This window comes from Citricoccus zhacaiensis, from assembly GCF_014645315.1.
GTDB lineage: Bacteria > Actinomycetota > Actinomycetes > Actinomycetales > Micrococcaceae > Citricoccus > Citricoccus zhacaiensis.
On the sequence record NZ_BMLQ01000004.1, the window covers coordinates 341,823 to 385,389 of the forward strand.

Annotated in this window: 46 protein-coding genes (1 of these 46 running past the window's edge); 15 read left to right on the forward strand and 31 right to left on the reverse strand. The window is 67.9% G+C overall.

Features of this window, described 5'->3' with window-relative positions:
• A protein-coding gene (locus IEX49_RS08890; protein WP_308421927.1) for a uracil-DNA glycosylase crosses the window boundary here: on the reverse strand, positions 1-332 show its 5' end (the start). The gene continues 499 nt to the left of window position 1, outside the view; only the first 332 of its 831 coding nucleotides appear in the window; it begins with the start codon at positions 330-332; its stop codon lies off the left edge, out of view.
• A gap of 80 nt (positions 333-412) precedes the next feature.
• Positions 413-718, reverse strand: a complete 306-nt coding sequence (locus IEX49_RS08895; protein WP_188805792.1) for a DUF3072 domain-containing protein — start codon at positions 716-718, stop codon at positions 413-415.
• 134 nt (positions 719-852) lie between these two features.
• Between IEX49_RS08895 and IEX49_RS08900 the strand changes: the two genes are divergently transcribed.
• Positions 853-2,187: an AI-2E family transporter gene (locus tag IEX49_RS08900; RefSeq protein WP_188805793.1), complete on the forward strand. Its 1,335-nt coding sequence runs from the start codon at positions 853-855 to the stop codon at positions 2,185-2,187.
• A 33-nt stretch (positions 2,188-2,220) separates the two neighbouring features.
• On the opposite strand, the gene tsaB is transcribed toward IEX49_RS08900, so the two are convergent.
• A complete protein-coding gene (tsaB, locus tag IEX49_RS08905; RefSeq protein ID WP_188805794.1) occupies positions 2,221-2,916 on the reverse strand; it encodes a tRNA (adenosine(37)-N6)-threonylcarbamoyltransferase complex dimerization subunit type 1 TsaB in 696 nt (231 codons plus the stop codon).
• Positions 2,917-3,065: 149 nt separating this feature from the next.
• On the opposite strand from tsaB, the gene IEX49_RS08910 reads away from it, so the two are divergent.
• The 4 genes from IEX49_RS08910 to IEX49_RS08925 all read left to right on the forward strand — a co-directional run bounded on the left by IEX49_RS08910 (position 3,066) and on the right by IEX49_RS08925 (position 6,704).
• Entirely contained in the window at positions 3,066-3,548 is a 483-nt protein-coding gene (locus tag IEX49_RS08910) for a hypothetical protein (protein WP_188805795.1), read from the forward strand.
• A 21-nt stretch (positions 3,549-3,569) separates the two neighbouring features.
• Complete coding sequence (locus tag IEX49_RS08915; RefSeq protein ID WP_188805796.1) at positions 3,570-5,015, forward strand: hypothetical protein; 1,446 nt, start codon at positions 3,570-3,572, stop codon at positions 5,013-5,015.
• Positions 5,012-6,256: a hypothetical protein gene (locus IEX49_RS08920; protein WP_188805797.1), complete on the forward strand. Its 1,245-nt coding sequence runs from the start codon at positions 5,012-5,014 to the stop codon at positions 6,254-6,256. Before IEX49_RS08915 ends, IEX49_RS08920 begins: the two co-directional genes overlap by 4 nt.
• A 133-nt stretch (positions 6,257-6,389) precedes the next feature.
• On the forward strand, positions 6,390-6,704 hold the full coding sequence (locus tag IEX49_RS08925; protein WP_188805798.1) for a YrhK family protein: 315 nt from the start codon (positions 6,390-6,392) through the stop codon (positions 6,702-6,704).
• A gap of 39 nt (positions 6,705-6,743) precedes the next feature.
• On the opposite strand, the gene IEX49_RS08930 is transcribed toward IEX49_RS08925, so the two are convergent.
• The 3 genes from IEX49_RS08930 to IEX49_RS08940 all read right to left on the reverse strand — a co-directional run bounded on the left by IEX49_RS08930 (position 6,744) and on the right by IEX49_RS08940 (position 8,564).
• Entirely contained in the window at positions 6,744-7,436 is a 693-nt protein-coding gene (locus tag IEX49_RS08930; RefSeq protein WP_188805799.1) for an esterase/lipase family protein, read from the reverse strand.
• On the reverse strand, positions 7,433-8,176 hold the full coding sequence (locus IEX49_RS08935; protein ID WP_188805800.1) for an alpha/beta fold hydrolase: 744 nt from the start codon (positions 8,174-8,176) through the stop codon (positions 7,433-7,435). The genes IEX49_RS08930 and IEX49_RS08935 overlap by 4 nt, the downstream gene beginning before the upstream one ends.
• A gap of 70 nt (positions 8,177-8,246) precedes the next feature.
• Positions 8,247-8,564, reverse strand: a complete 318-nt coding sequence (locus IEX49_RS08940; protein ID WP_188805801.1) for a hypothetical protein — start codon at positions 8,562-8,564, stop codon at positions 8,247-8,249.
• Positions 8,565-8,867: 303 nt separating this feature from the next.
• On the opposite strand from IEX49_RS08940, the gene IEX49_RS08945 reads away from it, so the two are divergent.
• On the forward strand, positions 8,868-9,608 hold the full coding sequence (locus tag IEX49_RS08945; protein ID WP_188805802.1) for a dienelactone hydrolase family protein: 741 nt from the start codon (positions 8,868-8,870) through the stop codon (positions 9,606-9,608).
• Between the two features lie 72 nt (positions 9,609-9,680).
• Here the strand turns inward: IEX49_RS08945 and galE are convergent, their stop codons facing one another.
• Positions 9,681-10,658 carry a UDP-glucose 4-epimerase GalE gene (gene galE, locus IEX49_RS08950; protein ID WP_188805803.1) on the reverse strand — a complete coding sequence of 326 codons (978 nt, stop codon included), beginning with the start codon at positions 10,656-10,658 and terminating at the stop codon, positions 9,681-9,683.
• Positions 10,659-10,735: 77 nt separating this feature from the next.
• On the opposite strand from galE, the gene IEX49_RS08955 reads away from it, so the two are divergent.
• Positions 10,736-12,247: a beta-propeller fold lactonase family protein gene (locus IEX49_RS08955; protein ID WP_229672454.1), complete on the forward strand. Its 1,512-nt coding sequence runs from the start codon at positions 10,736-10,738 to the stop codon at positions 12,245-12,247.
• A gap of 60 nt (positions 12,248-12,307) precedes the next feature.
• Here IEX49_RS08955 and IEX49_RS08960 read toward each other — a convergent pair whose 3' ends face one another.
• Both IEX49_RS08960 and IEX49_RS08965 read right to left on the reverse strand, forming a co-directional pair.
• Positions 12,308-13,225, reverse strand: coding sequence for a hypothetical protein (locus tag IEX49_RS08960; RefSeq protein WP_188805804.1), 918 nt, complete (start codon positions 13,223-13,225; stop codon positions 12,308-12,310).
• Entirely contained in the window at positions 13,225-13,716 is a 492-nt protein-coding gene (locus IEX49_RS08965; protein WP_188805805.1) for a hypothetical protein, read from the reverse strand. Before IEX49_RS08965 ends, IEX49_RS08960 begins: the two co-directional genes overlap by 1 nt.
• A gap of 292 nt (positions 13,717-14,008) precedes the next feature.
• Between IEX49_RS08965 and IEX49_RS08970 the strand changes: the two genes are divergently transcribed.
• Complete coding sequence (locus tag IEX49_RS08970) at positions 14,009-14,770, forward strand: YqjF family protein (protein ID WP_188805806.1); 762 nt, start codon at positions 14,009-14,011, stop codon at positions 14,768-14,770.
• 35 nt (positions 14,771-14,805) lie between these two features.
• On the opposite strand, the gene IEX49_RS08975 is transcribed toward IEX49_RS08970, so the two are convergent.
• Positions 14,806-15,618, reverse strand: a complete 813-nt coding sequence (locus tag IEX49_RS08975; RefSeq protein WP_188805807.1) for a nitroreductase family protein — start codon at positions 15,616-15,618, stop codon at positions 14,806-14,808.
• A 3-nt stretch (positions 15,619-15,621) separates the two neighbouring features.
• Entirely contained in the window at positions 15,622-15,951 is a 330-nt protein-coding gene (locus tag IEX49_RS08980; RefSeq protein ID WP_188805808.1) for a hypothetical protein, read from the reverse strand.
• Positions 15,952-16,228: 277 nt separating this feature from the next.
• Between IEX49_RS08980 and IEX49_RS08985 the strand changes: the two genes are divergently transcribed.
• The gene (locus tag IEX49_RS08985; RefSeq protein ID WP_188805809.1) at positions 16,229-18,646 is read left to right on the forward strand and encodes a calcineurin-like phosphoesterase C-terminal domain-containing protein; all 2,418 of its coding nucleotides are present in this window, start codon (positions 16,229-16,231) and stop codon (positions 18,644-18,646) included.
• 123 nt (positions 18,647-18,769) lie between these two features.
• Here the strand turns inward: IEX49_RS08985 and IEX49_RS17140 are convergent, their stop codons facing one another.
• The 6 genes from IEX49_RS17140 to IEX49_RS09015 form a co-directional block, all read right to left on the reverse strand.
• Positions 18,770-18,913, reverse strand: coding sequence for a phosphatase PAP2 family protein (locus IEX49_RS17140; protein WP_188805869.1), 144 nt, complete (start codon positions 18,911-18,913; stop codon positions 18,770-18,772).
• Positions 18,914-19,059: 146 nt separating this feature from the next.
• Positions 19,060-19,674: a DUF6036 family nucleotidyltransferase gene (locus tag IEX49_RS16815; RefSeq protein ID WP_229672455.1), complete on the reverse strand. Its 615-nt coding sequence runs from the start codon at positions 19,672-19,674 to the stop codon at positions 19,060-19,062.
• Positions 19,641-20,219, reverse strand: a complete 579-nt coding sequence (locus IEX49_RS09000; protein ID WP_188805810.1) for a helix-turn-helix domain-containing protein — start codon at positions 20,217-20,219, stop codon at positions 19,641-19,643. Before IEX49_RS09000 ends, IEX49_RS16815 begins: the two co-directional genes overlap by 34 nt.
• Before the next feature lie 100 nt (positions 20,220-20,319).
• Positions 20,320-20,937 (reverse strand): tRNA (adenosine(37)-N6)-threonylcarbamoyltransferase complex ATPase subunit type 1 TsaE, encoded by a 618-nt coding sequence (tsaE, locus tag IEX49_RS09005; RefSeq protein ID WP_373286703.1) that lies wholly within the window; start codon positions 20,935-20,937, stop codon positions 20,320-20,322.
• Positions 20,934-22,208, reverse strand: coding sequence for an alanine racemase (gene alr / locus IEX49_RS09010; protein WP_188805811.1), 1,275 nt, complete (start codon positions 22,206-22,208; stop codon positions 20,934-20,936). Before alr ends, tsaE begins: the two co-directional genes overlap by 4 nt.
• A 78-nt stretch (positions 22,209-22,286) precedes the next feature.
• On the reverse strand, positions 22,287-22,427 hold the full coding sequence (locus tag IEX49_RS09015) for a hypothetical protein (protein WP_188805812.1): 141 nt from the start codon (positions 22,425-22,427) through the stop codon (positions 22,287-22,289).
• Positions 22,428-22,717: 290 nt separating this feature from the next.
• Here IEX49_RS09015 and rfbA point away from each other — a divergent pair, with 290 nt between their 5' ends.
• The 3 genes from rfbA (at position 22,718) to IEX49_RS09030 (ending at position 25,098) form a co-directional block, all read left to right on the forward strand.
• Positions 22,718-23,620 carry a glucose-1-phosphate thymidylyltransferase RfbA gene (rfbA, locus tag IEX49_RS09020; RefSeq protein WP_188805813.1) on the forward strand — a complete coding sequence of 301 codons (903 nt, stop codon included), beginning with the start codon at positions 22,718-22,720 and terminating at the stop codon, positions 23,618-23,620.
• 56 nt (positions 23,621-23,676) lie between these two features.
• The gene (locus IEX49_RS09025; RefSeq protein ID WP_229672457.1) at positions 23,677-24,291 is read left to right on the forward strand and encodes a methyltransferase; all 615 of its coding nucleotides are present in this window, start codon (positions 23,677-23,679) and stop codon (positions 24,289-24,291) included.
• A 75-nt stretch (positions 24,292-24,366) separates the two neighbouring features.
• A complete protein-coding gene (locus IEX49_RS09030) occupies positions 24,367-25,098 on the forward strand; it encodes a GAF and ANTAR domain-containing protein (protein ID WP_188805815.1) in 732 nt (243 codons plus the stop codon).
• Here the strand turns inward: IEX49_RS09030 and IEX49_RS09035 are convergent.
• Complete coding sequence (locus IEX49_RS09035) at positions 25,095-26,627, reverse strand: class I SAM-dependent RNA methyltransferase (protein WP_229672459.1); 1,533 nt, start codon at positions 26,625-26,627, stop codon at positions 25,095-25,097. The two genes, IEX49_RS09030 and IEX49_RS09035, sit on opposite strands and share 4 nt — an antisense overlap.
• 199 nt (positions 26,628-26,826) lie before the next feature.
• Positions 26,827-27,066: a DUF2382 domain-containing protein gene (locus tag IEX49_RS09040; RefSeq protein ID WP_188805816.1), complete on the reverse strand. Its 240-nt coding sequence runs from the start codon at positions 27,064-27,066 to the stop codon at positions 26,827-26,829.
• Between the two features lie 138 nt (positions 27,067-27,204).
• Here IEX49_RS09040 and IEX49_RS09045 point away from each other — a divergent pair, with 138 nt between their 5' ends.
• Positions 27,205-27,357, forward strand: coding sequence for a hypothetical protein (locus IEX49_RS09045; RefSeq protein WP_188805817.1), 153 nt, complete (start codon positions 27,205-27,207; stop codon positions 27,355-27,357).
• A gap of 19 nt (positions 27,358-27,376) precedes the next feature.
• On the opposite strand, the gene IEX49_RS09050 is transcribed toward IEX49_RS09045, so the two are convergent.
• The 8 genes from IEX49_RS09050 to IEX49_RS09085 all read right to left on the reverse strand — a co-directional run bounded on the left by IEX49_RS09050 (position 27,377) and on the right by IEX49_RS09085 (position 32,991).
• A complete protein-coding gene (locus IEX49_RS09050) occupies positions 27,377-28,342 on the reverse strand; it encodes an NAD(P)/FAD-dependent oxidoreductase (protein WP_188805818.1) in 966 nt (321 codons plus the stop codon).
• A gap of 31 nt (positions 28,343-28,373) precedes the next feature.
• Positions 28,374-28,616, reverse strand: coding sequence for a CDGSH iron-sulfur domain-containing protein (locus IEX49_RS09055; protein WP_229672461.1), 243 nt, complete (start codon positions 28,614-28,616; stop codon positions 28,374-28,376).
• On the reverse strand, positions 28,613-29,554 hold the full coding sequence (locus tag IEX49_RS09060) for an iron-containing redox enzyme family protein (protein ID WP_188805819.1): 942 nt from the start codon (positions 29,552-29,554) through the stop codon (positions 28,613-28,615). The genes IEX49_RS09055 and IEX49_RS09060 overlap by 4 nt, the downstream gene beginning before the upstream one ends.
• A 202-nt stretch (positions 29,555-29,756) precedes the next feature.
• The gene (locus tag IEX49_RS09065) at positions 29,757-30,122 is read right to left on the reverse strand and encodes a VOC family protein (RefSeq protein ID WP_229672462.1); all 366 of its coding nucleotides are present in this window, start codon (positions 30,120-30,122) and stop codon (positions 29,757-29,759) included.
• A gap of 214 nt (positions 30,123-30,336) precedes the next feature.
• The gene (locus IEX49_RS09070) at positions 30,337-30,975 is read right to left on the reverse strand and encodes a DUF3618 domain-containing protein (RefSeq protein ID WP_188805821.1); all 639 of its coding nucleotides are present in this window, start codon (positions 30,973-30,975) and stop codon (positions 30,337-30,339) included.
• Complete coding sequence (locus IEX49_RS09075) at positions 30,972-31,475, reverse strand: phage holin family protein (protein ID WP_373286704.1); 504 nt, start codon at positions 31,473-31,475, stop codon at positions 30,972-30,974. Before IEX49_RS09075 ends, IEX49_RS09070 begins: the two co-directional genes overlap by 4 nt.
• The gene (locus IEX49_RS09080; RefSeq protein ID WP_188805822.1) at positions 31,472-32,236 is read right to left on the reverse strand and encodes a hypothetical protein; all 765 of its coding nucleotides are present in this window, start codon (positions 32,234-32,236) and stop codon (positions 31,472-31,474) included. The genes IEX49_RS09075 and IEX49_RS09080 overlap by 4 nt, the downstream gene beginning before the upstream one ends.
• A gap of 131 nt (positions 32,237-32,367) precedes the next feature.
• The gene (locus IEX49_RS09085; protein ID WP_188805823.1) at positions 32,368-32,991 is read right to left on the reverse strand and encodes a hypothetical protein; all 624 of its coding nucleotides are present in this window, start codon (positions 32,989-32,991) and stop codon (positions 32,368-32,370) included.
• Between the two features lie 219 nt (positions 32,992-33,210).
• Here IEX49_RS09085 and IEX49_RS09090 point away from each other — a divergent pair, with 219 nt between their 5' ends.
• Positions 33,211-33,351 (forward strand): hypothetical protein, encoded by a 141-nt coding sequence (locus tag IEX49_RS09090; protein ID WP_188805824.1) that lies wholly within the window; start codon positions 33,211-33,213, stop codon positions 33,349-33,351.
• A 73-nt stretch (positions 33,352-33,424) separates the two neighbouring features.
• Here the strand turns inward: IEX49_RS09090 and IEX49_RS09095 are convergent, their stop codons facing one another.
• Together IEX49_RS09095 and IEX49_RS09100 are read right to left on the reverse strand one after the other, a co-directional pair.
• Positions 33,425-39,328: a GH92 family glycosyl hydrolase gene (locus tag IEX49_RS09095; RefSeq protein ID WP_188805825.1), complete on the reverse strand. Its 5,904-nt coding sequence runs from the start codon at positions 39,326-39,328 to the stop codon at positions 33,425-33,427.
• A 159-nt stretch (positions 39,329-39,487) separates the two neighbouring features.
• A complete protein-coding gene (locus tag IEX49_RS09100) occupies positions 39,488-40,312 on the reverse strand; it encodes a hypothetical protein (protein ID WP_188805826.1) in 825 nt (274 codons plus the stop codon).
• Positions 40,313-40,535: 223 nt separating this feature from the next.
• On the opposite strand from IEX49_RS09100, the gene IEX49_RS09105 reads away from it, so the two are divergent.
• Positions 40,536-41,357 (forward strand): alpha/beta fold hydrolase, encoded by an 822-nt coding sequence (locus IEX49_RS09105; protein WP_188805827.1) that lies wholly within the window; start codon positions 40,536-40,538, stop codon positions 41,355-41,357.
• 78 nt (positions 41,358-41,435) lie between these two features.
• On the opposite strand, the gene IEX49_RS09110 is transcribed toward IEX49_RS09105, so the two are convergent.
• The gene (locus IEX49_RS09110; RefSeq protein WP_188805828.1) at positions 41,436-41,585 is read right to left on the reverse strand and encodes a hypothetical protein; all 150 of its coding nucleotides are present in this window, start codon (positions 41,583-41,585) and stop codon (positions 41,436-41,438) included.
• A gap of 164 nt (positions 41,586-41,749) precedes the next feature.
• Entirely contained in the window at positions 41,750-43,210 is a 1,461-nt protein-coding gene (locus IEX49_RS09115; protein ID WP_188805829.1) for an NAD(P)H-hydrate dehydratase, read from the reverse strand.
• Positions 43,211-43,567: the final 357 nt, after the last annotated feature.

Here is a 43,567-nt window from a genome sequence, read left to right on the forward strand (position 1 = left end):
CCGGTGCGGTTCCCGCCGTGCGCGGCCGGGGCCAGCCCGACGACGAGCACGCGCGGTTGCTCGTCCCCCAAGGAGGGCACAGGACGGCCCCAATAGGGCTCACCGAGGAACGCCTTCCGCTTGCCCACCGCCACCGACTCCCGCCAGTCCACCAGTCGCGGGCAGGCGCGGCACATGGAGACCCGGGCGTCGACGTCGGCCAGAGACTGCGCCGTGCCCGCCAGCCTCCGGACCTGTGCGGGCGAGGTGGCGGCCGGCGTCGTCAGCCCCGCGGGGTCCTCCGGCCAACCGGTGCCGGGCGGCACGGGCGAGGCGAACGGCTGGCCCGTCACCGGGTGCGGCAGCAGGCGGGGCAGGCCGCCGCCCAGGGGAAGGCCTTCACCGGGAGGGGTGCCGCCGGCCGGAATCCCGGTCAGGACTGCTGTTCCCGGAGCCGGTCGATGTGCTCGGAGGCCTCGGCCTTGGTCAGGTTCGCGGGCAGTTCCTCGCCGGCCTGCTTGGCGAGGGTGTCCAGGTATGAACGCTGCGCTTCGGTCATCGGGTCGTCACCGCTGACCCAGTCTGCGGGGTCCTTCTCCAGTGCAGGGTCCTCGGCATCGCCGGAGGCACCAATGGTCTCCCCGTCGGCTGCCCCGGCTGCCGACTCTGCGGCCGTCCCCTGTCCGAGGACCTCTGCCTCTTCCTCCGGATCGGGAAACTGGGCTGGTGTGGTCGTCATCAGTGGCTCCTTCGGGACGGGGTGTCGTCGGTTTGGTGCACATGCTAACGGTAGGTCAACGCCGCAGTCGCTGCCCTGCGGACTTACAGTGGGCAGTGCACCACACACCGAACCGCTGAACCAGGAGCGTCCGCATGAGCACACAGGAGCAATCTGCGCCACGTCGGCCCGAGGGCGCGGGCGCGGGCCCGTGGTCAGATCCGATGGGGCGGATCGGGGCGCGTGCGGGCCAGACGTTGCTGATCGCCGCCGTGGCCGTCGGCATCATCTGGGTGCTGCTGCGCGTGAGCGTCGTGGTCCTGGCCGCGCTGGTGGCCCTGATCCTGGCTTCGGCCGTCGCCCCCCTGGTGCGGTGGCTGGTCGGCAAGGGCTGGTCCCATCTGCTGTCCACCCTGACGGCATTCCTGGGCATCGTGGTGGTGGTCGGAGGGGTGGTTACCGGGGTTGTTCTGGCGGTCATCAATGAGTGGGATTCCCTGGTCTCCTCGGCCACTGAAGGGTGGCAGAGACTACAAGACTGGGTCACGTCCGGCCCCCTGCCGGTGGACGCCACCGTCATCGACGACGCCATGCAGCAGGTCACCGACTTCGCCACCAGTGGCAACTTCGCCAGCGGCCTGGCCAGCAGCACCCTGACCGGGATCTCTGCGGCCACCTCGTTCCTCACCGGCCTGGTCCTGATGATCGTCGTGCTGTTCTTCCTGCTCAAGGACGGCTGGAAGTTCACCAACTTCTCCCTCCGTTGGTTCCAGGGCGGCACCCGGGCCAAGCTGGCGGAGTCCATCGACCGCTCATCCGAGGTGCTCGGCGGCTACGTGCGCGGCACCGCCACCGTGGCCCTCGTGGACGCCGTGGTGATCGGCATCGCGCTGGCGGTCCTCGGTGTGCCGCTGGCGCTGCCGTTGGCCGTGATCATCTTCATCGGCGCGTTCATCCCCATCGTCGGGGCCACTGCCACCGGCATCATGGCCGCGCTGGTCGCCCTGGTCACCAACGGACTGACCACGGCACTGATCGTGACGGCCGTGGTCATCCTGGTCAACCAGATCGAGGGCAACTTCCTCCAACCGGTGGTCATGGGCCGGACGCTGAGCCTGCACGCCATGATCGTGTTGCTGGCCCTGACCATCGGCACGATCGTCGGCGGGATCTTCGGCGCCATCCTGGCCGTTCCCTACACTGCCGTGGCGTGGACCCTGATCCAGGTCTGGACGGACCGGTATCAGGCCGGCGAGGATCCCGTCCTTGGCCCGGACCCCCTGGACGCCAAGGACCGCGCTGCCGCCAAGGCCACCACGGCCCAGCGGCTGCGCTATTGGCGCATCAGCCGCCAACGCCCGTCGAGTCAGGACCTCGGCGCTGCGCAGAAGGTGGAGTCGGAATCGCAGGACGCGTCCGGTGTGGCCGAGACGTCCGGCCCCACGGACACCGCCGGTTCCACGGAGGCACCCCGCTCCACGGAGTCCTGAACCGACGGCGGCCGGGCGGCTTCTGCCGACGGCCTACCGTTCCCCGGTGCCGGCCTTCTTCCGGGGGCCCGGCACCTTCGCATCGGATTCGCGCAGGTACAGGGGCTGCACCGGCAGGATCCCGCGGCCACGGCGCAGGGCGAGCTCGCCGACCAGGCCGAGCGAGCCGGCGTCGGGCACGGCGGTGGAGAACTCCGCGACCGCGGCGAGGGCCTCCGGGTACAGCCCGGCCCCGGCACCGTAGGCCGGCAACGGGGTGACCTCATCGGGGGCCGTGACGAATGGCCCGTGGAGGCGCTGGAACTGGCCGCCCACGGACGCATAGTGGGCCCAGTAGACCTCACGGCGGCGGGCGTCGGTGGCCACCACGAACTCCTCGACCCCCGCTCGGAACGCGTCCTCGGCCGCGGGCAGCGCGATCGCGTCCAGGCTCATCACCCCGTGCACCGGCAGCCCCCACGCGAACGCGAGCGAGCGCGCCGTCACCAGCCCGGCGCGCAACCCGGTGAACGGACCGGGCCCGACGCCGGCCACCACCGCCCGCAGATCGGCCGGCTCCACCTTCGCCTCCTCGAGAACCCGGCGGACCGCCGGCGTGAGGACCTCGGCATGCGTGTTGGTCTCGGTGGAGGCATAGCGGGCGAGGACCTCTCCGCCCTGCACCACGGCCACACTGGCGGTGGCGGACGCGTCGAGGGCGAGGAGGGGGCGGGAGGACTGGTCGGGCATGGGATCCAGTCTACGGAGGGGCCAGGATGGGGAGTTCTCCCCATCCTGGCCCCTTGCTTCACGATGGTGACTGCCTAGTGTGGGAACAAGCCGTTCCGCAAAGCCCGGAACAGGTTCCATGTCACCGGAGCGCACAGGGGAACAACCGGATGTCTGATTACTGGATCGATGTGTACGGCTGTGACCGTGTCCTCGCCGAGCTGCGGGACCAGATCCTCGATGTCCTCAATGACTACGACGCGGCCCAGGAAGCACTGAAGGACACCCGTGTGCACCTCTGTACGTCCTATGAGCGGGCCGACATGACGGTGGACGCCGAACAACTGGACACGGAGATCGTGAGCTTCGCCGACGTCCGGATGAAGGATCACGTGGACGGCGTGATCTCTCACGTCCAGCGCAGCTTCGCCTCCATGATGGACGTCATGTACTACTACACCTCGGGCGATGCCGAGATGGTTGCCGCCGCGAACCAGGGCGGTCCCGGGGAGTTCGACATCCCCGAGCTCCGGCACCGGGGCGAAGCTCCGGAACAATCCGTGATCCCGGAGACCGGCTACGACGCCCGCATCTCGGGCCAAGGAACCGAGCAGCCGTTCCAGACCTCCTACGACCACCGCCCGGCTGAGTGACCGGCGACTGAAGGGACAATCATGGTTGCCTATGGCGAGGTCCATTTCGCCGAGACCGGAACCGACGGCCGGCATGCGGGACGGTGGTCGGGGCTCGCCCCCTGGGTGGTCGATGTGGTCCGCCCCGATTCCGCCGTCCAGAGCGCCGGTAATGCCCAGATCGAGTTGAACAGCATCTTCAACAAGCTGATGGAGATCGCTCGCACGTGGAACGGCTTCAAGGAGTACTACCACGGCACCGATGCGGCCACCGTGCACGCCAACATGGACAACATGGTGGGCAGGATCTCGGCGATCACCGAAGCCGGCGATCTGTTCCTGGCCGCCGCCGAGGGGTACGTGGGCTCGATGAACAGCGGGTTGCATGAGATCAAGGAGGCCGAGGACGAATGGGCCGCTGGTTTCGTTGAGCGCCTGCGGGCCTACAAGTCGGACCGGGACACCCTCCACGAGGAAGATGAGTTCAAGCCCAAGTACGACGGACGCACCAAGGAGCAGGTGGGCAGCGACCTGACCACCGAGGAGACCGACCATCAGCCCCCGGCGGAACAGATGCCGCTCACCATCAATCAGGCGAGGTTCGACTTCAGGGAAGCACTCAAGGCGATCAACCTGGAGGACCTCTCCGACCTCCGGTTCGAAACGCGCGATGAATCCGTCGTGGCGGTGGAGACGCCGGAAGACCTCAAATTCCAGATCATGAACTCTGCGATGTTCAGCCAACTCGGCCTCACGGAAGAGCAGGCGCAGGAACTGGCCGAGCAGATCATGGAGGACGGCACGTGGGACGACCACGCTGATTTCGTGGACGATCAAGGCCGGGCCTGGGTCATGACGCCCGAGGGCAACATGGTCCGCGTCGGCAGTCAGCTGGACCCGGAGATGGGCCAGACCGTACTCGAGACCGTGGCCGAGGACTCCAATCTGGCGCCGCGGTTGGATCGCGTCAAGCTGCCGGGCATGAGTGAATCGGTGGGCACCGCCCTCGAGACGGCCGGCATTCCCCTCGGTGAAGGTGCCGGGACGGTGGGCGACCACCTGGCCAAGGAAGGGATCAAGCACAACTTCCATGTCCCCGGGGTCATGGGGGCCATCGGCCTCAACGCCGCGGTGGGCCTGGCCAGCGCTGGGATCAGCTCCCAGCAGTACAAGCAGGACCAGGCCGGCCAGTACTTCATGCTCAGCGGGTCGGACCTGCAGGAACGCACCGAACGCGTGCGTCACCGTGAGTTCGCAATTTACGGCATGTCGACCCTGGCTTCGAAGGGACTGTCCGTGGTGACGGCGGCGCCCACGGGAGGTGCTTCTCTCATCGTCGGCGTGGTGATCGACGAGGTGACCGGAGAGATCATCGGCTGGGTGGTGGAGACCATCGATGACCGTGCCACCACGGCCTCGGTTCACGAGATCAACGAATCGACGGACGCCGACCTGGTCGCGAACAGCGAGCCGGAACGCGACCTGTGAGCGAACCCGGCCTCCAGTCTGACGCTCTGACTGCCCGTCAGATTCCCTTCACCACCGGACATCGGCCTGCTTACGACCTTCGTACCCTGGCAGCGTCCCTGCCACCGAAGAAGCGCACGGGCGGCCCGCTGATCCACCCGGGAGACGGATGGATCGAATTGCCCTTCCGCGGACTTGACCAGTCCCTGTTCCTCGAGGACGCACCGCTCGCGTCTGGGGTGATGACCCAGATGACGCTGGTACTGCTGGACGATGCACCGGATGCCGGCCAGGATCCGCGGCTGTCCCTGTCCCTGCACCCGCGAAGTGTCACCCTGGCGGTGGAGCCGTATGCCACCCAGGAGTGGTTCGGTGTACATGCTGCGTGGGCCGAGACGGAGATCGGACAGTCCATCATCCGGCACCGGTGGATGCTGGCAGCGGGCCGAGGAGTATGGGTGGATGTCCGCGCCGAGTTCAGCGGCTACCGAAGCCCGGCACTGTCCCGGCTGGTGGAGTCCGCCGCGGCCAGCGTGGCGCCCGTTCCCCCGATTCCACCGACCGAGCTAACGGGGGTGTTCCGGGACACCGTGGCCCTGCTGGACCGCTGGCGTTCGGAATCGGACCGCCCCGTCCAGCCCGTTGGCGTGCCGGACAGCCCGGTGGCCAGCGCCGGTCCACGGCTGAATCGCCAGGAGTGGTCCGTGGTGACATGGTCGGACGGCCACGTCGCTCCCCAGGGCCTGGGAGGCAGGATGTCAGTCACGCAGGAACGACCGCACGAGTGGGTCCTCGAGCCGACGGGCCCCGGAGCCCCAACCGGTTCCACCCTGTCCTATCCTGCAGACCAAGGCCCTGAACTGGCCCTGCACCTGGCCGGCTTCCGTGCCATGCCACCCGGGCCGGTGGTCTCCGGGATCCCGCTGGCGGACCTGTCTCGGCGATTCGCCTCGGACCGCACGCCGCTCCCGCCGGGTGCCCGCATCACGGCCCAGGATCCCCAGACCGCTGTCCCCGCTGACCTACTCCAGCAGTGGTGGGCGGCCCCCTGGACCGGATGGGGACTGCGACCGGCCCAAGGGGCTGGTTCAGGGGATCTGGCAACGTCCTGGAGTTTCGGTGCCCTGACCGTCGCGGGATTCGGCCACTTCCGGTGGACCGCGGACCACGACTCCGACGACCGCTTGCTGGTCCGCCCCCTGGACGGGCTCGAGGCCTACCGGGTGCTCACGAGTCTCTTCGGGCCAGCCACGGACCGCTGACGGTGGCCTTCCCGGGTATGCCGTGGCCCATCCGGCGTGGAGGGGCCACTACATACGGTATAGCGTTCGTCCCCAAGATCGACACCCGGGAGGCAACCGTCGATCACGCCTGAGTCCCACCCGAAAGGCCGTCATGCGATTATTCGATCCCCGCGACCGCGAGACCACCGGCCAGACGGCCCGCGTCTACGCCATCTTCGAAGTTCTGCACACCGCCGTGGACTTCCTGGCCGCCGGTTTGTTCATCGTCGGCAGTGTCCTGTTCTTCAGCGAGGCGACCAAGACCGCGGGTACATGGTGCTTCTTGCTCGGATCCATCTGCTTCGCCCTGAAACCGACCATCCGCCTCACCCGCGAACTGCGTCTGGCCTCCCTGCGTCGAGTCGACCGGCTGGCCGAGAAGGCGCCGGAGGCTCCGAGGGACCTCTTCTCCGAACGCCGGCGCTGACGGCGCTCCGCCTCCGCGCCCCTGCACTCACCCCAGCCATCACCCCGCCAATCGCTGGATCCCGGCCAGGATCGCGGCGTGCACGCCGCGGTCTCCGAGCGGCAGGAAGTGTCCGCGCGTGCCCAGTTCCACGTTGTCCGCCCCCTCGAGGCAGCTGCCTCCGGGGATGTGCGGGTCGAAGCGGCCGTAGATGGAGACGATGTCCCGGTCCACGTGGCGGCTGGCACTCAGCTCGGCCAACTCCGGCGAGTTCGGCAGGAACACCCGCAAGGCCGGCAAGGGCAGGAGCCTGGCCAGCGGGGAACCGGCGAACGGCGTGTTGACCGCCACCAGCCCGCGGATCGCCCCGTCCTCGTTGTGGTGCGCGAGCAGCAGCTTGCCGACCAGTCCGCCCTTGCTGTGGGCCACCAGCACGCAGCGGCTCACCTGTTCCCGGCGGAGGTACCGGCCCACCAGCTCGGCCATCTCCTCGATGGTTCCGCCGTTGTACCGCAGGTCCGTCACGGCATGCACGTCATAGCCGTTCTGCCGCAGGGCATCGGCCACCGGCAGCATGAACGTCCAGCTCTCATAGATACCCGGGATGAGCACCACCGCCGGCTTCTCCGTCCCGGATTGTCGATAGGCCTGCGGGTTGTACCGGTGCACCACCCCGGCGGCCTGCCTGCGAAGCGCATAGGCGTAGTCACGGATCCAGGCTGCGAGGTTCACGCCGATCTCGGAGACGTTCACCGGTCCACCGACTGCAGGAAGGGGGCGCAGGCGGCGGCGAGCTCGTCCGGCCGGTTGTACTGCACGGCGTGAGGAGCGCCGGGGATCTCGACCAGGCCGGCGTCGCGAGCCAGGCGCACCAGGTCCACGGCCCAGCCGTGGGGTGCGATGGGATCCCGCGTTCCCCGGACCACGAGCCCCGGCACGTCGCAGCGGATGATCGCCTCCTCGATCCGGTCAGCGAGCATATGGCGCGCAGTGCGCAGATACCGCAGCGGACCCATCCGCAGGTAGTTGCGGAAGACCACGGCGTTGTTCGCCGCCGGCTCGCCGACGGTGTCCCGCAGCAGCCGCCAGGCCAGGGCCGGCCGGCTGTGCGCCGCCGGATCCACCGTGGGGCCGATCAGCACGTACCCGGCGCACAGCCCCGGGTTCCGCGCGATCGTATCCACCACGATCTGACAGCCCATGGAGTGACCCACGACGACGGCCGCGTCCAGTCCCAGCGTCCGGATCACCTGGGCGAGAACCTCGCCCAATTCGGGAACGGTCAGCGCCCGCGGCGGAGTGGGCGTGGTGCCGTAACCGGGCAGGTCCAGGGCGTAGACGTCGTAGTCAGTGGCCAGCGCGTGAGCGAAGGGCAGGAAGTACTCCCCCGACATTCCGATGCCGTGCACCAGCACCACGGGCGGGCTCCCCGTCTCCGCCTTCTTCACGTTGTCGCTGTGCGCCACCTGTGGCGGCGCGAACGTACCGCGCACGTCCACCGTGTGCCCGCCGGCCTGCAGCCGCCGCAACTCCAGCCGGTGGCCGTGCCGGGACGTTCGATCCCTACCGGCCGGAATCTCGCTGGGCCTTCGAATCGGTGTCCGGAGGGGTGTCGGAATCGGTGTCCGTATCGACAGCCGAGGCCGGTTGGTTCGGCCCGGTGGACTCGGCACCGGTGTTGCCGGCCTTGACCCGGTTCTCGGCATCCGTCAGATCCTCGGCATCCGGGCCAGCACCGGCGCTGGGCTGCGGCTCGTAGTCGGCCTCGCTGTCGTCGTCGGGATCGAGATCGACCTCGCCACTGCCGTCGGATCCCAGGTCGGCGTTCTCGTCGTCCGGGTTCACCTCGGGCTGTCCCTGTTCGTCGCGTGGAGTGCTCATGCGCTCGTCCTTCCTCGATATCTCGATGGCCCCTCGCCCGCGCCTCGAGTGTGCCTCAGGTGCTCCACCAGCACGCCTCGACGGCTGCGTGCTCGTGGTCCTCCATGCCAAGACCATGCCAGATCTGGCCGTCAGCGTGCTAGCAACTGGAGCCAGTGCACCGGTTCCGCAGGCCCGCGGCCATCCCGTCTTCACGCCTGCTCCGGCCGCACCTACGCTGGCCGGGACAGCGATTGACCACAACGGACGCCCGAGCCTGTCACGGCCTACACGGACAGGCGGCGCCCGGGAGAGGTGCACATCATGGTCCAGTCCACCCCGGACACTCCGGGGCAACCCGAACAGCCTCCGCTCTCAACGGAGGCACACATCCCGGCAGCGCACGTGACCCTCGAGGGCCATTTCGTCCTGCCGCAGGTCAATGCCCCCGTGGTGGTCTTCGCCCATGGCAGCGGCAGCGGCCGGAACAGCGAGCGCAACCAATACGTGGCGTCCGTCCTGCAGGCTGCCGGCCTCGGCACCCTCTTGCTGGACCTGCTCACCCCGGAGGAGGAGACCGACCGGGCCAACGTCTTCGACATCCCCAAACTCGCCCAACGGATCACCGCAGCCGAGGCATGGGTGCACCGGCAACCGCAAAGCCTGTCCTCACCGGTGGGATTCTTCGGCGCCAGCACCGGGGCCGGTGCCGCACTGTGGGCCGCTGCTGAGCCCGGTGCCCGGGTCGGCGCCGTCGTCTCTCGAGGCGGCCGGCCGGACCTGGCCCAACGACGGTTGGGCTCGGTGCAGGCGCCGACCCTGTTAGTCGTCGGCGGCGAAGACCATGAAGTCCTCGAGTTGAACCGCCAAGCCCAGTCCGAGCTGCGGTGCGCGAACGCCTTGGAGATCGTGGACGGTGCCACGCATCTCTTCGAGGAGCCCGGCACCCTGGAGCAGGTCGCCCGCCTGGCATCGGAATGGTTCGTCCGGCACCTTCCCTCGGCGCCGACCATCGATCCACAGAATGCCGCACCGTCGGCCACGGACCCGCCAGCCGTGCCGTGATCTCCACAGAAGTCCGCTAATAGGGCAGCGGCTGCCTCATCCCATCGAGCGGCCCGGCCGTGTCTGGCGTGCCTACCGCGTCTGCTGCGCCTCCCACGCCTGCCGCGCACCCCAGGCCGAAGCCACCATGTCCTCCACGGAATGCCGCATGGTCCAGCCCAGGTCCCGCGCGGCCAGTGTCCCGTCGGCCACGATCCGCGCCGGGTCGCCCGGCCGTCGGTCCTGTACCTCGGGCTCGAAGTCGATCCCGGTCACCGACGCCATCGCGTCCATGATCTCCCGGACGGACGTCCCCGCCCCGGACCCCAGGTTGTAGACGGGCTCCACGGACTCCCCCGCCTCCAGCCGCCGCGCCGCCGCCACATGCGCCTCGGCCAGGTCGGCCACGTGGATGTAGTCGCGCACGCAGGTGCCGTCCGGCGTCGGGTAGTCCGCGCCGTTGATCCGCGGGGTCCTCCCGGCCACCAGCGCGTCGAACACGAGCGGGAACAGGTTGTGCGGGCTGGTGTCGCTGATCCGGTCCGTGCCCGAGCCGACCACGTTGAAGTAGCGCAGCGAGGTGTGCCGCAACCCGGCCGCCCGGGCCTGGTCGGCCAGCAGCCATTCCCCGATCAGCTTGGTCTCCCCGTAGGGCGATTCCGGCACCGTCGCACTGGCCTCGGTCACCAGCTCACTGTCCGGCGTGCCGAACGTCGCGGCGGAGGAGGAGAACACCATGTTCGCCACGCCGTCGCCCTCCATCGCCTCCAGCAGGGCCACCATCCCAGTGACGTTGTCCCGGTACGCGCGTAGCGGCTTCCGCACTGACTCCCCGGCGTACTTGTACCCGGCAATATGCACGACGCCGGCCACCCCGTGCTCGGCGAACGCGCCTTCCAGCGCGGCCCGGTCATTCAGGTCGGCCTGGATGAACGGGACGCCCTGCGGCACGAATCCGCGGTGTCCGTTGGAGAGGTTGTCCACCACCACGGTGTCGATGCCGACCTCGCGGAACGCCTCCACCACGTGCGCGCCGATATAGCCGGCCCCGCCGGTCACCATCCAAGTCATACCGCCAGTTTACGGAACCCACCTCCCCACCCCGACCGTGTTGCAACTCGTTCGCAATTGCATTTAGAGTGCTCGTCATGAACACATCACTCCCGCCCTACCGCACCTCTGCCCACTCCGCAGGGGCACACCCCGCCACCGTCACCTCTGGCGCACCACGCACTCCTCATACCCGCCGCGCCCTCTCGGTCGCCGCCTTCGCTGCTGCCGCCCTGGCACTCTCGGCTTGCGCACCGGGCGCCGGATCCGGCGGCGGATCGCCCTCCGAGTCCGCCGGCGGCTCGGGCACCGCTGCCTCCACGGACGGCGCAGATGTCGCCGAACCGGTCAACGCCGCACAGCGGGACTCCCGCGCCGAGGTTCCCACGCTGACCCCCCGTGTGGTCCTCAGCCACGACGGCGGACTGGTGACGCTGGACGGCGAGACCGGTGAGGTGGTCCACGAGGAGGAGCTGGCCGGCTTCCTGCGCCTGAACAACGCCGGCGACGGCCAGCACGTCATGGTGTCCAATGGAGACCAGTTCGAGGTCTACAACTCGGGCATCGATGCCCAAGGCCACGGCGACCACTTCCATTACTACGAGTCGGATCCGGGGCTCAGCGGCATCGAGTTCGCCGCCCCCTACGCCGGTCACGTGGTGGTCCATCACGGCCTGACCACGCTGTTCGGGGACGGCGACGGATCCATCCAGACCTTCACCTCGGAACACCTCAAGGACGGCCAGCCGCGAACGGAGACGACCGCCACGGACGATCCCCACCACGGGGTCGCCATGCAGCTCATCGACGGCACCCTGCTGACCACCCAGGGGACCGAGGAGGGGCGGAACACCGTGCAGGTGAAGAGCACCGGGGACAACGGCGAGGTCGTCGCCGAGACCACCGACTGCACCGGTGTGCACGGTGAGGCGGCGGCCGCGCCGAACGAGAACGGCGACGTGGTGGTGTTGGGGTGCGAGGACGGCCCGGTCATCTACCGCGACGGTGAGTTCCACAAGGTCGCGGCCGAGATCGAGTACCAGCGCACCGGCAATCTGGCCGGGTCCGAGGACTCCTCGGTGATGCTCGGTGACCTGAAGACTGACGCCGAGGCCGAGTTCGAGCGGCCCACGCAGGTCGCGCTCATCGACACCCTGACCGATTCACTGCAGACCGTGGATCTGGGCTCCTCCTACTGGTTCCGCTCCCTGGCCCGCGGCCCGGAGGGCGAGGCCCTGGTGCTGACCTATGACGGCGAGCTCAACGTCATCGATGAGGAGACCGGTGAGATCACCGCCGAGATCCCGGCCATCGAGCCGTGGGAGGAGAAGGAGGAGTGGCAGCAGCCCGGCCCCATCCTCAAGGTCGCGGACTCCATGGCCTACGTGACGGACGCCGAGAACCAGCAGCTCGTCGTGATCGACTTGGAGGCTGGCGAAGTCGTCAACGAGTTCGACCTGGATATCACCCCGGTGGAGATGGCCGTGGTCACCGGTCACCCGGAGGCCCCGGAGCATGAAGCGGGCGCCAGCGACGCCGGCCACTCCGGCGACGAAGAGGCAGCCACCGAGGAAGAAGGTCACGAGGACCACGCCGGCCACGACCACTAATCACTAACCACGCGCTGTGGGGGCAGAGATTATGGACTTATCTCTGCCCCCACAGCGCTGTCACCGGGTGGCGGGCATCTCCGGCGTCGGCAGCTGGTGGGTCCCGGTCTGGGCCACGCCCAGTACCTCTCCCCCGGCGCGGGCGGCACCGCCGCCGTGGGACAGCACCCACAGGGTCTCCCAGACGGTCCGCGCCGTGACGGGTGCGATGCGCAGGAGGAGGCGGCCGGCATCGCGCGAGGCGTCCGCATCCGCACCGAACACGTAGTTGCCGTTGCTCTGGGTGCTGATGAAGGCGAGGTTCACGCCGAGGGCGGAGGACGTGGACTCCCACACGAACCACGGCTCGGCCCACAGCTCCGCGAGTGCGGCGGGCGAGCCGTCCGGCGCGGGGTACAGCGGGTCGGCCACGCGGGCGGTGAACTCGTCCTCGTCCACCAGCAGCTCGCCGGCCAGCAGCGCGGGCCCGGTGCGCACACCGGCCCACGTGCAGACCTGGGAGGCCAGGGCGTCCCGCTCGGCGAGCGCCACGGCATACCGGGAACGGCTCTGGCTCACGACGCCGGCCATCACGTCCGCGCCCGGCGCACCGGACACGGTGGAGACTTGGGCACCGGCGAGCCAGGACTGCATCAGGGTGCGCTCGGCGCCGCACTGGCCGCGCAGGGCCAGGACGTCCTCGGCGTTGGCGACGGGGCCCATGAAGTCCTCCCCGGCAGTGTCCAGCATGCCGTCCAGGGTGAGGAACCCCTCGCGGACCAGGCGGCCGATGGCGCTGCGGTTGCGCAGGGTCGCGAAGCGGCCGAGTGAGCCGAGGTGGTGGATGGACTGCAGGACCTCGAGGTCGTTACTGCGCAGCAGGCCCGGGTCCTCCGGGCTGGTGGACTGGCGGCGGCCCTCCCCGTTGACGTGGCGCTGCAGGGCCTCGACGTCCGCGATCGGCTGCCCGGACCGGTCCTGCCGGTCAGTGGCGGACATCAGGCCACGGCCCGGAGCGGGGCGCTTTCTGCCGGGACCTCGTCCGGCGTGAACCGGGCGCTGGCGATGGCCGCGTCGAAGACGGCCGTGAAGTACTCGTAGTCGCTGATCAGGCAGCTGGCGCTGATCTCCAGGGTGGCTCGGCCCTCGGCGAGGGCTTCCTGGACCAGCCAGCGGCGGGTGAAGATGTTGTTGCGGCCGGTCCAGCGGGTCAGGTCCATGCGGCGTGCGGGGTAGCCGCCGACGGTGCAGGTGACGTCCTCGACCACGTAGAGGCGGTCCAGGCCGCAGAGCCCGGCCGGCTCACCGGCGTAGGTGGTGGCCACGATGTTCGGGGCCAGCTCGGGTTCGAGCCCGGACCCGCCGGGCTGCAGTCCGTCCGTCAGCAGGTGCTCCGCAGACTGTGTCACGGGGGCGGTCGCCACCAGGTGAAAGCCGTCCACCGGGTACCGGACCCAGTCCTCCGGCAGGTCCATGGTCAGCGTCCGCATGCGTTCTCCTCCCGTTCACCTCCGATGCCGCGAGCGCCGGGTGCGGCCGCACCGGAAGGTGAATTCCTCGTGAACCACCGTACGGGTCCACTCCTGTGACCGCGATGGGGAGAACTCCCCATCGCGCCCCGGGCGAGGCTCCCCATCGCGTCCCGGGCGAGGGCGGTGACCCGATCCCTTCAGTCGTCCACCGCGGTTCCCTAGACTGGCGCGACCTGGCCTGAGGAGAACGTCCGAGGGGTTTGTCTGAAGGGCTTGCCTGAAGGGCTTGGCTGAAGGGACTGCAACCGACATGAGTGGACGAATTCCCGACCATGCCGTCCGTCTCCCCGTGAACTTCCAGGACTGGGAGTGTCTCACCTTCCTGCACTGGCCCTTCGAGGCTGACGCCGTCCAACGCCTGGTTCCCGAGGGGCTCACCGTGCAGGAGTGGGATGGGCGCACGTGGGTGGGCATCACCCCGTTCCGCATGGCGCGGGTCCGCGTCCCGGGTCTGCCGCCGCTCCCGGGATGGGGCGCCTTCCCGGAACTGAACGTGCGGGCCTACGTGCGCACCGGGGACGGCCGGGACGGCATCTGGTTTCTCGGGATGGTCGTACCCCGGCTCACCTTCATCGCCGCCCTGCGTACCCTCGGGCTGCCCTATGAGCGTTCCCACTCATCGGTGTCCGTGGACGGCTCGCGGTGGACCTACCGGTTCGGCACACCGCACGGGATTCGCTCCCGTCCGGACGCCTGGTTCCAGGCGGTCGTGGACGTCGGTCGGCCGCTAGACACCACCGAGCGGACGCCGCTGGTGGACAGCCTCACCGGACGGTGGACGGCCTACCACCGCCGAGCGCGCGTGCTCTGGCGGACGCCCGTCGTGCACGAGCCCTGGCCGCTACACACAGCCACGGTGACAGCCACGACCAGAAGAAGCGCCGCCGCCGCTTCCACCGGGAGCCTCACCGCGCCCCTGCACTGGGTCGGACTACCGTCACCGGCCGAGGACCCGATCGTGCACGCCGCACCCGCCGTGCACACCCGGCTCGGAGTTCCCCGACCGGCCTGAGCGCGACACACGGCTTCGAGCGTGCCCGTGACCGTTCAGGCCGAACCGGGCCGGACGTCGTCGTCCCAGCCCTGCTGCGGGGTTGCGCAGGTCTCCCGGAAGACGAACTGGGAGGGCCGGCGTCGTTCCCGGCTGGACCAGTCGATGGCGGGCCGGTGGGTCCGCTCGGGCAGGTAGCCCAGCCGGTAGACCGCCATCAGCTCCAGCTCGTCCGGCACGTGCAGCATCCGCACGATGCGGTCCCAGTGGTGCGGTGCCTCCATGGGGAAGGAGACGAACTGGATGCCCATGCCGAGTTCCACCGTGGTCAACCACAGGTTCTCCATCGCGGCACCCATGCTGAAGACCGAATAGAAGCCGGACAGCTCCCCGGGCCGGTACTCACCGCGTTCGAGCATGACGCCGATCAGCAGTGGTGAGCCGGCCACCAGCCTGCGGTTCTCCTCCCCGAGCTTCTGCGGCACCCGGAGTCGGTTCATCAGTTGCTGTCCCGAAGGAGTGAACGCGCGTGAGGTGAAGGGACGCAGCAGGGCGGGCAGCTTGTCGAAGAGCATGCCGCTGCGGGCCGCGTCCATCTCCTTCTGGCTGAACCGGAAGTACTTCTTGTATCGGTCGAAGAACGTGCCCGCACCCATCACCTCGGTCATGCTCTGACCGCTGATAGCCGCCACCGTCTCGATCGTGGTGCGGTCCTCGATGAGCACGAACCGCCACGGCTGGCTGTTGAACTGTGAGGGCGCGGCCGCCGCGGCACGGATCAGCAGCTGCTGGTGCTCGGGGCTGACGGGGTCCGGCCGGAACGGCCCGTTTGTGGTGCGCCGGTTGAACACGGCATCGAGGAATTCCATGGGTTACCTCCAGGCCAGTAGGAGCGCGGCCGCATAGCAGGGGGCCGCCGCCAGGGCGTCGTGGGTGTGCCGGTTCAGGGGCCTCGCCCCGTGCCGCTGCAACAGGACCAGTGGAACGGCGGCCGGGACCAGGGCGACGGCGGCCGGCGACCGCTGGGCTGCGCACGTTAGAGCCGCCACGGCCGTCATCGTGACGGTCACGGTGTAGAAACCGTGATGGACCCAGCGGACGGTCGACGTATCGATCCACCGGACGGCCACCGCGGCACCGAGCGCGCAGTTCGCCGCATAGGCGCCGGCTGCGGCCGTAACCAACCTGCGGAGCAGCGTCATGGCCCTCCTCGTCAGCCGGTGATCATCACGCCCATCGTGCCACACGCCGGCGCGCTCGACTCCGATCTCGGCTCCGTCCGCAGGCCAGTCCTCAACTCCCTCCCCACTGAGCCCTCTGCTCATGCGGGAACTTGCACCTTCAACCACGGGTCGGACAACGGTCATGGTGGCGTTGCGCGTGTACACCTTGCCGTGGGCTGCCGTTCACGCAGCGAGCACAGGGTAGGTGAGTCAACGGTTACCCCCGGCCGGAACCACATCCATCGGAAGGTACTTCGTGAACGCGATCACTCGCTCCCCACGCCATCGATCAGCCCGCCTGGCCGCAGGCGTTCTCGCCCTGGCCACCACCGGCGCCCTGCTCAGCCCGGCGGTCACCGCCGTCGCAGCCACGCCCATCACTGCCCAGACGTCCGCGACGGCACAGACTGCGGAGACCGCCACTGATGCCGGCGCGGCCTGGGACGAGACGGCCTTCCGCGGCGCCGTCGAGGTCGTCGACGGCGAGGACGAGACCCCCGAGGTCCTCGAGGGCGTGGTCTTCGATGACCTGAACCAGAACTCCCAGCAGGACGAGGGCGAACCGGGCATCGCGGACGTGAGCGTGTCCAACGGCCGGGACATCGTCACCACGGACGAGGACGGCGCCTACGAGCTGCCGGCCTTCGACAACATGACCGCGTTCGTCACCCAGCCGGCCGGCTACCAGGTCCCGGTGGATGACGAGAACGTGGCCCAGTTCCACTACCACCACCTGCCCGAGGGTTCCCCGGAGCTGAAGTACGGCGGGCTGGAGCCCACCGGTGCGCTGCCGTCGGCCGTGAACTTCCCACTGGCGCAGGACGAGGACGCCGCGGCCTCCACCCAGGAGTGCTTGGTGGGCGGGGACGTGCAGACCTACACCGAGGAGGAGATCGAGTACGCCCGCGCCGGCGCGTTCGCCGACCTCGCGGCTCGCTCCGGTTATGAGAACTGCGGCGCCCTGTTCGTGGGGGACGTGGCCGGTGACGACCTGTCCCTCTACCCGGGCATCCGCACCCTGACCGAGATGATCAACGGCCCGGCCCGCTTCCTGCCCGGCAACCATGACATCGACTTCGATGCCACGGAGCAGGAGCACGCCTTCGACTCCTACCGCGCGGGCCTCGGCCCCGAGTACTACTCGTATGACGTGGGTGACGCCCACTTCGTCGCACTGAACAACGTGGAGTACCCCTTCTCCGGTGACACCCTGTACAACGGGGCCATTGACGAGGAGCAGATGGAGTGGCTGCGCCAGGACATCGCCAACACCCCCGAGGACAAGCTCGTGGTGATCGCTGCCCACATCCCGCTGCTGGGCTTCGCGGACCAGAACGGCACCCAGCACCAGACGGACCGGGTCAAGGAGATCCACGAGTTGCTCGAGGGCCGCGAGGCCATCTCTCTGGCCGGCCACGTGCACGCGATCGAGAACATGCGCGAGGGCGACAGCCTGGCCTCCTGGAAGGAGCTGTTCGACGTGGACGAGCTGCCCTTCCCTCACATCACCGTGGGCGCCATCTCCGGTGACTGGTACTCCGGCGAGATGCTCGAGGGCGGCTACCCCACCGCCCTGCAGCGTGATGGCGCCTACCCGGGCGTGCTCACCATGGACATCGAGGGCAACCAGGTCACCGAGCGCTTCACCCGCACCGGCGACGACGGCACCGATCAGATGGCCCTGGGCCTGAACACCCCGGCCTACCGCGGCTGGTTCGAGGAGAACATCGACTCCGAAGATCCCGCTCCGGAGTTCGAGAACCCGCTCACCGTGGGCCAGGACGAGCTGGCGGACACCTGGCTGACCACCAACTTCTTCATGGGCGCCACCGGCTCCACCGTGGAGGTCTCCGTGGACGGCGGCGAGGCCGTGGCCGCAGAGCGCACCCAGCCGATGGAGGGCGAGGAGCAGTACGTTGGCGCCGAGTACTCGGACCCGACGGCCGTTCAGGAGCAGCTGGTGCACGGCGGGTCGGTGGCGGACCGCACTTCCCACCTGTGGCGCCTGCCCCTGTCCGAGGACCTGGAGGCCGGTGAGCACACCGCCGAGGTGACCGCCACGGACGTCCACGGCAACGTCTCCACCGAGTCCCTGACCTTCGAGGTCACCGAGGGCTCCACGGAGCCGGAAGAGCCGGTCACCTTCACGGACAACCCCGAGGGCTCGGCGTTCTACGCCCCGGTGCAGTGGATGGCCGCCAACAACATCTCCACCGGCTACACCGACGGCACCTTCCGCAAGTACCGGGACGTCACCCGCGCCGAAACCACCGCCTTCCTCCACCGCTACGTCAAGCCGGACTTCGAGGCCCCGGAGGACAGCCCGTTCGAGGACGTCACGGACGCCAACTCGTTCTACGATCCGATCACCTGGGCCGCCGCCGAGGAGATCACCCTGGGCTACGCCGACGGCTCCTTCCAGCCTTACCAGTCGGTGACCCGCGGCGAGTTCGCCACCTTCCTCTACCGCCTCGACGCACCCGAGCACACGGTCCCGGAGGACAGCCCCTTCGATGACCTGAACACCGGCAACATCCACTACGAGGCCATCACCTGGCTGGCCTCCCAGGGCATCACCATCGGTGACACCCACGGCCACTTCAACGAAGCCGATCCCGTCACCCGCGGCGAGATCTCCGCCTTCCTCGAACGCTACGACAACACCCAGAACTAACCGCTGACGCAGTGAGCCGCTGATGCGCTAACCGCTGACGCAGCACACCCGCTGACGCGGTCCAGCTCCGCCCCCGAACCGACCGGCTTGGGGGCGGAGCTGTTTGCCACCGGGAACCGGCCCTCACGCCAGGACGAGAAAGAGCACCCCGACGAGTCCGCCGAGGATGGAACCGAGCACCACATCGCTGACCTGGTGGCGGTCGAGGTAGACCCGTGACCAGGTAACGCCCGCCCAGCCCAGGACCGCCAGGACCGGAGCACGGATCCCAGGGTCAGGGCGTAGAAAAGGTGCCGCTGACGGCGGTGGCGGATGAACTTGTCACTGGCCAGGCCGCGGAGGGTGAGGTACAGAGAGATCCCTTGCGAGACGAGCCGATCGAACAGGAGGCACCGTGCCGCCAGCTCTCATTCTCACAGGGTGTCAGCTGATCCTGGCGCCGGGCGGCGCAGGAGTAGAGCCCTGGCGGCGGCCATCGCTTCTTCTGCAACGATCTCGTAGTTATCGACCGGCGCGCCGAGAGCCACGGAATGTTCGCCGTACTTGTCGAACGCGAGCCTTACAAGCTCTACGGCCTGCTCAATTCCCAATGCGAGAACTATGTGTCCGAGATCCTCGATATCTTTGGTGCGCTCGGCGGCCATCTTCATCGCGGCCAGAGTGGGCAGGTCGGCGAGCCTCACCGCTGAGGATGTCCCCTCGGGTCCCGCGATCCATTGGGCTTCGTCGGGCAGGAAGGCCGCCGCGTTACGGTTCAGCCACTTCGGGGGCAGATCGTACTCCTGCGCCATATCAGCAACCACCTCGTCGACAATGTCGCCAGGGGCGTATTGCGCGTCAATATCCCCAGTCGCGCGGTCCAGCACGCCATGGAGCAGGAGGGCGGCTCCGCCGACGATCCGGATGTCCAACGTGACGCCCCGGGTCGCGAGTCGCGATTCCACCTCACGCAGCAGTTCGACGACGTCATCCCGCCGAAACTCTCGCCTGAAGATCAAACCGTTGCCAGATCCCGCTCGCGGATCCAAACATTCATGGCTGCGATCTCGCTGGGCGTCTCACGCCGGATGAGGTCTTTCATCCGGTCGCTGACAGGATGCAGCTTTTCGGCCAGAAAGACCGGCTCGGACGACTTCTGTGCCCGCTTGGCCCATCCAGGGACGGGGGTCTGGGTCTTGGCGGCTACCCAGCGGGTGACTGCTCCGACCGCCGCGCGGTAGGCATCGTCGTCCACGGGCGGCGCGAGGGGCATCAGCACCCGACCCGCTGACAGAGACGCGCTGGCATACTCTCCCAACAGACGGATGGCGAAATGATAGTCGCCATCGCGGATTGTTCGTGCGAAGTCACCGGCGAACTCGCGGGTCGCCGTGTCATCTGCCGTGATGTCCAGACCGAGGACCCGCATAGCCTTCAGCGCCAGGCCAAAGGACGCGCCGTCCTTTCCCCCTTCCAAGTCCACGATGAACTTGCGGGAGGTGCCGATGGCGTCGGCAAGCGCCTGCTGAGTGTAGCCCTGAGCCTTCCGCCGCTCGCGCAGCGTGCGGCCGATCACCTCCGCATTCATGTCCATAACCTCATTATGGCACCAAACGGTTACATTTCCACTCGTGTTCGAGGCTCATCCACTGACAACTTCTGCCCGCAAATGGCAAGGCCAGGTCGCTGGGAGCTCAGCCCAGAGGCTCCGCTCCGGCCCAGCGGGGCCCATATCCGAGCACGACGGCGGTGCGCGGCTCATCCGCGCCGGTGCCGTCCTCGTCGGAGAAGTCGGTGACGATGGTTCCGGCCTCAGGATCGGCCCGCGTGCCGGCGTCGCCCGGCTCACCGCTGCCGGTGGCGCGGATCAGTTCGATGTCCAGCCAGGAGGCGTCCGGGTCGTCGGGCCAGCCCGCCAACGACTCAGCCAGTCCCCGCCCCCACTCGACCACGGTGACCGAGCCGTCCACGGTGGCGTCCAGGTCCAGGTCAGACAGCTCCCCGGCGGAGCCCAGCCGGTAGGCGTCCACGTGCACCAGGTCCGGTCCCTCCACCATCGACGGATGGATGCGGGAGATCACGAAGGTCGGCGAGATGATGCCCTCCCGCACCCCGAGTCCGGCACCGAGGCCCTGTGTGAAGGTCGTCTTGCCCGCGCCGAGCTCACCGGTCAGGATCAGCACGTCCCCGGCCCGCAGCACGGACGCCAACCGCCGTGCCCAGTCTTGTGTTGCCTCGGCGCCGTTCAGCTCCACCTCGATCCGCAGCACCGGATCGGGCAGTCGCGATGCTGCTCCGGTCAGATCCTTCACCGGCTCTCCCCCGTCGGAGCACCCACGTTCTCGCCGGGCTGGCTGTCCACGTGAATCCGGGGCACCCGGGCCCCGATCCGGGTCACGAGCTCGTAGTTGATGGTGCCGGCGGCGGCGGCCCACTCGTCGGCCGAGATCCCGGAGGCAGGTCCGAACACCTCCACGGTGGCTCCCACGGGGGCCACCGTGGCGTCGTCCGTCTTCAGGTCCACCACGAACTGATCCATGGCGATCCGCCCGGCCACCTCATACCGCTGACCACCGATCGCCACGGGCGCCGCGATCGTCGGGCGCGGGATGCCGTCCGCGTAGCCGAGCGGGATGAGCGCCAGGCGCGTGGCCGCCGCGGTGCGGTAGCGGTAGCCGTAGGAGATCCCCTGGCCGGCGGGGACGGCTTTGTTCTGCGCCACCGTGGTGGTGACGGTCATGGCAGGGATCAGGTCGAAGTCCGCCGCAGGGCGGTCGGAGAACGGGGTGAGCCCGTAGATCCCGAGGCCGGCGCGGACGAGGTCCAGGTGGGAGTCCGGGCGGTGCAGGATGCCGGGGGTGTTGGCGATGTGCCGGACATCGGGGTCCACCCCGGCCGCGCGCGCGGTCTCGACAGCCTGGTGGAACAGTTCGAGTTGCTCGTCGGTCTCGGCCTCGCGGTCCTCCTCATCGGCCACGGCCAGATGGGAGAAGATGCCGACCACGCGGATCAGGCCCGATTCCTGGAGTTCAGCGGCGCGTGCCACCACGGCCGGCCAGTCCTCGATGGTGGCGCCGTTGCGGCCCAGACCCGTATCGATCTTCAGGTGCACGCGGGCCGGACGCTCCAGGCGCTGGGCTGCCTCGGCGATGGGCTCGAGCTCCCAGCCGGAGACGCCGAGGTCGATGTTCTCCTCCACGGCACGGCCGAAGGGGGTGCCGGTGGTGTGCAACCAGGCGAGCATGGGCGCGAAGACACCCGCTTCCCGTAGCTCGAGAGCCTCGGTGACGTGGGCCAGTCCAAGCCAGGTCGCCCCCGCGTCCAGGGCAGCGCGGGCCACGGGCAGGGCTCCGTGGCCGTAGGCATCCGCCTTGACCACGGCCATCAGGGCGGCCGGCTGCACCCAGGAACGCAGGGTGGCCACGTTGTGCCGGATGGCGGCCAAGTCCACGACGGCGGCGCGCTCGGCCGGTCCGTTGCGCTTCAGTGGTCCCGTGGTGCTGGAGGTGCCGGTGGGTCCGGATCCGGGACGGGGGTGGTCCCGGAAGGGATGGCGGTGCTCGGGCAGGAAGTCAGTTGACATAGTGCGTGCCATTCTTCCACCCATCACAGGCACCGACCGGCTCATCCGCGCGACACGGTCCCTGCAGACCCCAGACCGTTATCCCATATTGAGGAGCATGGCGAAGAAGACCATCATGGCCACCAGGGTCAACACCGCGGGGATCACCGTGCTCGTGCTGATGCGGCGGCGGTGCCGGACGTACTCGGTGCGGTAGCGGGTGGCGGGTTGGGTGGTCATGGGTGCCCCTATGAGTCGGTGCTTGAGGCGCCCTGGAAGAGGGCACCCTGAGACGGATCGGAAAAAAGGGTGTGGAAGAACCAGCGGGCGGAGGATCACTCGCTGGACGAATGAACTGTTGAAGCTTCATTTATGCTCGAAGTTTATTCTTCATCCGCAAGACCGTCAATACCAGTCAACGCCAACAAGCGGGTCTAGAGCCACACACCACGGTGCCCCGGTGAAACCACGTAGAAGACGAGTACTGGCCCGCCTTATCCCGCCCATAGCCTCCCCCTAGGTTCGAGCCCATGAAGGGCATCATCCTGGCCGGGGGCACCGGCTCCCGGCTACACCCGATCACCCTGGGTGTGAGCAAACAACTCGTCCCGGTCTACGACAAGCCGATGATCTACTACCCGCTGTCCACCCTCATCCTGGCCGGCATCCAGGACATCCTGATCATCACCACCGGCCACGACGCCGGCTCCTTCCACCGCCTGCTCGGCGACGGATCGCGCTTCGGCGTCAACCTCACCTACACCGTCCAGCCCTCCCCCGACGGCCTCGCCCAGGCCTTCCTGCTCGGCGAACACCACATCGGCACCGACACCGTGGCCCTGGTCCTCGGAGACAACCTCTTCTACGGCTCCGGCATGGGCGAACAACTCGAACGCTTCCAGAACCTGACCGGCGGCGCGGTCTTCGGCTACTGGGTCAAGAACCCCTCCGCCTACGGCGTCGTGGAGTTCGACGAGAACGGCCGCGCCATCTCCCTCGAGGAGAAACCCGCCGCACCCAAGTCCAACTACGCCGTGCCCGGGCTCTACTTCTATGACAACGACGTCATCGAGATCGCCCGGGACTTGAAACCCTCACCCCGCGGCGAACTCGAGATCACCGACGTCAACCGCCACTACCTGGACCAAGGCCGCCTCCAGGTCTCGATCCTGCCCCGCGGCACCGCCTGGCTGGACACCGGCACCTTCGACGACCTCAACGACGCCTCCGACTTCATCCGCACCGTGGAGAAACGCCAAGGCCTCAAGGTTTCCGCCCCCGAAGAAGTCGCCTGGCGCCGCGGCTTCCTCACCGACGAGGATCTCCGCCGCGTGGCCGAACCCCTCCTCAAATCCGGCTACGGCCAGTACCTGCTGCAGCTGCTCGAACACCAGCGCAACGTCCCGGAACTGAGCCTGCGCGCGGCGTCCTGAACGTCCTGAGACGCGGCCGCCTCTGCTGCCGGCGCAGGTCCGGCACAATGAAAGTCATGCGACACCTGACCTTCCGCGGCCTGGCCATCTCCTTCGACGACCGCGTGCTGGAGCCACGGCCCTGGACGGAGGCACAGTCCACATGGGCGGCCGAGCTGCTGGCTGAGACGGCACCGGGCCCGGTGCTGGAACTCTGCGCCGGCGTCGGGCATATCGGCTTGGGCGCCGTGCGGGACTCGGACCGACGGCTGGTCATGGTGGATGTGAACCCGGCGGCCGAGGAGTTCGCCCTGCAGAATGCGGCGGCGAACGGCTTGGCAGAGCGCCTTGACTTCCGCCTGGCCCGGCTGGACGAGGCCCTGGCGGAGGGTGAGCGCTTCGCCATGGTGGTGGCAGACCCGCCGTGGGTGCGCTCGGCGGAGACCTCGCGATTCCCCGAGGATCCGGTGCTCGCCATCGACGGCGGCGACGACGGCCTCGACCTCGCGCGGACCTGCGTGGGCCTCATGGACCGGCACCTGGCCGACGGCGGCTCCGGCCTGCTCCAGCTTGGCAACATCATGCAGGCGGAGACGATCGCGGCCGAGGCCGCCCAGCGCCCGGAGGGCTCGGTCAGAGTGGTGGAGACCCGCACCTTCGACCGCGGCGTACTGGTGCGGCTCACCCGCTGAATCACCGCAGATCTGCCGCTGACCTGCCGCTGGCCCACCGCCGGTCCGCGACCCGTGGCGGGATAGAATGTATGTATGACTGAGACGGAGCAGGGCACCACCATCGAGTGGCTCTATGACTTGTTGCTCGACAGCCCTGGTTTACAGTCGTTCCTGGATGACTTCACCACGGCCTTGCATGATGGCCTCTCCACGAACCCCGGCGTCCTGTGGTGCTCGGTGACGGTCTTGCGCCAGAAGCGTGCGGCCACCATGGCTTCGAGCGCTGACTGGATCAACGTTCTGGACGTCAAACAGTACGAGTTGGGCGACGGGCCGTGCTTGACGGCGGCGGCCGAGCTGGTGCCGCAATATGTACCAGACTGCGCTACCGATGAGCGGTGGCCCGCCTTGACGTCGCTGGCGGCGGAAGCCGGAGTCAGTTCCATCCTGGCCTTCCCCTTCGACCTGGCCGGCGAGGCCTCCGGGTGCTTCAACATCTACTTCTCCGATCACCAGAGCTATGACACGATCTCGCGCCACGAGATGGAAAGCATCCTCGGCATCGCCTCCAAGGGATTGCGCTTGGCGGTGCGGTTGGCAGGTCATGAAGAGGCACAGGCGGACCTGGACGCGACCCTGCGGTCCCGAACCTCCATCGACCTGGCGGTGGGCATCATCATGGGCCAGAACCGGTGCTCGCAGGATGAAGCCTTCAAGATCCTGACCAAGGTCTCCAGCCATCGCAACATCAAGGTCCGCGACCTGGCCGCCAGTCTGGTTGGACAGGTAGGCCAGGCGCCGACCGAGACGCACTTCGAGCGTTAGGCGCTACCAGCGCCCGGCCTCGTGAACAGGCCGACGGACGTCATGCGGTGCGTATCCGGTGCCAGATCGTAGACCTGCACGGCATCCAGACTCCACCCATGCTCAGTGAGCCAGCGGGTGTCCTGGGCGAATGCCGCCGTCTCGCTGGAGACGTAGATGATCTTGCCGGGACCGAGCTCGTGAACACGGCTGAGCACCGCACGCCCGGCACCTGACCGTGGCGGATACATCACCACGGTGTCCACGCGGCGGCCGTAGAGTCCCCCTTGAGAGAATCCCGTGTCCGCAGCATCCACCCAGCGGCTCAGCACCTCATCGGCTTTCCCCTCGAGCACGATCGCCTGGGGGACGTCCTGCAGGTTGAACCGAGCGTCGCCGCTCGCGCTGGAATCGGCTTCGACGGCGAGGACTGTACCGTGCTGGCCGGCAGCGTCGGCGAGAAACGCCGAGAACAGGCCCGCCCCCGAATAGAGGTCCGCGATCACCTGGCCATCCTGGACATCAGCGGCCTGCATGATGGCCTCAACGAGCGTGGCCGGGGCGTCTCGGTGGACCGGCCAGTACCCTTCACCGGTGACGCGGAAGGCCTTGGTGCCGAACTGCTCCGAGCTGACGTCCTCCCGCACCCAGGAACGGCCGCGCAACTGCAGGTTCTCCCCCGTTCCGCTCGATGACGTCTGGCTCGTGGTCTGGTGGATCGTCTGGGTACTCCGGCGCACGGCGACCATGGCGGAGACCCGCTTCGGAAGACTGGACAGCTGGCGCCGCCAGGCATTCGCATAGCCCTTCAACGTCTCCGGTGAGTCGGAGATCTCCGGTACCGGGGTGATGATGATGAGGGCTTCAAGGCCGTGGCCCGGCGTGGTGACGTTCACGCTGGCTGCGCCGGAGAAGTCGATCTCCCACAGTCGCAGCTCGTTGAGCTCCTGGACCGCCAGAGGGATGTTGCTCACCGGGATGGCCTCCTGGCCGCTGTGGACGGGTATGGACAACCGGCCGCCCGGGGACACCGCGAAGGTGGTGCGGGTGCGCCAATGCAGCCCGGCGGGCTCGTCAGCATGCATCCCCTGGACGAGGACCTCCACGTCCTCGAGCGTCTGCCGGCCCAGCCGGACCATGGTGTCCCGGAAGACCTGGGCTTTGAGCCGGCGCTGGTAGTCGAGGACGATATGGCCGTACTCCGCGCCGCCCACGGGCTGGCGGCCAGCCGGATAGGACCGGAGCGAATCGGCCAGCTTCCACTGGTTCAATCGGCGGAATTCCGAAGCGCGGATCACCTTGACGGTGTCCGCCCGCCAGAACTGGTCCGCGGGATCGGCGGCAGTGAGTTCAGCTACGACGGTCTCGCCGGGGATCGCATGGCGGACGAACACCGGCCGGCCCTCATGACGGGCAACGCAGTGCCCTCCATGGGCCATGGGGCCGACCTTGAGAATCAGCTGGTCGAGATCTGGAGCCGAGCGCGGGCGGGGATGTGGAGCGCTGGTGACACCGGCCGGGACCGGTCCGGTCAATGAGTGGGCTGCCATGGGGGCACGCAGTGATTGCTCCACGATTCTCCTGAGAGTCGTTACGGAAGGGCCCACTGCTAGACCCAACTGTCACGCTAATGGATAACTCCTCCCCGGCCTAGCGCCAGGACGGATCGTGCTCGGCAGCCCGAGCTCTCGGCCCATGAGTCGATTCCTCGAGAGCTCGGGCGCCGTGGCACGTCAGGGAGCGGGTGGATCAGTCGCGTCGATCGCGGCGGCTGGTGTCCGCGTCGTCCCCCTCCACCTCGATGTCCTCGTGCTGCACGGTTCCGGCGACCCGCTCGGTGTCCTGGACCTGGGTCTTGTCCACGGTGACCTTCTCCGCCGTGGCCGTCTTGTTCACCACCGGGACCTCTTCGTGGGCGGTGACCTCCACGTCCTGGTCACCGGTCTCCCGCCGCGCTTCCGCGGAATCCGGGTCTACCGGCTCGCGCATCCCTGTCGGGCGGAATCCCTTGAGGTTGCACGCTCTCCGGGGGTGGACTCAACGGCCCGCTATCCAACAGCATGGGTGGCCCAAGTCGGATCGACCACTCGGGCCGGTCGCGGTGGCAAGTGAGTGAAGGGAACCATCATGTCCGGTATCGGTGACGCAGCAGATCAGGCCAAGCAGTACGCCCAAGACAATCCCGAGAAGGTCGATCAGGCCAAGGACAAGGCCAAGGGTGTCGTCGGCAACGAGCAGAAGGACGAGCAGGACCAAACCGAAGGGAAACAGCCACCGTAGGGGGGCGGTGGCGTCATCCTTAGCCAGCAGTGAACCAGCGCGTCGGTGGGGCCGGGGTGGGTGCCGCGCTGCTGGTGGAGTGTCCGCGCAGCGAGGTGGCGCAGGCGACGCCGGCGGCGGTCCCCTTGCCGATGGCGATCGGAACCAGCTGCAGCCCCGCGGTGATGTCGCCTGCAGCGTAGACGCCGTCGACGCTGCTGAGCTGGAAATCGTTGACGGCGATGCGCCCCTCGTGGTCGAGCTGGCACCCCAGCTGTTCGGCCAGGCCGTTGGCGGCATGGTGGGCGTAGGAGAAGAAGACCCTGTCACCTTCCACCAGCTCTCCCCCGGCCAACCGCACCCCCAGCAGTGCACCGGGAGCCCCCACCAGCGCTTCGGCCGCTCCGTCCACCACCTCGATCCCCTGGCCGTCCAGAACGGCCCGCTGATCGTCATCAAACCGGCCGCTGGTATCGGTGATGATCCGCACCCCGGCCGCCCAGTCGAGCAACTCCGCAGCGAAAGCGGGCAGCTGCTCTCCGGTACCCAATATGATCACCACCTGGTCCCGGGCGGTGTACCCGTCGCAGGCTGGACAGTGGTGCACGTCAGTGCCGTAGTGGTCGTGGAAGCCGGCGATCTCAGGGACCTGGTCACGCACTCCGGTGGCCAGGACCACCCGATGCGCGAAGACCTCCGTGCCGTCGACGACGGCGCGGAACAGGCCGTCGTCGATCTGGCGCAGCGTGGACACCGTGCCCTGCCACAGTGACACGTGAGAGTACTGTTCCAGCCCGGCGCGAGCCTCGCCCAGCAGCTCCTGCGGGGTGGTGGGGTCCCGGCCCAACAGTCCGTGGGCACGGACAGCGGACAGGTTGCGCTGGTGACCCGCGTCCACCACGAGCGTGGAGCGTCGGTACCGGCCCAGCCACGTCGCTGCGGACAGCCCCGCCGGTCCGCCACCGACCACGAGAGCGTCGAGGATGGGAGGAAGGTCGCAGCTCATCGGGCCTCCTTGCCTAGAGGGCATTCGTTGCCTAGTTGCCGCGCTTGCGCAGGACCTTGTGCGTGCCATCGCACCACGGCTTCACCGCGGAGGCCCCACACCGGCAGACGGCGCTGACCGGACGCCAGGTGCGGTGTTCGTTGCCGTCCTCGTCCTGCACCACGTGATCACCACGCAGCAGCATGGGGCCGCCCGGGCACAGGATCACGTCGGGATGGTCCGCGGAGGGCTCCCCCGTGCCGCTCATGCCGTCCGTGCCGCTCGGTCCGCTCATGCCGCCCACTGCTTCAGCATCCGTTCGGCGTAACGGTCCTCCAGGTCCAGGGACGTCCAGGCGCCGAAGTAGACGTCGTCATGCATGTCCGGTTCCTCCTCCAGGAGGGCACCACAGATAGTGCGGACCGCCAGCTGCTCGTGCACCGCGTCGGCCTCCACGTGCTCGGTGTAGTACTCGATCATGGACTCCGGGAATCCGAGGCGCTTCAGTCCCTGGGCCATCCGGCGGGAGGGCCCCGAGCTGGTGGCCTCGAACGCCGCCAGGAACCCGAGCGAGGCGGCCCGTAACCGTCGGTTCAGCCCGAACAGGGACATCGCGTTGTTCTCCTCCAAGACCTCCAGCGGCGCCTCGTTGATGTAGGCGCCGTACTCGGAGTCCAGGCCGCTGTCCTCAAGGCCACGGACGAACAGGTGGGCATGGAGAAGATTCGGGTCCCCTCCCCCGTACTCGTCGAACTGCAGCTCCATCACGGCGGCCTTGACCCGGTCAGAGAGGCGGGGAATCACCCACGTGGTGTGGTCCGCCTCCTTCAGGTGGTAGATGGTGCGGTGCCGCAGCAACTCGCGCACCTGCTCCTCAGTGGCCTTCCGGTGGACATGGGCCGCCAAAGAGGGCCCGTCATGGTCGGCCACGAAGTCGAAGAACTTCTCCGCGAACCCGTCCGGTTCCGGCACCTCCGGCATCCGGGCCCGCAGGGTCCGCTCGAACTCCTGCTCCAGGCCGCGCCGCACGCCGATCAGCTGCGGATCCCACTCCAGCTCTCCGGACACGTCCTCGAAGCCGCGGTAGTGCTGCTCGTAGAGCGCCCACAGCGTGAGCTGCGCATCCTCGGCGGTGTCCGACGGCGGCGCCTCAGCCAATCCGGACGTCTCACCGGTGCGCATGGCCCGGAAGACGACCTCGCTCAGCGAGCCTCTGCTCTCGGGCGTCAGCATGAGCCCCTCCCCAGTCCCGTCCGCGAGAGCGGGACAAGCACAGTCCGGCAGCTGAGGTGGGGCATCCTGGTCCTCGTCGTATGTCGGTGGAAAGTCGGTGCAGAGGGCAATGGAGCGCTCTCGTGTCTAACCTATACGGAAATCTGGACGGAATTTTCGCCTCTTGGAAGCGAGCACCTTCGCCTCGGGAATGCCCCTGGTCCTACGACGCGTCGACGTCCCCGTCGGCCGGACCGGAGCCCAAGTACACCAGGAACCCGTCCGGGTCTCGAATCTGGGCCACGCGCTCAACCCAGGGCATCTCCTGCGGGGGTGCCACGATTGCTCCGCCGGCGGCATGTGCGCGGCGGGTTGCCTCATCGATGTCGTCGACGTAGAGCCACAGGGCAGTGCGAGTCCCTTCCCCGCCGATGTCGAGTTTCCGGCCGATCGCCAGGGCGCTCCTGCCGAGCCGCAAGGTGACGTACACGTCCCGCGTCTCGTCGTCCGGATCAGGGAAGCCGTACGTGCGCACGGCGTCGAAGGCCTCCTGATAGAACCGGGCCAATCGTGGCAGATCCTCGGTCATCAGAAGGGGAAAAGCGCTGCGCACCACCATGCGCGTCAGCCTATGCCCGCGGACGCCGGGACACTACGGTCCTCCGCCCCCGGCACAGTCCCCGGGTGGACTCCAGCTGCCGTCCGCCGGATGCTGCCGGCGTTCTCGTTGCGCGTTCCCGGGACACCGACCACCGCCGCCCGGGACGGTCAGGTCCCGGGCGGCGGTCGGCAGAGGCGCAGGGTCAGGATTCCTGGGCGGCTCCCTTGACGTTCTGCGCCGATTGGGCGGAGTCGTCCTTGAGCTGTCCGGCCTTGTCCTGGCCTTCGGTCTTGACGTGCTCTGCGCCGGTGGTGGCGGTGTCCTTGACGGAGTCCATCGCCTCCTGGGCCTGCGGCTTCAGGTGCTCGCCCATGTCCTGGGCCATGGACTTGGCCTCGTCCACCAGAGGCCCGGCCTGCTCCTTGACCTTGGTTGCCGCTTCCTGCTCCTGGCGGGAGGCCGGGATCAGAGAACCTACCAGCCAGCCAGCGCCCAAGGCGATCAGTCCGGCCGCCAGCGGATTCCCGCGGGTACTGCGGCGGACCGCCGTCGGGGCTTCTTGCACGGCGTGCATGGCATCCTCCGCTCGGTGCTGGGCGCCATCTGCCACAGCATGGGCACGGTCAGCAAGGCCGGTGGAGCTCTGCTGGCTGGAGTAGGGGTCGGTGGGGTTGCCCATCACGGATTCCTTCATGGTGCTCAAGCGTTCGCGGACGCGGTCGCCTTGCCTGTGGACGGCCTTGGTCGGGTTGGTCTTCTCGGCCAGGGCGTCCACGTCATTGCTGAGTTCATGGCGGGTGCGTTCGATGTCGGCGCGGATCTCATCGGGATTGTTGCTCATGGGGTCTCCTTGTCCGGATTCAGGGTCGCGGGGATCTCCTGAACCGTCTGTTGGGTCTGGGGCAGACCCTTGATGCGTTCGAAGTGCTTCTTGCCCATCAGTGCGAGCACGGTGGCCGCCACGCCCCACAGCACGGCGACGATCAGCGCCGCCCAGCCCAGGTGCATCACCGAGCCCAGGGCCCACATCAGGGCCGTGGACAGGAACAGCAGCAGGAAGACGGCGGCCAGCCCGGCCCCGGCGAACATCCCGGCGCCCTTCCCGGCCTTCTTGGCCTCCACCGTCGCCTCGGCCTTGGCCAGCTGAAGCTCCTGCCGCACCAACGTGCTCAGGTTCTCCGAGAAACTGCCAAACATCTCACCCAGGGACTCATTCCGGGCACGGTACTCAGCTTCGGGTTCCGGGGCTTCCGTGGAGCCGGAGCCCGGTGCCGCCGGGCCCGTCCCAGCGGCACCGGCGCTGCCGGTCGGCACACCGTCATAGCGGGGATCGGTGGTCACGGGCGGCCTCCTGATGGGGGAAGGCCGGTTCCGTAGGGATCGTTCACCGTGGGTGTGCCCAGGACCTCCGTGGCCGGAGCACCCGTGCCCAGATCAGGCCTGGCCACGGCCGGTGGCTCTGCCGGTGGGAGGGGGATGTCCCGGGAAGGGGCGGTGGCCGGAACGTCATCCGGGTAAACAGAGCCAGGAACCCTCTCGATGGGCGCGGGACCGGAGGGACCAGCGCGGCGGGCCGGCGTGGACTGATGGTAACCGTCATCGTCGTGAGCGTCCTTCACACCTCGGGTGAGGCGGCCGGCCAGCAGCCCAACGCCGGCGGCGATCGCCAGGAAGGTCCCCGGGCGGCGAGCCGCGAACCGGCGCACGTCGTCCAGCAGGTCCATGGGCTCTTTGGACTCCAACTGCTCCGTGACCTGGCGGGCCCGCTGGGAAAGCATCGAGACGGCCTGGTTCACCAGATCCGACTCGGGCTTCTCCCCCCGGGAGATGCGCTCGAGGTCATCGGAGACGGTCCGGGATTGTTCGGCCAGGCGGTCCTTCTGGGTGGACAGCTGGGACGAGGCCTCCTGCTTGGCCGAATCCGCCAAGTTCTTGGCCTGGGCCATCGTCTCGTCCTTGAGGTGGGCAGCTTCCTCCTGGGCGGTGCCCGCCACATCGCGGGCCGCGCTCTGGGCTTCCGAGCCCAAGCGTCCGGCCTCCTGCTGCGCGGCCTCCTTCGTTCCGCCGTCGCGGTCTGTTGGTTGATCCGGGTTCAGCGTCATGGGGTGTCCTTCCGTTGACGGCCATGGCCCCTGATGTCCAAACGGCCTGTAGTTCGCGACAGTAACGAGTGGCCAGGCTCCCGGCGAGGGTTGCGCCACGGTCCGTTGGAATTGGGGCGGAGCGGAAGCGGTCAGCTGTCTCCGCCGCGGTGGTGGTCGGCTCCGTACTGGTCGATCTTCCGGTGGTAACGCATGCCCAGGATGCCGCCCAGCACCGCTCCGACCAGCGCCAGCAGCACGGCGACGACTAGGGCGATGATGCCGCCGGTGGTCAGGGCCTCGGCCTCGATAGGCATGCCGGTCAGGCTGCCCAGTTGACCCAGGAGGTCGAATTGGCTGCCCGCCACCAGGCCCACGACCGCCAGGATGATGGTGATGACGATCGCCCACAACCAGACGGCGATGCCCTGCTTGGCTCCGTCGAAGCGGGCCATCCGCCCTGCCACGTAGCCGCCGCTGAGGTAGGAGATTAGCAGGATGACGGCCAGGATGATCGCACCCGTGATGCCTACGGCCGTGGGTGACTGGGTGGCCTGCTCTGTGGCCTGCCCGGCGTCCGTGCCCGTTGCCAGGCCCACACCAACGCCGATGGCCGAGAGCACTGCGGCGAGCAGCACGGCCATGCCGGTGGCGGCCAGCCAGCCGAAGAAGGCCGCGCCGAACTTCATGCCGCCGAACTTCTGTCTCTCCGCGGTGACGAGCTCATCTCGCCGTCCCCGGGGTGTGGTGGATCCGGTTGGATTCTCGGTGCTCATGATGCGCTCCTCGTGGTTGGGGCCCTCATGGTGGGGGTCGAATCGCCAACGTGGGCTCAGGGTTCCTCATCTACCCCGCGGGAGGCAATCATTCGCGAGCGGGTGCGGACGGGCATCGGCTCAGGGGTGGACTCCGGGCAGGCCAGCCCACATCATGGACGCGTCAGGCCGTGGCGAACGGAACGGGTGCCACGGTGCGGAACGAGGGAAGGACGTGCCATGTCGGGAATCGGTGACGCGGCTGACAAGGCCAAGCAGTACGGACAGGACAACCCCGAGAAGGTCGACCAGGCCAAGGACAAGGCCAAGGACTTCATCGACAGCAAGAAGGACAAGGATCAGCAGGACGATCAGAAGTAGTTCGCGCCCACAAAGAAGGGGTGCCGCCTCCACTGCGGAGGTGGCACCCCTTCGAGCATCCCGACGAGTTCGCCTACGGGACCACGAGGTCGTACCGCTGCAGGAAGGCAGCGGTCTCCCCGCGGGTCACCGGATCGTACGCGTTGAAGTTGCCGTGGGCGTCCCCGATGGAGATCCCCTGGGAGGCCAACCAGGTGATCGCCTCATAAGAGGAGGACCCGACCTTCAGGTCCTTGAACGGGCTGGTGGCCGGTGCGCTGTGCTCCGGATCCGCCAGCCGGTACAGGAACGTGGCGAACTCACCACGAGTCACGGAACGGTGAGGCTGGAACGTCCCATCCGCGTAGCCGATGGTCAGGCCCTCGGCAGCAGCCCAGGTGATCGGCGCGAAGAACGTACCGGCCGCCACGTCCCTGAAGGGGCTCTCCTCGGGTGCGGTGAACTCCGGCTTGACGTACCGGTGCAGGAAGGCCGCGGTCTCCCCTCGCGTCACGTCGTCGTACTTGCGGAACGTCCCGTCGGTATAACCGGTCGAGATGCCGTTGCTGGCCATCCACAGCACCTGGGCGTAGAACGGCGTGCCCGGGATGTTGTCCGAGAACTCCGGCACCTCCGGCTGCGGCTCCACGGTCGGGAAGGTGAACTCCCACGTCGCGGTCGCGCCTGCCGGGATCTCGAATCCATCCAGCGCACGGGCGGTCACCGTCACGACCCCGGTGCCCTCATGGACACCCGGTTCCAGCACCATGTCCGCCACCAGGTACTCCAGCCCCTCCACTGCGGGGATGGTGTAGGTGCCGGCCTCCAGGTCTGCCGTCACCGGTTCGGGGACGACGACGGCCGGTTCCGGATCAGGGGTCGGTTCCGGGTCCGGTGTCGGCTCGGGATCCGGGGTCGGCTCGGGATCCGGGGTCGGCTCGGGATCCGGGGTCGGCTCCGGGTCCGGCGTCGGCTCGGGGTCCGGCGAGGGCTCTCCGCCCGGCTGGATCAGCGTCACCTTGTCCAGGGCCATCTGACCGGCGTCCTGGCGGAGGCTCAGGGTCGGGTTCCAGCCGGCCAGGTCCTCGCGGTCGATGGTGAGCTGGAGGGCGGCGCTGCGCAACGGCTGCCACTCCCCCTCCTTCTCGATCCACGAGGTCAACTCGCCGTGGGAGTAGACGGCCGCCAGGCGGTCGCCGTCCTCCCACGTGACCGGGCGGGAGCCCGCGCCGGTGGAGAGGTTCTGGGACTGGCCGCCCTCGATCACGTCGAAGCCGGTGGCCCCAGCGCTGTGGTTGTACCAGCTGTGGGCGCGGTCCCGGAAGCTGTCCGTCAGCCCCAGGAACAGGCTGTCCTCGCCCGTTCCGGTCCCGGCAAAGTGCTCCGGCTCCACGATCAGCGCGAACTCCTCACCGGCCTCGGCCGGCAGGCCCAGGTGCGTGAAGCGCCGATCCTCGGCCGTGGCCGTCAGCAGCCCGACCTCGGTGTCCACGGCGAGGTCTGCCGCGGGCTCGGAGCGGTCGCGGAACACCTCGTACTCCTCGAGGCGATCGGTGGAGAAGTCGTCCTCCCAGACCACCTCGCCGAAGGCCTCCGGATCGAAGTCACCGGAGAAGGGACGTTCGGCGTTCACCGGCTCCACGTCCTCACCGGGCACCTCGGTGCCGGTCTCGGTGACCCACTTGGCCCCGTCCTCACGCTTGGTGATGGTGAAGGAATCCAGCACCTCGCCCTCGGCCACGGTGGAGGCTCCGCCGTCCCGGGTGTAGCTGGCCACCGACTCATAGGTGAGGGTGTCCCCGTCCACGGAGATGCCCTGCACCGTGGCGGTGTCCTGCTCGCGGGTGACGGCTTCGGCCCCGTTGCGGGTCCAGATGTTGTCCGTGGCGGAAGGCAGGGTGTACATCTTCTCCCCGGCGTTGGACACCACGTAGACCGGTCCGGCGGAGACGCCGGGCATATCCGTAACCGTGGAGGAGTGGTAGCCGCGCCCGTAGGTGTGGTCGTGGCCTTGGAGCACCAGATCCACGTTGTGCCGCTCGAGCACCGGCAGCATCTGCTGGCGCCAGTCGGTCTCGTCCCGCAGACCGTTGCCGCTGACCCCGGTGGAGAACACGGGCTGGTGGGCCATGACCACGGTCCAGTCGTTCGGGTTCTCCGCCAGCACGCGGTCCAGCCAGGTGGCCTGCATCAGGATCCAGGCCTTCTTGCGTTCGTTGCAGTCCTCCGGTCCGCCGGCCACCTCGGTGATCGGGCAGATGTCATCACGGTTGGCATTGAGGTTGATGAACCGCACGCCCTGGTAGTCCGTGAAGTACACGGTGTCCTGCAGGATCCCCTCGTAGTGCGCGCCGAGGGTGTCCGCGTACTCCTGGGCGTCCGCGGCCACCGGGCCATTGGAGGCGTACTCGAAGCTGTCCCGGAAGTTCTCGATGAACGGCTGACCGCCGATCTCGTGGTTGCCCAGCGAGGTCAGCACGTTGAGGTTCTCCTTGAATCCGTCCAGCCCCGCGAACCAGTCGGTCCACTGCTGCTCGCTGGTCGCATGGTCCACCAGGTCACCGGCGAAGAGCCCGAGCTCGGCGTCCGGGAAGCGCTCTTGGGCCAGGTCCACGGACTCGTGCCACACGGTGTCGATCCCGTTCTGGGCATCACCGAAGTACACGAAGTCGAACGGCTCCGCCTCGGCGGACGGGGTGGTGAAGGAGTGCCACTCGCTCCAGCTCTTCCCCGAGGCCACGCGGTACTCGTAGGTGGTGTCCGGCTCCAGCCCCTCCAGCAGGGCGGAGTGGCTGCGGGACGGGTAACCGTCCACGGTGCGCTGGGTCTTGTCCTCGGCCTGCACGGCCACGGCCTCACCCGGCTCGCCGCCCTCGCCGGCCGCCACGCGGAACTCAGCGGAACCGGCCAGGGCGCGCTGCGCCGTCGAACGCCAGGTCACGTACTGGGAGGAGGTCGGGTCCTCGGACGGGTTCAGCACGATCCGGTGCGGTTCGCCCTGAGGGGCATCCGGATCCACCCAGCCGTCGGCCTGCAGGGCCACGTCGAAGATGTGCATGATGCCCTGGTCCGTGCCCTGCGGCAGGCGCACGGCGTCCACGGTCTTCTCCGCGTCCAGCAGGGCCGGCCGGGTGCCGAAGAGGCGGAACGTGCCGCCGCCGGAGGAGTTGTTGCCGTTGTTGCGGCCGTTGACCTCCAGCACGGTCATGTTGCCGCCGCCCGGGTTCGAGGCCCAGTCGGTCAGGTAGACGGGGACTTCCTGCGTGGAGCCGTCGGTGTACTCAACGACGGCGGTTCCCTGGGCCGGGCCGTTGGTGGCCAGGCCGAGGAAGGACAGGCTGCCGGCCTGCTGGTCCTCCAGGTCGATCCGCTGGCCGTGCGGGATCCAGTTGTCCGGCTGGCCCGGCTCGGTCTCGGGCCAGGTGAACTCCAGCCCGGTCTCGCCCAGCGGCAGCGTGGCGCCCTGCTCGGCGCCGGCCGCGGCCAGGGACTCGCGTGAGAAGGACCAGTCGGACAGGTCCATGGACCCCATGCTGCCCTTCCCGTCCGGGGAGGTGCCCACGTTGTTCCGGGCGTTGATGCCTTCGGTGTACGACGGCGGCACGTCGCCTTCACCGGTACCCCACGTTCCCGGCGCCTCGGCCATCGAGAACTCGAGGGAGCCGCCGTCGCGCACGAAGGACGCGTCCAGCCAGGAGGCGCTCTGCGCCTCACCGTTGACGGCGAGCCCGGTGGTGTACTTGGCGGTGTCCCCGGCGCCGGGGGCGCTGATGGTGATCTGGCGCTCGGAGTCCGCGGCGTCGATGACGATGTCCTCGAACATGGGGGCGGTGACCACCAGGTCCCCGGTGCCGTAGACGGCCGGGTAGAGGCCGATGTTCGCGAAGACGTACCAGGCGCTCAGCGAGCCCTGGTCGTCATTGCCCGGCAGGCCGGACGGGGTGGTGTCATACATCTCCTCCACCGCGCGGTAGAGCACGTCCGTGGACTTCTCCGGGGCCTGCAGCCAGTTGTAGACCCACGGGGTGTTCAGGGCGGGCTGGTTGGAGAGGTAGTTGCCGGTCTGCGTGTAGGCGCCGGTGTCCAGGTCCTCCATCAGCACGTCCAGCTCGGCGGTGGACTTCTCCATGCCGCCGCGGCGCTCGATCAGCGTGGAGAGGTTGTGCGGGACCATCCAGCCGTACTGGTAGCCGGTGGCCTGGTTGAACTGGCCGCCGCCGTTGCCGTCCCGGTTGCGCAGGTCGAAGCCGGAATCGAAACCGCTGCGGTCCCGGGGCATGATGTGCTGGGCCTCGGGATCGAAGACGTTGAGCCAGCTCTGGGCGCGGCCCATGAAGAAGTCATTGGCGTCCTCGTCCCCCAGGGACTCGGCGAGCTGGGCGATCGAGAAGTCGTTGACTGAGTACTCGAGCACGCGCGAGGTGGCGAAATCGCCCTTCCGGTTCTCGATCATCTGGGTGGTGAAGTACTGGTAGGCGTCCGTGCGGGTGGACTGATCGGCCGGCAGGGTCTGCGTGGCGATCATGGAGTCCAGGGCGGCCTGACGGTCATAGTCCGTGGCACCCATGTCATCCAGAGTGGCCACGATGGTCTGCAGGCTGTCCCCCTGCATGCGGGCGGCGCCCGGGGCCCAGCCGCCGGTCTGCTCGGTGAGCGCGACGATCGACTGGTTGATGTCCGAGGCCACGGCCGGGTTGGTCAGGCCGATGAGCTGGGCCTGGCTGCGGTACATGTCCCAGCCGGAGCCGGCGAAGTTCATGTAGAAGTCCCGGCCCTCCTCCACGGTGTGGACCTCGCCGTCATAGCCGCGGTACTCGCCGTTGACGTCATTGCGGACGTTGGGGTGCAGGAACGAGCGGTACATCGCGGAGTAGAACTTGGTGCGTTCTTCCTTCGTCCCGCCGGTCACCTGCACGGTGTCCAGCTGGTCCTCCCACGTGGAGCGGGCCTCGGCGCGGGCCTCCTCGAAGGAGAGGCCATCCGCCTCGGTGGCGCGGTTCTCGGCGGCGTTCTCGGCACTGACGTAGCTCAGGCCGGTGCGGGAGGTGACGGTGGAGTCGTCCTCGAAGGTGATCCAGGCGCCGGTCTGGTCCCGGAAGTCCGCGTTGTCATCCTCGGAGGTCTTCTCCACGGAGGCCTGGCCCGGGGTCATCTCCCCGTCATTCCAGACGCCGTAGGCCTCGATGTCGGAATCGAAGGTGGTGGAGAAGTAGGCGCGGTAGTAGTTCCCGTTGTCACACAGGTCCGCCCCGCGCATCCAGCCGGACACCGTGTTGGTCTCCGGGTCCACGGTGATGGACTGCGCCTGGGAGCGGTTGTTCTGGCCGGAGCCGTTGAGGATCAGCGTGGAGCCGTCCGCCTCCGCGAAGTCATAGCGGCTCACGGCGGTGCGCTCGGTGGCGGTCAGCTCGGTGGTGACGCCGTTGTCCGTGGTGACGGAGTAGTAGCCGGGCTCCGCGGTCTCGTTCTCGTGGGAGAACGGCAGGTAATAGTCCTCGATGTTGCCCTGCGGGATGACCGGCAGCGCCCCGTCCTCCGCCAGCTCGCCCGTATAGGGAATGGTCGGGAACTCGTAGCCGCCGAAGCGGTCATGGCAGCCGGAGCCCTGGTAGCGGGTCATGCCGAATCCGCGGATCTTGTCCGCCGTGTACTCGTAGCCGCCCTTCTCCTGGACCAGGTGATTGTCCTCGTCCGTCTTGAAGGTGGTGGGGCTGGACTGCACCATGCCGAACGGCAGGGCCGCGCCCGGATAGGCGTTGCCGTAGGCGTCATTGCTCTTGTTCTGGGTGGTATCCAGCTCGGTGCCGATGAACTGGTCCACCAGTTCGAACGGCGCGGTGGTGTCTGATCCTTCGGGGCCACTGGCCGGGGCGGCGAGGGCGCCCGGGGCGGTGGAGACGAGGAAGGCCGCCGGGAGGGAGGCGGCCAGGGCTCCGGTCAGGAGCCATGTCAGGACCCGGCGCGGAGGCGCGCCAGGACCGTCATGAGCGGTGCGCATGAATGTCCTTCAGTTATGGGTGCATGAGTGAGATGCGCCCATTGTGGACATACGCGCTGGTCAGGAAGGTGTTTGGTGGGCTGACGGGAGGTTAACGGGGGGTGGCGGTTTGAGTGCCCAAACTGAGTGCGACGTGGGACGATCTCTCCGAATTTCAGATTATGCCGTCGGCTCCAGCCTGCTCGGCCCACGCCACGTAAAGGCGTCGATGGTTGCTTGGACGACGTGTCGAGCGGATTCGAGAGACATTGGCGTGACATCGACTTCTTCGAAATCTCCCGAAGCAGTTGTCGTGCCGAAGCGGCTGCCGTTCAGACTATTGAGAATCAACACGCCTCCACCAGGGGCATACACCGCTCCGTTGTCAATGGGCTTCAGCTCAAGTGGTTTTCCTTTGCGCCCCAGACTCCGGGCACGGTCCTCCATATGATGTGCACTGTCCCGAATCGCCTTGACGGATGGAAATGCGGCCTCCCAGTCAGCGAGAGCGGTCGTAACGCCTGCTGGCATGCCGGGCATCGTGCTCAACGTGCCAAGTGACTTGGCGATGGAATCAAGGGAGTACAAGTACGTGCGTGCATGAATGAAGGTGATTTGGTGGCGATACGCACTGGGGAGAACACCGCTTTCAGCTGAAAGCCTCAAGGCGATCTCGTCGGCCTCGGCTCGTTCCGCATCCCAGTCACGCGCAGCCAAATCACCACCGTTCAGTTCTCGCACCGTTTGATTGGCTTTTCTGCGGAACTCCATCGATTGCTCCCACTCCGCTTGAAGATCGGTGGGGCGCTGGCGCTCCGTTTCAAACCACCCCAATGCGATAGCGGCTTCAGCGATGCCGCTTGACAAGTTCCGCAGGAGCGAATCAACGTCGCGACCAAGCTCCCTGGGCTCTAGCTCCAGCCTTGTGCCAGGATATTTCAGAGGAACGATGTACATACTCAGATCGTCGCAGATATAGCAGACGACATAACCTTCGGTCGGCAAGCGATCAATCCTCAGCGACGACTATCCGGAGGCCGTGACATCGTCATCGACCAAGGCCGGTGATCGTTCCATGCTGATGCGGCGAAGAATCCTACGGTCGGGCCCTGGACGCCGCGGCCGTGACAGCTTCGGACCACCGGCCTATACACAGCCACGCGACTCTGCCTACGGTGGCCCCGCCGCGGATGCCCCGCGGCACCGACTACGGGAAGAGCCACGTCATATGGGAACCGTCACCGGCGCCAACGAGAACCAGCTGCACTACGAGGACACCGGAGGAACCGGGCGGCCAGTGGTCCTGGTCCACGGCTGGCCGCTGCACGGACAGTCCTGGAAAGACCAAATCGGCGCGCTGACCGCCGCCGGTCACCGAGTCATCACTTATGACCGCCGCGGCTTCGGGCAGTCCGAGCCGCAGCACCCCTACACCTATGACGCGCTGGCCGGAGACCTGGCCGCTCTGCTGGAGGCCCTGGACCTGTACGACGCCGTCCTGGTCGGATTCTCCATGGGCGGCGGCGAGGTCGCCCGCTACTTGGCGAAACACGGCAGCGACCGCATCGGCTCGGTGGTGTTCGCCGCGGCGGTGACGCCCTACATGCTGCACACCTCCGACAACCCCGAGGGGCCGCTGAAGAAGACCGAGGCCACGGCCATGGCGGCACAGCTGACCGCCAACCGGAAGAAGTTCTTCGACGGCTTCACCACGGACTTCTTCAGCGCCGGGGACACCCTCTGCGTGAGCGAGGCACAGCGTCAGGAGGCGATCGCGATGTGCCTACAGGCCAACAAACTGGCCGCGCTGGAATGCATGGCCTCGTTCGGTGCCACGGACTTCCGCGAGGACCTGGAGCAGGTCACCGTGCCGACGCTGGTGCTCCACGGCGACGCCGACGGAGTGGTGCCCCTCGAGGGCTCCGGCCAGCGCACCCACCAGGCCATCCCCCACAGTGAGCTCGCGGTGATTCCCGGGGCACCGCATGGCCTGAACGTCTCCCATGCGGACGAGTTCAACGCCGCCCTGCTCGGTTTCCTCAGCCGCTGACCACCGAAGGCAGCGAAACGGGGCGGTGAGAATTGATCACCGCCCCGTTTCGTCGTCATGAAAGCCTAGGAACCGGCATCACTGGATGATCAGGATCACTCCGATCAGAACGGCGATGACGACCACCACCAGGACGATCGCCCCGATCTGCAGCTGACGAGTGGAGAACCTCTGCCGCTTGATGTACTCGGTTCGGTATTTGATGCGTTTCTGTTCTTCTTCCGGCATGTGCCCTCTTTGGATTTCGTTGAGACGGTCTGGGGGATACCGCAAGATACCACCGCACGTCGGTCAGGCCTCATCAGGCACGATACCTTCAGACACATTCCGGGTGAACCGTCTGCCTTCGTCGAGTTGGGGTTTGACGTCAGCGGAATCTTGACACCGAAAGTCTAGTGACCGGCAAGGACACGACGGATAGCGTCGGGTACGGTAGAGGCTCCGAAGGGTCCATCACTGGCCGCCCTCGTTCCAGCCGTCCCGTGCAGCCAGGCGGCCGCAGCGGCCTTCTCTACCGTGGCGCCCGGTCCATTAGGCCCGCTTCGGGCCAGGGCCGAACCCACCAGTCCGGCCAGGCAGTCGCCGGTACCGGCAGTCGCCAGCTCCGCCCCGCCTTCGTTCTGCACCAAAGTCCTGCCGTCGGGCGCAGCACAGACCGTGGTGGAGCCCTTGAGAAGCACGACGACGGCCAGCACCTCGGCCGTGCGGCGCGCCGCGGCAACCGGGTCGGCTTTCGCCAGGTCCGCGAACCCGTCAGCGAGGTGCGGCACCAGCCGGTCCACGAGTTTCACCAACTCCCCCTGGTGGGGCGTCAACACCACCTCGCACCCGGCGCCCCGCAGCCGAGACAGCTGATCCAGAGTCACCAGCCCCAGCGCCGAGGCATCCAGGACCAGCGGCAGACCGCCATCCACGCAGGCTTCGACTACTTCGGTCAGCCGAGACCGGGCCTCGTCGTCGGACCCCAATCCCGGTCCGGCGGCCCAGGCCTGGGCCTTCCCCTCCACGCCCGTACCTGCCACCACCTCTGGGTGGGCCGTCAGAACCAGACCGGCCGTCCTCTGGGGTCCGGCGTACTGCACCATGCCCAGTCCAGACGCCAGCGCGGACGAGCACACCAGCACCGCCGCTCCCGGGTACTGCTCCGAGCCAGCACACACGCCGAGGACTCCGCGGCGATACTTGTGGTCGTCCCAGGCAGGCGGCGCGAAGACCGCGAGCGCATCGTCGCGCTCCAGCGAGGAGACGTCTGGTTCTCCCAGGTACGGACTGAGACCGATGTCCACCGGTTCCACCCGTCCGGCGGCATGGGCACCGGCCCCGACCACCAGCCCGGTCTTGAGAGCCCCGAAGGTCACGGTCAGATCAGCCAGGATCACTCCCCTGGCCACCTCACCGGTGTCCGCGCCTACCCCGGAGGGCAGATCACAGGCGACGACGGCCACCCCCTTCGGCACGCGCGGCGGTTCCCATCCTCCGCGCGCACCGGTGCCGAGCACACCATCAACCAGCAGTACGGCATTGTCGGGGATTCGATCCGTCACCCGCCCGCCAGCGCGGCGCAAGGCGTCCAGCCCGGCCTCGTGCATCCGCTCTCCAGTCGGTACGGCCACGGCATCCACGCCGCGGCGGCGCAGGAAGGCCAGCGCCCAGAGGGCATCTCCGCCGTTGTTCCCGGTACCGACCAATGCCACCACCGTCGAGCCGGCCACCGGTCCGCGGGAGCGCAGTTCGCGCACCACCCACGCGGCCAGCCCCCACGCGGCACGGCGCATGAGCGCTTCGCCCTGAGCTGCATCGAGCAGGGGTTTCTCGGCGGCGCGGACCGCTGTACCGGTGTACGCGTTGAGCACGTCTGATATCTCCAAAGGGCGTGGTCGGCGAATGGTGAGAATGAATCATGTCCGCGTATACCTCAACACCGGATTGACTGTTTTGTCTACGATGCTCAACAAACGGCTATGGCGACTTTTGCGCTTCGAAACTCGGCTAAACGCACAGAGTGCGGACGTGGTGCAGGATCGGACGGCAACGACTACGTTTACCGGCACCGGCTCAGAGGACCAAGCCGCGTTTACGTCTGCTGTCGCCGCCCTCTCCTAGCGAAACCCTGCTGGTGAAGGGCGCGGTTGCTCTCTACTCTGCTGTGACCCTAAGTGAGTATTTGAGGGCCTGAGAGCCACCCAGTATTGCCTTTCAGAGCCACTTGT

What these genes read in the sequence shown, in the direction of transcription:
- IEX49_RS09095 (WP_188805825.1), bottom strand. Translation starts at nt 39,328, where the DNA reads ATGCGCACCGCTCATGACGGTCCTGGCGCGCCTCCGCGCCGGGTCCTG.
- IEX49_RS09060 (WP_188805819.1), bottom strand. Translation starts at nt 29,554, where the DNA reads ATGCTGACGCCCGAGAGCAGAGGCTCGCTGAGCGAGGTCGTCTTCCGG.
- IEX49_RS08970 (WP_188805806.1), top strand. Translation starts at nt 14,009, where the DNA reads ATGAGTGGACGAATTCCCGACCATGCCGTCCGTCTCCCCGTGAACTTC.
- IEX49_RS08900 (WP_188805793.1), top strand. Translation starts at nt 853, where the DNA reads ATGAGCACACAGGAGCAATCTGCGCCACGTCGGCCCGAGGGCGCGGGC.
- IEX49_RS09035 (WP_229672459.1), bottom strand. Translation starts at nt 26,627, where the DNA reads ATGGCAGCCCACTCATTGACCGGACCGGTCCCGGCCGGTGTCACCAGC.
- IEX49_RS08910 (WP_188805795.1), top strand. Translation starts at nt 3,066, where the DNA reads ATGTCTGATTACTGGATCGATGTGTACGGCTGTGACCGTGTCCTCGCC.
- IEX49_RS09080 (WP_188805822.1), bottom strand. Translation starts at nt 32,236, where the DNA reads ATGACGCTGAACCCGGATCAACCAACAGACCGCGACGGCGGAACGAAG.
- IEX49_RS08955 (WP_229672454.1), top strand. Translation starts at nt 10,736, where the DNA reads ATGAACACATCACTCCCGCCCTACCGCACCTCTGCCCACTCCGCAGGG.
- IEX49_RS09085 (WP_188805823.1), bottom strand. Translation starts at nt 32,991, where the DNA reads ATGAGCACCGAGAATCCAACCGGATCCACCACACCCCGGGGACGGCGA.
- IEX49_RS09025 (WP_229672457.1), top strand. Translation starts at nt 23,677, where the DNA reads ATGCGACACCTGACCTTCCGCGGCCTGGCCATCTCCTTCGACGACCGC.
- IEX49_RS09065 (WP_229672462.1), bottom strand. Translation starts at nt 30,122, where the DNA reads ATGACCGAGGATCTGCCACGATTGGCCCGGTTCTATCAGGAGGCCTTC.
- IEX49_RS09090 (WP_188805824.1), top strand. Translation starts at nt 33,211, where the DNA reads ATGTCGGGAATCGGTGACGCGGCTGACAAGGCCAAGCAGTACGGACAG.
- IEX49_RS08965 (WP_188805805.1), bottom strand. Translation starts at nt 13,716, where the DNA reads ATGCGGACGCTGACCATGGACCTGCCGGAGGACTGGGTCCGGTACCCG.
- IEX49_RS09105 (WP_188805827.1), top strand. Translation starts at nt 40,536, where the DNA reads ATGGGAACCGTCACCGGCGCCAACGAGAACCAGCTGCACTACGAGGAC.
- IEX49_RS09070 (WP_188805821.1), bottom strand. Translation starts at nt 30,975, where the DNA reads ATGAGCAACAATCCCGATGAGATCCGCGCCGACATCGAACGCACCCGC.
- IEX49_RS08960 (WP_188805804.1), bottom strand. Translation starts at nt 13,225, where the DNA reads ATGTCCGCCACTGACCGGCAGGACCGGTCCGGGCAGCCGATCGCGGAC.
- IEX49_RS09015 (WP_188805812.1), bottom strand. Translation starts at nt 22,427, where the DNA reads ATGACCACCCAACCCGCCACCCGCTACCGCACCGAGTACGTCCGGCAC.
- IEX49_RS09030 (WP_188805815.1), top strand. Translation starts at nt 24,367, where the DNA reads ATGACTGAGACGGAGCAGGGCACCACCATCGAGTGGCTCTATGACTTG.
- tsaB (WP_188805794.1), bottom strand. Translation starts at nt 2,916, where the DNA reads ATGCCCGACCAGTCCTCCCGCCCCCTCCTCGCCCTCGACGCGTCCGCC.
- IEX49_RS08975 (WP_188805807.1), bottom strand. Translation starts at nt 15,618, where the DNA reads ATGGAATTCCTCGATGCCGTGTTCAACCGGCGCACCACAAACGGGCCG.
- IEX49_RS08945 (WP_188805802.1), top strand. Translation starts at nt 8,868, where the DNA reads ATGGTCCAGTCCACCCCGGACACTCCGGGGCAACCCGAACAGCCTCCG.
- IEX49_RS08940 (WP_188805801.1), bottom strand. Translation starts at nt 8,564, where the DNA reads ATGAGCACTCCACGCGACGAACAGGGACAGCCCGAGGTGAACCCGGAC.
- galE (WP_188805803.1), bottom strand. Translation starts at nt 10,658, where the DNA reads ATGACTTGGATGGTGACCGGCGGGGCCGGCTATATCGGCGCGCACGTG.
- IEX49_RS08915 (WP_188805796.1), top strand. Translation starts at nt 3,570, where the DNA reads ATGGTTGCCTATGGCGAGGTCCATTTCGCCGAGACCGGAACCGACGGC.
- IEX49_RS08925 (WP_188805798.1), top strand. Translation starts at nt 6,390, where the DNA reads ATGCGATTATTCGATCCCCGCGACCGCGAGACCACCGGCCAGACGGCC.
- IEX49_RS09055 (WP_229672461.1), bottom strand. Translation starts at nt 28,616, where the DNA reads ATGAGCGGACCGAGCGGCACGGACGGCATGAGCGGCACGGGGGAGCCC.
- rfbA (WP_188805813.1), top strand. Translation starts at nt 22,718, where the DNA reads ATGAAGGGCATCATCCTGGCCGGGGGCACCGGCTCCCGGCTACACCCG.
- IEX49_RS09040 (WP_188805816.1), bottom strand. Translation starts at nt 27,066, where the DNA reads ATGCGCGAGCCGGTAGACCCGGATTCCGCGGAAGCGCGGCGGGAGACC.
- IEX49_RS08980 (WP_188805808.1), bottom strand. Translation starts at nt 15,951, where the DNA reads ATGACGCTGCTCCGCAGGTTGGTTACGGCCGCAGCCGGCGCCTATGCG.
- IEX49_RS09045 (WP_188805817.1), top strand. Translation starts at nt 27,205, where the DNA reads ATGTCCGGTATCGGTGACGCAGCAGATCAGGCCAAGCAGTACGCCCAA.
- IEX49_RS09110 (WP_188805828.1), bottom strand. Translation starts at nt 41,585, where the DNA reads ATGCCGGAAGAAGAACAGAAACGCATCAAATACCGAACCGAGTACATC.
- IEX49_RS08895 (WP_188805792.1), bottom strand. Translation starts at nt 718, where the DNA reads ATGACGACCACACCAGCCCAGTTTCCCGATCCGGAGGAAGAGGCAGAG.
- IEX49_RS09000 (WP_188805810.1), bottom strand. Translation starts at nt 20,219, where the DNA reads ATGGACATGAATGCGGAGGTGATCGGCCGCACGCTGCGCGAGCGGCGG.
- alr (WP_188805811.1), bottom strand. Translation starts at nt 22,208, where the DNA reads ATGTCAACTGACTTCCTGCCCGAGCACCGCCATCCCTTCCGGGACCAC.
- IEX49_RS09050 (WP_188805818.1), bottom strand. Translation starts at nt 28,342, where the DNA reads ATGAGCTGCGACCTTCCTCCCATCCTCGACGCTCTCGTGGTCGGTGGC.